The organism is Algibacter pacificus, from assembly GCF_008033385.1.
GTDB classification, from domain to species: Bacteria; Bacteroidota; Bacteroidia; order Flavobacteriales; family Flavobacteriaceae; genus Algibacter; species Algibacter pacificus.
The window spans coordinates 1-57671 of sequence record NZ_VOGY01000004.1 but is presented as its reverse complement, the minus strand read 5'-3'; the positions used below and the strand labels follow the sequence as shown (position 1 = coordinate 57671).

The window sequence follows — 57671 nt, the reverse complement described above, 5'->3', positions numbered from 1 at the left end:
TAGATAAAATTCGTGATACAGCAAGTTCTCATAACCGCTTATTTTTTATTGAAGTTATGGGGCGAGATGTTGGGCATATTGCTTTAAATACGGGTATTGCAGGGGGAGCTGAAGAGATTTTAATACCAGAAGAAGATTTAGGATTAGATCGTTTAGTTGATTCGCTAAATAAAAGTAGAAAATCAGGAAAATCATCCAGTATTGTTATAGTTGCTGAAGGTGATAAAATAGGTAAAAATATTTTCGAACTCAAGGACTATGTGGATGAAAACATGGAAGGTTATGATGTTAGAGTATCGGTATTAGGCCACATGCAACGTGGGGGATCTCCATCTTGCTTCGACCGTGTTCTTGCAAGTAGAATGGGGGTAAAAGCTGTCGATTCATTATTAGAAGGTAAATCTGGATATATGGTCGGTCTAATTAATAATGCTATGGAACTTACACCTTTGGATAATGCCATAAAAGGAAAAACTAAAATAAATTTAGAATTATTGCGTGTCTCAGATATCATGAGCACTTAACATTTATATTATTAAGAATATGTCAAAATTAAAAATTGGAATTAACGGATTTGGTAGAATAGGTAGAATTGCTTTTAGAGTAGCAGCCTCTAGACCAGATATTCAAGTTGTTGGAATTAACGATTTGTTAGATGTAGATCATTTAGCGTATTTATTAAAATACGATTCAGTTCACGGAAAATTCGATGGAACTATCGAGACTAAAGATGGAAATTTAATAGTAAACGGTAACGAAATAAGAGTATCTGCAGAACGTAACCCAGAAGATTTAAAATGGGATGCTGTTGGAGCAGAAGTTGTATTAGATTGTACAGGTATCTTCACAAATTTAGAAGGTGCTCAAAAACACATTACTGCAGGAGCTAAAAAGGTTGCAATTTCTGCACCATCTGCCGATGCGCCAATGTTTGTTATGGGAGTAAACCATAAAGAAATTAATGCAGAACATACGATTGTATCTAACGCATCTTGTACTACTAACTGTTTAGCGCCATTAGCTAAAGTAATTAACGATAAATTCGGAATTGCTGAAGGTTTAATGACTACAGTTCATGCGGCAACTGCAACACAATCTACTGTTGATGGTGTGTCTAGAAAAGATTACCGTTTAGGTCGTGCTTCTTTAAACAATATCGTACCTGCTTCAACTGGAGCTGCTAAGGCTGTTGGAAAAGTAATTCCTGAATTAAACGGAAAATTAACTGGTATGGCTTTTAGAATCCCTACGGTTGATGTATCTGTAGTAGATTTAACTTGTCGTTTAGAAAAACCAGCGCCTTGGGCTGAAGTTAAAGCGGCTTTAAAAGAAGCTTCTGAAGGAGAATTAGCTGGTGTTTTAGGATATACTGAAGAAGGTGTAGTATCTCAAGATTTCGTGTCAGAACCTAAAACTAGTACATTCGATGCTAACGCAAGTATGGCATTAAATGATGGTTTTGTAAAATTAGTTTCTTGGTATGATAATGAGTTTGGTTACTCAACTAAATTAGTTGATTTAGCACAACATATCGGATCACTATAATAAATAATTTATTTAGATCCACAGTATTATTTCATTCTGAATAATGCTGTGGATTTTTTTATTCTAAGAACTTATGATTTTAATTGTAGACAGCGGTTCTACTAAGTCCGATTGGCTTGCGGTAGATAAAGATGGAAATAGATTAATGGATAAAATCCGAACTAAAGGATTAAACCCAGCTATTTTAAATGAGAAAAAACTTAATAAATTAATTAAGAAAAGTAAAGCGTTAAAATCGAATGCCGAAAATGTAACTCACGTGTTTTTTTATGGCGCGGGTTGTGGTACCGACAATGCAAAGGATTTATTAAGCACTGTTTTAAAAGATATTTTTATTAATGCCCATGTTGAAGTTAATGAAGATACTTTAGCTGCCGTTTACGCTACTATTAACAATCCAAAAGAAGCTGCTGTAGTTTGTATTATGGGTACTGGTTCTAATTGTAGTTATTATGATGGAGAATCACTGCATCAACGTGTTATATCTCTAGGTTATACGTTAATGGACGATGCTTCGGGTAACTATTACGGAAAGCAATTAATTAGAGATTATTACTTCGGTCACATGCCAGAAAATGTTAGAATAGCCTTTGGAGCTAAGTTTAATATGGATGCCGATTATATTAAATACAACTTATACAAGCAGCCAAGTCCTAATGCTTATTTAGCAGGATTTGCAGAATTTATGTTTTTACACAAAGATTCGGAATACACTATAAATTTAATTAAAACAGGGATCCGTTTGTTTGCAAAAAATATGATTTTGCAGTTTAAAGAAGAGCTAAAAACAGCTCCTGTTCATTTTGCGGGATCTATAGCCTTTTTTGCACAAAAAGAAATTAGAGAAGTTGGTCTCGAAATGGGATTTAAAGTAGGTAATTTTGAACGTAGACCTATTGATGGTTTAGTGCCATTTCATACTAAAAACCTATAATTTAAATTAGAGCATAATTGCAACAACATTTAGCAATTTATATATCAAATAGTTTTGATAAGGAAGGCCTTATCAAAACTATTTTTTTAGGAAAACTTATCCCCAGTTTTTCCAGTTTAAAAGGTGCGCTTTTTTCTGAAATAATTTTAAATAAATTTATAGATGAAGAAATGCGTCACGGAAAAATGGATGTGGTAACCAAAACCAAAAATAGTTTGCTTCATTCTTCTGAAGGTGAACGAAAAAAAGCGCTGTTAGATCATATAATAGCTCAAGAACCAGATTATATAGTGATCGATAATGTGTTCGGTAATTTAGATATTGCTACACAAGCGCATATTGAAAAGCAGTTGGAAACTTTAAGTAAAACAACGTCGATTGTTCAAATAGCCAATAGAAAAGGAGATATTCTTCCTTTTATAAAAAACATATATCAGATAGAAGACGATAAACTAGTTGCTTTTTCAAATACGGAAAATAAAACGGAGGTTTTTCATTTTGAAGAAACTCTACCATCGGCAGCGTATCATAATTCCAAAAAGTTTTTAAACCCATTAATAAAGTTTAATAATGTTTCCATAAACTATGGTGAACGGCCAATTTTAAATGCCGTTTCTTGGGAAATAAAATCGGGTCAGTTTTGGCAGTTAATGGGGCCTAACGGATCGGGTAAAAGTACCATATTAAGTATGATATTTGGCGATAATCCAAAAGCGTACGGACAAGATATTATTTTGTTTGGCGTAAAAAAGGGAAGTGGGGAAAGTATTTGGGATATTAAACAAAAAATAGGTTATTTTTCTTCGGAAATGTTGCGTGGTTTTACACGTCATGAGACCATTGGAAACATGATTGCTTCTGGTTTCTTTGATACGGTTGGTTTATATAAAACTCCCACCAATGCGCAAATTAAAATAGCACAGCAATGGTTACGTGTGCTAAATATGTTCGATATTAAAAAGCAAAGTTTCTTGTCGCTTTCTCGTGGGCATCAGCGTTTGGTTTTAATAGCCAGAGCTATGGTTAAAAACCCACCATTACTTATTTTAGATGAACCTACCAATGGTTTGGACGATAATGATGCGGCTTTGTTTTGCGAATTAATAAATAAAATTGCAACAGAAACTAATACCGCTATAATATATGTTTCACATAGAAAAGAAGCCAATTTAAACCCTGATTTTATTTATCAATTGATACCAACAGAAAAGGGATCTAAAGGGCAGGTTGTAAATTAATCTACCGCAGGCCTAATATCTACGGCTACTTTCATTTTGTTTTCACCCGAACTATAAATTACGCCTTTAAGAGGTGGTACATCGTAATAATCGCGGCCATAGGCTACAATAATGTGTTGGTTTTTTGGGATTTGATCATTTGTGGGGTCAAAATCTACCCAGCCAAATTTAGGAATATATAATGAAAACCAGGCATGTGAAGCATCGGTTCCAATTAGTTTTTCTTTTCCTGGAGGCGGTAAGGTTTCAATATACCCGCTTACATAGCGTGCTGGTAAACCTATAGACCGAATACAAGCTATGGCTATTTGAGCAAAATCTTGACAAACCCCTTTTTTCTTTTCCATAACTTCGCAAATAGGTGTTGCTACGTTGGTGGCATTAGGATTGAATTCAAAATCGGTAAAAATGCGATGCATAAGTTCCGAAGCTGCTTCGAAAATAGAACGGTCTGGCTTAAATGAAACTAAGGCGTAGTCTCTGATGTTTTTAGAAATTTTAGCAATTAATATCGATTCTAAAACAAACTGTTTTACTTCTAATATTTCAGGGGTTATAGCTTTTAATTCCTTTTTGGCTTCCTCTAGCGTTATAGCCATTCCAATAGCGGATTTATGTATATCAGGAGCTAAAGTATAATCGCGAAGCACTTTGCTTTTAGCGATAACTTTTAATTCTTTATGGTATTGCTGAATGGAAAATCTTGTAATGGTATTTCCAAAAAAGTCTACACGTTCTGATATTTCAGTAGGTTTCGGACTTATTTCTAATTCGTAACTTAAAATGGTTTGCCCTAAAAAATCTCTAGGTTTTAGGGTTGCTATGTTATGGCAAAATGTTACGCCATTTCCATATTTGTAGCTCGTAGTATGTGATAATTGAAAAACCATTATTGTAGTGGGAAGTTTTGATTAACCAATTGACTTTGTTGATAAGAGTGATTAAAATACGTGTCGGAAATGGATAGAGATATTTTATGTAATAGGTCGCTTAGCTCTTCAAGCATAGCGTCTAAATGAATTCTAATAGCTTCACTTTCATCCAATTCTAATAAATCTTCTATTTTAGCATTTGAAATAAGCTCTGTGGCTTTATTAATTAAATTGAAACATTCAGAATTGTTTTCAGCACCTTTTGGAATAGGTAGTTTACCTATATCTTTTAAAATACGGTTAAGCTGATAGGTTAGCGAACGGCTGTATTTATCGTTGAGTAAAACAAGTTTTATAACATTTTCAACACTTAAATACGAACGGTAGCTATAGCGGTAAATATTTAAACTTTCATGACTAGAGAGCAAGGCTTCTAACATTTCATATTCTAAATCGTCATCATAATTTGCTACAATTAAGGCTCTAGATTTAGCTATGGTTAAGCTAGCTTGTTCCGTTTGCATACCAATAAAGTACAGTAGTAAACCTTGATCTACAAGAATACTTTCCTCTATTAGCCCCATAAAAGCAATGAGTCGTGTTACGGTGCTATCGAGTAATTTAAGTAAGGATGACACCGAATATTCTTTGGTTTTATCATGTTTGTCCCATAATTTTTTTATACCGTCAAAAACGCGCCACATATCTTTAGACCATAAGTTTCTTAGGGTATAGTATGAATTGGTAAAACTACCTAAGGTTTGTGCTAAGGACCCCATTTTCGTATCATCTAAAATAATGGAGTTTAGTTCTTTTAAAGCGTTTTCAAAGATTTTTTCTTTTCCTTCACCAACAAAACCAGGGAATGTATGGGTAATACTTGTGATGGCTTCGAAAATGATATGTAAACTCTCTGAAGGGGCTTTGCTTTTATGGTATTGTGAACTTTGCATTCTATTTAAACACATACGCAATAAACGTGAGATGATTAATGCTCGTCCTAAATAGCGACCAGACCAGAATAAATTTTCTGCCGTATGGCTGGGTAAATCGTTAATGTCTGAAACCGGATTTCTAAAAGTGCTATCCCAAGAGTAGTTGTTGAAATGATTTTGAGGTTCATCACTAATAATCCAAAAATCTTTACTTACACCACCTCTTTGGTTTGAGACTCTTAAATTTTCACGTTCTGCGGCTACACGAACTAATCCACCTGGCATAATGCTATAACTGTCTTTTTTAGCAACAGCAAAGGTTCTGCACATAATTTTTCTAGGCTCTAATTTTCCATTAATAAAATCTGGAGCTGTAGAGAATTTTATTTTTTCTTGAGCTACAAATCGATAAGGATTTGCTAATATTTCATCTTTTAATTTATTTATTTCATCTTCATTTAAAAATTCGCAGAAATAGATACTTTCTCTATTCGAACGATCAATACGTTTTACAACATATTTTTGAATATTTTTTAAAACGTGGTTACGTTCTTTTTCTTGTCCGCACCACCAAGATCCAATTTGAGGCAGTATTAATTCTTCATTTAAAAAATACTTAGAAATTGCATTCATAAAAGGAATAAGTCCAGAGTTTTCTAAAACACCGCTACCTATTGGGTTTACAATAGTTACGTTTTGTTGTCTAATAACATCTAAAATCCCAGCTACGCCTAAATAAGAATCTTCACGAAGTTCTAAAGGATCCATATAGATATCGTCTACACGTCTTAAAATAACATGAATAGGTTTTAATTCTTTTAACGATTTCATCCAAACTCTTCCGTTTCTAACCACTAAATCATTTCCTTTAACTAATGGATAGCCAAGAAAGGAGGACATGTAAGCATGTTCGAAATAGGTTTCGTTATGCGGACCAGGTGTGATGATAACAATATTTGGATTATCAATACCTTTTGGTGCAGCATCAATGAGCATTTGGTTATAATCTTGAAAAAAATCGCTCGATTGTTTTACGTGAATGCCGTTAAACAAACCTGGTGCCGCTTTGGTGATGGCAAATCTATTTTCTAAAGCATAACCAAGGCCAGAAGGGGCTTGCGTTCTATCGTTAACCACCCACATACGGCCGTCTGGGCCACGAGCTAAATCTGTAGCGTGGACTAATAGGTTTTTAGTGGTGTTGTAGTTTATTTGATCGCATTGACGTAAAAAACCACGGTGTGCAAATAAAACTTCGTGAGGAACAATACCATTTTTAATAAGTTCCCGTTTGCCATAGATGTCTTTTAAAATTAAATTGAGCAATTCGGCACGTTGTTTTAACCCTTTTTCAATGGTTTGCTGCCATTCTTTCTCGTGAATTAAAAAAGGAACAATGCTTAAATCCCAAGCGCGATGTAAGCCCTTGGGATCGTTATAAACATTGTAAGTTACGCCGTTTTCATCCATTAGCCAATCAATTTCTGTTTGTCTAGAAACTAATTCTTTTGGACCTATTTCTATTAAATTGGATAGTAAATTAGCCCATTCTGGGTTAATATCCATATTAGATTTTAATACTTCATCATAATTTTTATGATTGGTAAAATAATTTTGAAATAACGTATTTAAATCTATAGTCATTTAATGTTTTAATTACTTTTTTCTTAAATCTGTGGTGTTCGGAAATTCGTTGTTAACGGGTAATTCCTTGTAATTAAACTTTTTAGAGCTGCCTTTCTTTTGTACAGTTATATTAGAATTAGCATCGTCGATTATCGTTTCTTGCGTAGGATTAATGTCTCCTTGTGTATGTCCCGATTCCCAAAAACGACTAATGCGTCTAGATTCAGCCTCGTAACTATTTACAGGATAGGTTTCATAAGAACGCCCTCCTGGGTGCGATACAAAATACGTACAGCCACCAATAGAACGTTTGTTCCACGTATCAACAATATCGAAAACTAACGGTGTATCTACTCCAATTGTTGGGTGTAGTGCAGAATAAGGATCCCATGCTTTATAACGTATACCGGCAACAAACTCACCTTTTACAGCAGTAGCTTTTAAGTTTACTTTAACACCGTTGCAAGTTACAACATATCTTTCTTCTGTAAAATTGGTTACTTTAATTTGGATTCGTTCCAAAGAAGAATCGACGTATCGGGCTGTTCCTCCTCCGGTCATTTCTTCACCTAAAACATTCCAAGGTTCGATAGCCGCACGAAGTTCAATATGAATATTGTTTATTGTAACCATACCATGCAGTGGAAATCTAAATTCGAAAAATGGATTAAACCATTCTTCTTTAAAACGGTATCCAGCTTTATTTAATGATGTTACAATATCTTTAATATCTTCTCTAACAAAATGTTCTATTAAAAATTTATCATGTAATTCGGTTCCCCAACGGACTAAATCGTGCTCGTATGGTTTTTTCCAAAACCAAGCCACTAAAGTACGTACTAATAGGTTTTGCATTAAACTCATTTGTGGATGTGGTGGCATATCGAAAGCCCGAAGCTCTAAAATTCCTAAACGCCCCGAAGATGAATCTGGGGAATATAGTTTATCGATACAAAACTCGGCACGGTGTGTATTTCCTGTTAAATCGGTTAATAAATGTCTGAACAATCTATCGGTTAACCAGAAAGGAACATCGCCGTCTTTTGGTATTTGGCTAAAGGCAATTTCAAGTTCGTATAGGTTTTCCATACGGGCTTCATCTATTCTTGGCGCCTGACTAGTGGCTCCAATAAAAGAGCCTGAGAATAAATAAGATAAACCTGGATGATGTTGCCAAAACGTCAATAAACTTCGTAATAAACTTGGTTTACGTAATAACGGACTATCAGCAGGTGTTAAACCTCCTAATGTTACGTGATTTCCACCACCGGTTCCTGTATGTTTTCCGTCGAGCATAAACTTTTCGGTACCAAGTCGGGATTGTTTGGCTTCTTCATAAAGGGTAAAGGTGTTTTTTGTAAGCTCGTCCCAGTTTTTTGCAGGATGTACGTTAATTTCAATAACACCTGGATCTGGTGTGATTTTTAGAGATTCTAAACGGTTGTCTTTTGGAGCCGCGTAACCCTCTAAAATTACCGGAATATTTAAGGCTTTTGCGGTAGCTTCAATAGATGCGAGTAGATCTAAATAAAATTCGGCACAGTCTAAAGGTGGTAAAAATAAGTATAGTTTTTGATCTCTAACTTCGGCACAAAGTGCGGTTCTAATAAAATAATTGGTTTTCGGACTTTCAAGTTCTCCATTAGTAAAAGCCGTGTATCTATTGGTTGCAATTTTTTTATAACTTGGAAACCTACCTCGTTTGGTAAATTGATCGGGTTCGAATTTTGGAAATTCTTCATATTCCGATTTATGAACTAATGATGACAAAGGCAAACGTAAACCAACTGGCGAATTTCCAGGGGTTAAAAACAAATGGTTACGTCTAAATTGCCATTGACAAGTATGCCATTGCCCAAAACTATTGTTTAAAGGCATTAAATACCCAACGACTTTAGAGGTGCCTTGTTCTAAAATTTCGCCTAATTTTTTCTGAATTAACGAGCCGTCTTTATCGGTTTTAGGGTCTATATCTGTTGGTAAATTACCTTCTTCCCAAAGGAAATAAAAGGCATCTTCAAAAGCAGGCGTTATGGTTTTATTGGTAACACCTAAATACTGAGTTAGGGTTTCTAAAAATAATTTATCGGCGTTTTCAGGTACAATTTTATTATCAGCAAAGGTTGATAATAATTTTTCATTATGCCAAATTACGCGACCATCTTTACGCCAGCAAAGCTCCGTTCCCCAACGTGGTAAAGGTTCGCCGGGATACCATTTTCCTTGTGCACGGTGTAAAAAACCGCCTTTTGCAAACTTATAAAACAAGCGTTTAGTAAGGTCGTCTGCTAGTTGTCTTTTATGTGGCCCATCGGCATCGGTATTCCATTCTGGAGCTTCCATATCATCTATAGAAACAAAGGTAGGTTCGCCTCCCATAGTTAATCGAACATCTCCTTTTTGAAGTTCTTTTTCAACTTTAAAACCAAGTTTGTATATGTCGTTCCATTGCTTTTCGGTGTATGGTTTTGTAACACGAGGCGATTCGAAAATTCGGGTTACCGAGTTTTCAAATTCAAATTCGGTTTCACAAACATCAGACATTCCTGTTACTGGTGCCGCACTTTCAAATGAAGGCGTACAAGCTAATGGAATATGACCTTCTCCGGCTAATAATCCAGAGGTTGCATCGAAACCAATCCATCCAGCTCCAGGTAAATAGACTTCTGCCCAAGCGTGTAAATCTGTAAAATCTTCTTCGGGACCAGAAGGGCCATCCAATGATTTTTCGTCAGATTTTAATTGAACTAAATATCCCGAAACAAATCGTGCTCCAAAACCTAAATGTCTTAAAACTTGAACAAACAACCATGCATAATCACGGCATGATCCATTTCTTTGAGAAAGAGATTCTTCGCAAGTTTGCACACCAGGATCGAGACGGATGTTATAGCTTAAGTATTCGTATATTTTTTTATTAATATCAATTAAAAAGTATATAGATTTTCTAGGCGTATAATCTATAGTTTTAATAAACTCTTTTATTAGTGGGCCATCATCTGTGATTTCCAAATAAGTTAATAGCTCTTTTTTTATGGTATCACTATATTCAAAAGGAAATTCCTCGGCAGATTCTTCAACAAAAAAATCGAATGGATTTATGGTTTTTAAATCGGCTATAATTTCAACTTCAACAGATAGTTCGGTTGTTTTTTCAGGAAAAATTAATCGGGCTAAATAATTTCCAAAGGCATCTTGTTGCCAGTTAAAAAAGTTGTTTTCCGGTTTAATTTTTATTGAATAAGCTTCAATTGGCGTTCTGCTGTGAGGAGCAGGGCGTAATCTGAAAATATGTGGCGATAGATTAATAGGTCTATCATATTTGTATTTTGTTTTGTGTGAGATTACAATTTTTAACGCCATAAATTTTGTTGTTTAATTTTTTAATGAATTTGAAAGAAAAAAGATGCTTATAAAAATACACTAATTTTCCACGTAAAATAGTGGTTTTGAATAAAACTGAGGGAATTAGTTAAACTATTAAAACATTAAAACATAATATTGATTAAAAATGATAATTTGATGAATTTAGTGATTGTTTATTTTTTTTTTGATAACCACTAAAATTTGTGATTAATGAGGTTATGGCCGTTTTTACTGGTTATAAAACCTATTTTCTTGCTCATTAACTCGAATAAAAGTAGTGCGTTTAGTGAGTTCTTTTAATCGGGATGCTCCAACATAAGTACAAGTACTTCGTAAACCGCCTAGAATATCTTGCAGCGTGTTTTCTACGGGGCCTCTATATGGTACTTCTACAGTTTTGCCTTCGCTAGCTCTATATTCTGCCACGCCTCCCACATGTTTTTCCATGGCTGTAGAGGAGCTCATGCCATAAAATTTACGGTATGGTTTACCATGTTTTTCTATGAGTTCGCCACCACTCTCGTTGTGGCCAGCTAGCATACCACCAAGCATAACAAAATCGGCACCAGCTCCAAAAGCTTTAGCGATATCGCCAGGTGTTGTGCAACCACCATCACTAATAATATGCCCGCCTAAACCATGAGCCGCATCGGCACATTCTATAATGGCTGAAAGTTGTGGGTAACCAACACCTGTTTTTACTCGGGTTGTGCATACAGAGCCTGGGCCTATTCCTACTTTAATAATGTCGGCTCCAGAGAGCAATAGTTCTTCAACCATTTCTCCGGTAACTACATTTCCAGCAATAATTACTTTATCGGGATATTGTTGTCTTGTGCTTTTTACAAATTCAGCAAAATATTCCGAATATCCATTGGCAACATCAATACAAATAAAATTTAGGTTTGGATTTAGTTTGAGAATTTGAGCTAATTTCTCCGAATCTTGCTCGCCAATACCCGTGCTAACAGCTATATGATTTAAGTCGTTTTTTGAAATTGAAGCTAAAAAATCTTCCCATTCGGTTAAAGTATAATGTTTATGAATTGCCGAAAAAAGACCTTTGTTAGCTAGGGCTTTCGCCATTTCGAACGTGCCAACGGTATCCATATTAGCAGCCATTATGGGAACGCCTTGCCAGATTTTTGTACTGTGTAAAAATTTGAATTCACGGTTTAAGCTAACTTCTGATCGGCTTCTTAAAGTGGATCGTTTTGGACGAAACATAACATCTTTAAACCCTAATTTTATTTCGTTTTCTATGCGCATGTGTAGAGGTTCTAATTTTGAAGAATTAAGTTTTATTAAAATTAAAAAAAAGAATAGAAACTAAGGCAGGTATAGGTGTTATTATTTTCTCCACAGGTGTCCATTTTAAATGAATGTCTATTGGTTTTTTTACATGTTTTTGGGCCCATTCATATTTTTAACTAAATGTAATCTTATAAATTTTTGGGGCTTTATTCTATTTAGATGACGGGAATCTTTTCTTTTTCTTTCCAAATTTGAGCATCGTAAAAAGTAATCGCCCAAATGCAGGCTGTTATATTTTTAATAAGTAATTTAAAGGGGCTGTTTTTATGAATTTCAGAACTATTTAGTGCTTTAGAAAATATAGGCAATGGTTGTTTAAGAATTTTAATTTTCTAAACTTAATAGTTAATTTATAGAGTTTAAAGATGTTTGGTATATCACTTAGCGTATTATGTTATTGAAATTTTAGTATATGTTTTTATAATTAGAAAAAGCTAAACACCAATAAACTTAGCGCTTTTAAGGTCTAAGTTATTTCACAGCAATAACACTAATTTCAACATTTACATTTTTTGGTAATTTGGCAACTTGCACGGTTTCGCGGGCTGGGGCAGTGGCATCGTTAAAAAAGCTTCCGTAAACTTCATTAATAGTACCAAAATCATCCATGTTACTAATAAAAATAGTGGATTTAATTACATTTTCAAAAGTCATATCTGCGGCTTTTAAAACGGCTTTTATGTTGTGCATAACCTGTGTGGTTTCAGTTTTAATATTATCTAAAATTAAATCGCCTGTTTTAGGGTTTATAGCGATTTGTCCAGAGGTATATAATGTGTTTCCTGTTAAAACAGCTTGGTTGTAAGGCCCAATTGGAGCAGGAGCATCGGTTGTTGTTATTATTTTTTTCATTTAAAATTTATTTTTTGTAGGTCATAGGGTTACTTAATATTTCAATAAAAATAATTAATTTAAAGGAGAGCAAAAAAATAAATACTGAATCTTAAAGTTGTACATCGGCAGATTTACGTTTTTCGTATTTAAGATCTTGCAATAAGCTCGATTTTATTCCGATAAAGAAATTCCAAGAGGTATACGTTCCAAAAGGCACCCAACTAAAATTCATACGCCAGCTTTCTAAATCACGTTCAAAACGTAGTTGTGTAGAAGTAAAGGCATTGTTTTTAACATCGTAACCCGATGAGGCTCCAATAGACCATTTTTCAGATAAATTGATGTCTCCAGAAAACATTAAGGAATGCGATGATATTTCATTCTGTCTTGCGGAATTGGAATAATTTACCGCATAGGCTAAACGTAAACTCCAGGGGATTTTATAATTATAGAATGCAGTTTTAGTTTCTTCATCCTTTTTATCTTCTTTATTTTGATTTTTTGAAAAATCTTGAGATACTCCAAACATATCGTCATCTCGACCACCGCCACGTAAGTTTTCTTCTCGGTTTCGGTCATCATCTTTCGAGTCTTTTTTACCTTTTTTATCACTGGATAAAGACCAACTTGCCGTCATGTTTGCACTAGTTAGTCTAAATAAACTCCCATTATTATCAATATTAAATGTATTAATTCTCTTATTGTTATTATCTAAAGCATATGGATCTAACGTTGCTCCAAAATTCAGGCTTAATTTATTATCGAATAACTGTGTTCCACCGCTCACTCTTACTGGACTCCATTGCAAAGAGTCGCCAGCAAAATTATACGAGGTAGAAAAGTTTAAATTATTTAATAGCACCACTTTTTTAGGTTCGGTGGCCGTACTGTCTTTATCACGTACTTTAGCTTCTAGGTTGTTGGATAATGAAATTCCCATAGAACTTGAAAAGGTTTGTCCTGGTGTACCAAAAATACTTTCTTCAAATCGGGTAAAGGATACATCTTCTTTGGTTTCTCCATCGGCACTTACTACTTCGAAGGTGTCGTAATATTTATCAAAAGCGGGATTAATATTATAACTAATAGACGGACGCATCACGTGTCTAATTTTTTGGAATTTAGGGTCTTTGCCTTCTTTTTCAAAGTTAAACATTCCGTAAATAGTAGTTCCAATACTGGTGCTAAAATTATAGGTTCTAAAGGCATCAAAACCATTTACGGTTTCCGTTACGGTTTCTCTTGTAGCGGTGTCAAAATACTTGTTTATGGTTTTAAAAGTCCAAACTTCATTAAAATTAGTACTCGCACTCACGCTAAGGTATTTAAATAACTTAAAGTTTGTGGTTAACGGAATAGTATGTTGGAGTCCAGTTTTAGCGTCATCAAACATTTCCTTTTTAAAGAATAAAGAATCGGTCGTGGTAATTCTATTTTCTCCACGTAAATTATACTGTAAATTTATATTTTGAATAATCCCTTTTTTAGAACCTGTTTTTGGAGCAAACGGATACATTCTACCAATGCTACCGGTTAAAGTAGGTAGTGTCATGCTTATTGTTTGTGTTTGTGTGTTTTGCGAATGCGTGGCTGTTAAACTCATGTTAACTTGCGGTTCACCTTGAAAGGTTTTTGAGTAGGATACAGACGACGATAAGGTATTGTTAAATCTATTCGCAATATTAACTTGATTTAACGATCCACTGTAATAATTACTACTACCAAGGTTTACAGATGCCGAAAATCTAGAATTCGGGTTCGCTTTAGCATCTTGGCTATGAGACCATCGTAAATTGTATAAGGTATTTTTTGCGTAATCGGAAAATCCAAGTTCGCTAGTAATCAAACTTTCGTATCTAAAACTTAAATTCCCTCTAAATTTATAACGTTTAGCATAGGTGTTTTCTAGTCTTAAACCATAACTCCCGTTGGTATAATAATCGCCTAAAACTGTTAAATCTACATTATTATTAATAGCAAAATAGTAACCACCATTTTGCAAAAAGAAACCTCGGTCGCCCTGTTCACCAAAACTCGGTAAAATTATACCTGAAGTTTGTGTTTCTGTTTGCGGAAAAAAAGCAAAAGGTAAGCCTACAGGCGTAGGCACATCATAGATAAATAAGTTCGCTAAGCCTGTTACAATTTTTTTACCAGGTACAATTTTAGCTTTCCTAAGTTTTATATAATAATCAGGATCTTCAAGATTTGTTGCTGTGGTGTATTTTGCATTTTTTAAAAAGTAGACCGAATCGTTTTCTTTTTTTGTGATACTAGCAATTACCGTACCTTCACCTTGCTCGGTTTTGGAATTGTAAATAAGGGCTTTTTTCGACTTGGTATTAAAAACAATAGAGTCTGGCTCTACCACACTACTCCCTTGGGTAAATACAGGTTTTTGTGTGTAAACGCCTGTAGAGTCAAGAATACCTTGGGCATAAACCGTGTTGGTAGTATAATCTACTGTAATCTTTCCGGCCGTAATATTCATATCACCGTAATCAATTTTCGCTTCATTATACAAGTATAGCTTATGGAGTATTTGATTGAATTTAGTATAATCGGTAGCACTATAAACTACCTTATGTTCTAAAAATCCTTTTTTAGGTTTTATAGAATCTGTAAGTGTCGAGTCTGTAACTTTTTCGTCAATTAATGGTGCTACCAAACTGTCGGTTTGTTTTAAAACCCGATTTTCAACAACAGGCTTAATGGAATCCTGTTTTTTTTTGATGTCTTGCCCAAAGCTTACCATGTTAATAAACATGAAAAAACTTAGAGTAAAAAGTATATTAAAGTTGTTTGTCTGCAACGCTTTTAAATGTATTTTTGTAAAAGTATGGCTCGGTTTTTGAAATGCCAAAATTACATATATTTTTCTGTGAATTTTTTATATTCTGTAAAAAATTTAAAATTAAACGAAACCGAGTATTTTACTCGTTACAATATTAAAAATAGCTATATATTTCTGATATATCGGTTTAAAAGACAATCTTATTTTATCTCATGAAAACGAACTCATTATTACTTTTCGTATCTTTTATATTAGTATTAACATTTTCTTCATTTACAAATCCAGATAATAATGATGCGGATCAATTTGTAGTGGTACTAGATGCAGGCCACGGCGGAAAAGACCCAGGTAATTTAGGTAATGGCTACAAAGAAAAAGATATTGCCTTAAAAGTGGTTTTAGAAATAGGTAAAGCTTTGGCGAAAAACCCTAATATAAAAGTAATTTACACGCGTAAAACTGATAAGTTTGTCGATTTATTTGTGAGAGGGAAAATTGCAAACAAAGCTAAAGCCGATTTATTTGTGTCTGTACATTGCGATTCGCATACTTCTCAAGCTTATGGTGCTGGTACTTTTGTTTTAGGTTTACACCGAAATAAAACCAACTTTGAAGTGGCTAAAAAGGAAAACTCCGTAATTCTTATGGAAGATAATTACCATCAAAACTACGCCGGATACGATCCTAATTCACCAGAATCGGCCATTAGTATTATGATGGGGATGGAAGATTATTTAGACCAAAGTATTGAATTGGCTAGTTTAATTCAGAAAAATTTTGTTGGAAAATTAAAACGAAAAGACCGCAGTGTTAAACAAGCCGGTTTTATTGTATTGCACCAAACTGTTATGCCTAGTGTTTTGGTAGAACTTGGTTTTTTAACTAATAATAAGGAAGGGGCTTATTTAAACTCTAAAAAGGGGCAACAAGATATGGGGAAAGCCATAACCGATGCTATTTTACAGTATAAAGCATCTTTAGATAAAAGTGTAGTGCACGGTGTTTTTGCAGAGGAAGTAACCGAAACAACAACGGCTAGCGCCTCTAATTATGAAAATATAACATTTAAAGTTCAAATTGCGGCAAGCTCAAAATCCTTGGCTACTAAAGCTTATAATTTTAAAGGCTTAAGCCCAGTATCAAAAGAGAAAGTAGGGAACCTCTATAAATACTATTACGGTGCCACATCAAATTATAATGAAACAACACAACTTGTTAGCGAGGCTAAACGTAAGGGATATAAGTCTTGTTTTATTGTAGCTTTTAAAAACGGAAAACAAGTTAATTTAACAGAAGCTTTAAAAAGGTAATTAAAGAATTAGTTCTATTCTTTTTAAAATTATCTTAAATTTGTCTTTGTTATCTAAAGCATAAATAATTTGAAAATATCTAGAGAAGTAAAAACAGGCATATTAGTTATATTAGGAATTATCCTTTTCATTTTTGGTTTTAATTATTTGAAAGGCCAAAATTTGTTAGATAGCTCTAAAACCTATTACGCAGTTTACGATAATGTTGAGGGTTTAGTACCATCAACCCCGGTAACCATTAACGGATTAACCGTTGGAAAAGTTATTAGCATCAGTTTTAAGGATGATGCTTCTGGGCAATTATTAGTAGAATTATTAGTCGATAACGATTTTGAATTTTCTAAAAACAGTACAGCCCAAGTTTATGATACTGGTTTAATAGGAGGCAAAGCAGTTGCTATTGTTCCTGCTTTTGATAACGCAGGTCCTGCAGAAGATAAATCAACATTAAAGGGCGCAGTAAAAGAAGGCATGGTAGGAGCGCTATCCAATCAATTATCACCACTACAAAGTAAAATTGAAAAAATGCTGACTAGTGCCGATGCCTTAATTTCGAACCTAAACGATGTTTTAGACGAAAAAGGAAAAGCCAACTTAAAATCGAGTTTAGCCAGTTTAAGCGTAACACTGAAATCTTTCGAAGGCACATCAAAATCGTTAAATCAAATCATGCAAACTAACCAGTCTAAAATCAATACGGTTTTAAGCAATGCGGAAACGGCGAGTAACGATTTAGCAAAAATGACGAGAGAACTTTCTAAAGCAGATTTAGCAGCCACCATGAAAAACCTTGAAACTACCTTAGCGAGTTTCGATAATATTATGGCAAACCTAGAAAAAGGCGAAGGCTCTATGGGAAAACTCTTAAAAGACGATGCTTTATACAATAATTTAGAGGGGGCAACGGCAGAGTTAGAATCCTTATTATTAGATTTTAAATTACATCCAAATCGATATACTCGAATTTTATCTAAAAAAGAAATTCCGTACGAAGAACCGGAAACTAACTAAATTTAAATGAGCTATTTACCAAACATACTATTCGCCATTATTTTAATTGGTGGCATTGGCTATTTTGTAAAAAATGTAAAAAAATTATTCCGAAACATTAACCTCGGTCAAGATGTTGATGTTAGCGATAATAAACCCGAGCGTTGGAAAAACATGGCGCGCATTGCCCTTGGGCAAAGTAAAATGGTACGCCGTCCCGTTTCTGGATTTCTACACGTGGTAGTTTATGTTGGTTTTGTTATCATAAATATAGAAGTGCTTGAGATTATAATCGACGGCCTTTTCGGTACACACCGTATCGGTTTAAGTATCCTGCCAACATCGGTTTATGGCTTTTTAATTGGTACTTTCGAGCTTTTGGCTATTCTAGTTTTAATAGCCGTAACCGTCTTTTGGATTCGTAGAAACGTAATAAAATTGCAACGTTTTTGGAAAAGCGAAATGACGGGCTGGCCAAAAAAAGACGGGAATTTCATCCTATATTTCGAAATGGTTTTAATGACTCTGTTTTTAGTTATGAATGCTACAGATCTGCATTTTCAATCTTTAAATTCAGGAAATATTATCAGTCAATTTATAGCACCAATCTTTTCTAAATTACCAGAAACAACCTTGCATGTTATCGAGCGTAGCGCATGGTGGATTCATATTATCGGTATTTTAATATTCCTAAATTACCTCTATTTTTCAAAACATTTACACATATTATTAGCGTTCCCAAATACATATTATGGCAAATTAACACCAAAAGGGCAATTCAATAATTTAGAATCCGTAACCAACGAGGTAAAACTCATGATGGATCCCAATGCCGATCCATTTGCTGCACCTGCAGAAGGCGAAGCCGACGAAGTGCCTGCAAAATTTGGCGCCAGCGATGTGCAAGATTTAAGTTGGGTAAGTTTACTAAACGCCTATACTTGTACCGAGTGCGGACGCTGTACAAGCGAGTGCCCAGCCAATTTAACCGGTAAAAAATTATCGCCACGAAAAATCATGATGGACACCCGTGACCGTCTCGAAGAAGTGGGGAAAAATATCGATGCCAATAATGGCGAATTTAAAGACGACGGTAAACAACTCCTTGGCGATTACATTACAAACGAAGAAATTTGGGCCTGCACCAGTTGCAACGCCTGTGTAGAAGCCTGCCCGGTAAGCATCGATCCATTGTCAATCATCATCGAAATGCGTCGCTACCTCGTTATGGAGCAAAGCGCCGCACCAAGCGAACTTAACAACATGATGACCAACATCGAGAACAACGGCGCACCATGGCCATACAACCAAATGGACCGTTTAAACTGGAAAAACGAATAAATAAATATATTTTGGGCGTTACCCGAAAAGGGTCGGGCTTTCGGCAGTCGCTCTCTTCGAGGAGCTCCAACAAAGCCTCAATCCCTAACGCAAAACCCCATTAGGTTAAGTTCATTTAAGTTTTTGGAATTCGTTTAAAGTGTAAAGCTTTTAAACCAAACAAAAAACAGAACAACCTCATAAAATTAAAAGAAATGAGCGAACAACTAAACGTACCCACCATGGAAGAACTCATGGCTCAAGGCAAACAACCCGATATTTTATTTTGGGTAGGTTCTGCTGGAAGTTATGATGATAGAGCCAAAAAAATTACACGTGCTTTTGTTAAAATATTAAACAAAGCCAACGTGAATTTTGCTGTTTTAGGAACCGAAGAAACCTGTACTGGCGATGTGGCAAAACGCGCCGGAAACGAATTCTTGTTTCAAATGCAAGCCATGATGAATATTGAGGTGCTAAACGCTTACGAGGTAAAACGTATTGTAACCTGCGATCCGCATTCTTTCAACTGCCTAAAAAACGAATACCCAGGTTTAGGCGGAAATTACGAGGTTTTGCACCACACGCAATTTATAAAAGAATTAATTGAAACTAAAAAACTCGACATAAAAGACGGTGTGTTTAACGGCAAACGCATCACCTTTCACGATCCGTGTTATTTAGGACGCGCCAATTCAGAATACAATGCACCGCGTGATGTTTTAGCGACATTAAACGCGAATCTTCTTGAAATGAAACGCAGCAAAGCCACCGCATTATGCTGTGGAGCAGGAGGGGCACAAATGTTTAAAGACGCCGAAAAAGGGGATAAGGAAATTAATGAACTTCGTACCGAAGATGCTCTAAAAACCAACCCAGAAATTATAGCAACCGCTTGCCCGTATTGTATGACCATGATGAGCGATGGCGTAAAAGTGAAAGAAAAAGAAAGTGATATAACTGTTTTGGATATTGCTGAATTAATTGCGCAATCTCAAAATTTGTAATCATAATTATACAATATATTAGGGCTTTGGGCAAAATTAAAACTGAACATTAATAACAAATGGAATTACCGAAATATCACGAAACTTTTATGCCAATTTTGGAAATGCTGAATACGGTTGAAGTTATAAGCAGTAGAGAATTAGCTAGAAAAGTTAGAGATAATTATTATTCCGAACTTCCTAAAGAACTTTTAGATAAAAAGACAAGTTCAGGTGCGAATGTGTTAATAGACAGAATACTTTGGGGGAAATCCTATCTGAAAATGGGGAAATTTGTTTTTTATCCTAAGAGAGGTTTAGTTCAATTAGCAGACAAAGGGAAAGAAACTCTAATGAGCGGAAAACTTTTGTTATCCGACCTAAAGAATGACCCTGATTTTATAAACCATCGTTCTTCGGTACAAAATAAAAAGGAAAATCACTTAGAAATAGAAACAATCGATGTAGACAATGCATCTCCACAAGACTTAATTGACAATGGATTTTCTACTATAGAAACTGAAGTAAAAACAGAATTACTAGATAAACTAAAAGAAATTGATCCATACTTTTTCGAAAAGGTAATTTTAATATTACTAAAAAAAATGGGCTATGGAGATTTTATTGAGACTTCAAAATCAGGAGATGGAGGAATTGATGGTATTATAAATGAAGACAAACTCGGTCTTGAAAAAATATATACTCAAGCGAAAAGATATACAGAGAACAAAGTTAGAGAAAAAGATATTAGAAATTTCATTGGAGCAATGAGTGGAGATACTACTAAAGGAGTATTTATTACAACTTCGACTTTTGATGATGCAGCAATAAAGAAGGCCAGAGAAGCTCATCATTCGATAATTTTGATAGATGGTTCAAAACTAGTTGACTTAATGCATCAATATAATGTTGGAGTTCAAGTAAAAATAACTTACGAGGTTAAGGAGCTTGATAATGACTTTTTCGAAGGAGAATAATTAAGCTCACTACCATATATATGATTTGGTTTGCCTATTTATTTGATTTCTATTTGCTAAATTAGGTACTTAAAACACATATTAAACCATATACAAACTTATTATAAATAATTAATCCCAGTTTAAAAAAAAATAAACATGCTAGTAGATTTCAATACATTACCCGAAGAATCACGCGTTTGGATATACCAAGCCAACCGTTCATTTAATGAAGCAGAGCTTGAAGATATTCAAAACAAACTAAATGTATTTTTAGAAAACTGGACGGCTCACGGAAGCGATTTACAAGCCGGTTTTACCATTAAATATAAACGCTTTATTGTAATAGGTGTAAATGAAACTATGGCACATGCCTCAGGATGTTCTATAGATGCTTCGGTGAAATTTATTCAGCAATTAGAACAAGATTATAATGTCGATTTAATGGATAAAATGAACGTATCCTACAAACAAGGCGAATACGTCGCTTATAAATCTTTAACCGATTTTCGTAAAATGGCAAAGGATAAAGCCGTTTCTAAAAATACCATTGTTTTTAATAACCTAGTCGCCAATGTGGGCGAATTTAAAGAAAATTGGGAAGTGCCTGCAAGCGAAAGCTGGCATGGCCGATTTGTGAAGTAGGGATGGGTTTTAGTTGAGTATAATTAAATAAATAACCCGAAAATTGGCTGAATTACATTATAAAGAAAAATTCCTAATTGAAAAATTATTCGAAATGCCTTCAGGTTATGTAATGGATTTTTCTAATAGAACCTTTGAGGAATTCATCTACGAAAGCATCCGAATCAATATTTATGATGACAAATACTTTTATGAGAGTGGTTCTAAAGCAAATAGACTTAGAGGTTTTTTTAGTGAAGAGCCGAGCTATAAAGTGGGAGAACTATTGACTGCACTTTTAGATTATTGGCATACTAAGGCAATAGCGAAAGAATATGGATTCGATTTTGAGAAAGATGAAAACATTTATAGAGAATGTTTAAAAATAGCAAGTAGATTAAAAGAAGAAACAATAGTAGAAGAAATTGATGTAATAAAGGATATTGAAGATGATAGAGATTTCAGTTTACTAGCGAAGTCTATCCGTGAAAGCATTAATAAAAATGAGCCTGAAGTTGCTTTAGATAGATTGCATACGTACTTTATGAAATTCATTAGGCAATTATGTGTAAATCACAAAATTGAAATTAAAAAAGAGGAATCTCTTAATGCTGTATTTGGCAAGTACGTTAAGTTCATTGTAGTAAATGAAAAAATTGAATCTGAAATGACTGAAAGAATTTTAAAATATTCTATCCACGTCATAGAAGCTTTTAATGATATTAGAAACAACAGAAGTTTTGCTCACGATAATCAAATTTTGAATTATTCCGAGAGTATTCTTATTTTCAATAATATCACAAACTCGATAAAATTTATTGAGACTATTGAAAAAACAATAGAACAGGAAAACAAAAAAAGCGTGGAAGATAGTGCTGATTGGGAAGATTTACCGTTTTAAAAACATCTAAGCTTTCTTGCTAACGCGAGCGTCCCGCTCGCGCCGACAAGAGTAAGAAAATCATAAATTTTAAGATTAAACCGTTAAATAAATGTAGTTTGTTTAACGTCACAAGCAAGATGCCTGCGCTAGCAGGCGATTTTTGTTAAAATAATTTAGACTTAATCTATAAAATCAAACAATAGATTTGGGTAATGTTGAGATACAAAACCAGCAACAAACAGTAAACTTGTAATAAGTAATGCTGTAAGGACTCCATCCTTTCTGCCAGGTTCTAAAGTTGATATTTTGGGGTTAGAAGGATTATAAAAAACCTTCATCTGTTTTCCTTCGGGATATTTTTCGATTAAATCATGCATTCTTTTTCCTTTTAAATTCTTGAACGAATTCGCGAAAAATGGTTTTTTACCTTCATAAACCGTTCCTTTAATGTCATAAGAATATAAAAATTCTAAAGTCTTAGAAATGGAATTATTTAAAGCTTTAACTACAACGCCATTTGTGTTTGGCCATTGCAAGGATTGATTTGCTAACCACCATTTTCGAGCGGACATTATAATAAATGGCAGTGCTATAATTTGAGCAATTACTCCGGCTATTTCGTGTTGCTGTAAATTAAACATCAGTTCTTTTCCTTTGGCTTATATATCACAATAATTTGAATGAGAATAGCAAGAAATACTAAAATATAGATTTCCATTTGGGTAAATAATTCAACCGAATCTATGGCTTTTTTACTCATTAAAGTTTGACGTTCGCCTTCGCTTAATTGAATTTTAGACAACTTAGAAAGGTTGTCTTTTACATTTTTAATAGGGTTTGTAAATGCTGTGTTTTTAGTGAATTTAGACTGAACAAAAGCAGTTTCAGAAAGCTGTAATGTTTTTAAATTGTCTTTTAAATCATTAAATATATTACCTTCTTCCGTAGTAAGTTTGGTTTTTTCAAACCTTGAAATTAAACCTTCAATATCATGATTCACCTGCTTATTTCGTTCTAAAAAGAAAATAGAATCTAGCTTAGCAATGGCAATTTCTTTTTCTTGAATGGCTATAGACATTTCAAAAATTAAATCGTTCGCAACTAGTCGGTCTTCATAAATGGTTATTACCGCATCTTTAACGCGCAAAAAATTGTTTCTATCTATTAGGTTTGTGGCAAGAATTAAAACAAAAACCATTAAAATACCAAGAACCCATTTAATTTTATTGTAGAATGCCATAATTATTGTGTTTGCGTAAAAACAACAAATATACATAAAACCAAATGTGATACCATATCTAAAATGTGTGACATTAGGGTTTTAATAAAGTTTTAAGAGTATTATAAAAATAAAACGGATATTGTTTTTACGCTTAGTTTTTATTAATTATTGCTATGGTGGTTTTCTAATATTTTTTAATAATAAATAGTAAAGCTTTATGATGCAAAGGACGCACTACTTCTAAGAATTATTGTATTTTTATAGCGTAATCAAAAAAAGATAAATAGCATATTAATGATTTTAAAATTACTGCCCTCTAAAGTTAAATTAAAAAAAAAGTATATATATAAAACTTCATTATTATTTCTCTTTTTATTCGTCTTATTTTTAGGATGCAAACCAGAAACATTTAATGAGCGTCCCATCGATCTTAGTTCATATCAAATAGAAGATGGATTCGAATTACAAGCTGTAGTTTCCGAACCATTAATAGAAGCGCCTGTAGCAATTGATTTTGACAATCAAGGACGAATGTGGGTTGTAGAAATGAAAGGATATATGCGCAACTTACAAGGGACAGGAGAAGAGATGCCAAACGGGGTAATTTCCATTATAGAAGATCACGATAAGGATGGTGTAGCCGACCATTCTAAAATATTTTTAGACAGTTTGGTGTTGCCTCGTGCTATTGCGCACGTTTATGGTGGATTGTTGTATGCCGAGCCACCAAATTTATGGTTTGTAACTATAGAAAATGATAAGCCTGGCGCTAGAGTTTTGGTCGATTCTATGTATACTGATGGTGGTAATGTAGAGCATCAACCCAATGGTTTAATGATGCATTTGGATAATTGGATTTACAATGCAAAATCTAGTAGTAGGTATCAAAGAAAAGGAGGGAAATGGATTAAGGAGCATACAACTTTTAGAGGGCAGTGGGGGATTACCAAAGATAACTTTGGACGCCTGTATTACAATACCAATTCGGTACAGTTGATAGGAGATTATGTATTGCCCAATGCCACAAATAAAAACCCGTATTTTAAAGGGGGGGGCGCAGAGAATATAAAAATGACACCTAATCAGCGTGTGTTTCCTTTGCATCCTACCTCGGTGAATCGGGGCTATGTTCCGGGAGTGCTAGATAAGGATAGTTTATTGTTAAAAGTAACTTCGGCTTGTGGGCCATTAATTTATACGGGTGAAAATTTTGGAGCAGCATATTTAGAAAATGCCTTTGTATGTGCACCAGAAGCCAACGTGGTTAAACGTAATATATTAATTTTTGAACCGAACAAGGTTTCAGCTAAACAAGCCATTCCTGCCCATGAGTTTATAGCGTCTACCGATGAGGGTTTTAGACCTGTAAACTTGAATAATGGTCCCGATGGTACAATGTATGTAGTTGATATGCACCGTGGTATTTTGCAAGATAAAGTGTATTTAACCAATTATTTAAAAAATCACTACGCTGAAAAAAAATTGGATACTATTGTTGGTATGGGACGCGTATTGCGGGTGGTAAATAAAAATCAAAAGCCGAATGCTATTATAGATATTGAAAAATTACCTATTTCAGAATTGGTAGCTTTGTTGAGTCACAAAAATGGCTGGTTGCGAGATAGAGCACAGCAGCTACTTATATTTAAAAAGAACAAGGAGGCTATTCCGCTTTTAGAACATTTGGTTTTGGAAACTTCTAATGCGATTGCAAAAATACATGCATTGCATGCGTTAGATGGTATGCAAGCATTACGTTTTAATACTTTAGAAAAGGTGTTGAAATTAGAGCAGGATTCACGCGTTATTAATCATGCGTTGGTATTGGTGGAAGGACACGCTACTAAAAGTCGTTTACCAATCATGTTGGAAATTATAAACGCTTTAATGCAAATAAACAACCCGGAAATAGATTTGTATTTAGCAAATACTTTAAACGGTTGGGCTCAAATTTCAAATAAAGATGTGTTTCCTATATTCTCAAAACTTTCAAATAAATATGTTAACGAAACACTTTTTCAGGAGGCTATAATTAGTAGTTTACGAGGAATAGAGGAAGCTTATAAGGTGTATTTGAAGCAGCATAAACTTGATAGTTCAGAAAATAAATTAAATACTATTTTAGAGCAAACTTTGCAAAACAAGCATATTGAAATCGAGAAAGCTAAATTGGCTACTAAAAAGAAAACAGCCAATATTTTAGGACATAAAATATTTAAAAACATCTGTGCTGCTTGCCATGGTATGAATGGTGAAGGGGTTGAAGCGCTTGCGCCTCCATTAAAAAATTCAGAATACATAAGTGGTAATCCTAAACGCTTAGCATTAGTGTTATTGCATGGTTTAGCCGGTCCTATTTATGTAAATGGAAAATTGTATGAGTTAAATGGAACCATGCCCGGTTTAGTAAATAACCCCGATTTTACCGATGCAGATATTCAACATATTATTGAATATTTACAAAGTACTTTTTCTAAATCCTCAGAAGGGTTAACCTTAGAAGAAATAAAAGCTTTACGAGACATAACGCCTAATGAAGGTGGTGTTTATAGCGAAAAAGAACTGAATGGTTTAGGATACAAATAGCTTGAAATACTAATTTAGTTATAGCGTGTTTTTCTAGATTTTAACAAAAAAAACAGTTTGTAGTCCATTATGGATTAATACAGCTTTGCACACTTCTATTTAACGCAAATTAAACATTAATTATTCAGACTTGGTTTTTCAGGCTTAGAGAAATTTATTACGCTTTATTACGTGTTTGGTTTTCTTTTTATCACGATTTTAAATGTGGTTTTTTAGAAGAAGAAATAACTTCAGAAGTCACAAGGCTTGCTGTTGTTGTCCTTAAATTAAAAGGCGTGTTTTTACCTTTTAATGATTACAATTTAAAAGTAAAATAATAAATATGATGTGGTAACATATATTTTCGTTGTTATTTTTAAACCAATTAAAAGCTTAAAAAACATGTTGTTTTGGGTATTTATTGGTTTGTAATTTATTGTAATATAACTTCATATTCAAAATAATTTATCAAAATGAGAGTTCTGTTTTAAAAGGAAACTTACATTTACTTAATAATTTATATGTTATGAATAATAGGTTTAAACTGGTTTATATGATACTTGTTTTATTTTCAAATACCTTTTTGCAAGCCCAACAAAAGAATCTAGGGGTTGGTATAAACTTAACTGGTTATGAAAGGTTTTGGGACGAAAAAACTATAGATTATAAAAGTGTTATTACCGATATTGATATGCTATACCGTGAAGGTATTCGGGATATTAGATTGCCAATTGCTTTCGAATATCAATTTAAAAGCAACTCTAAAAAACGTTTTCTAAAAGATTTAAAAAAAATAGTAAAGCATATTAAGAAAAAAAATATGAACCTTATTATTTGTTATTTCGATTCTAGTTTGGATAAAGATTCTAATTATACTAATGTGGATATCATAAAAAGTAACTGGAAATCGATAAGTAAGAAATTAAAAAAATATTCTAAATATATTTATTATGAATTGGTAAATGAACCGAATTTATATCCGGTTCAATGGGATGCTATGGTTCATGAAGTGGTTTCAGAAATAAGAAAAGAAGATCAAGACACTAAAATACTTATTGGGGCTACCAATTATAATAGTATTTACGAATTGTCTAGAAAAACACCTTTTCTGTATAAAAATATAGTTTATATATTTCATTTTTATGAGCCTTTTATTTTTACACATCAAGGCGCCGATTGGGTAGGAAATCAAACAAAAACGGTAAATATTCCTTATCCTTACAATGCAGCTAAAATGCCTAGTATGGATTTAAAAACATCGGGAACGCCAGGAGAAATTAATTATAAAGATTATAAGGATATGGCTAATAAAACAGCCTTAGGCCACAAAATAGATATTGTTGCGAATTGGGCTAAACAGCATCAAGTAGAATTATGGTGTACAGAATTTGGATGTATTAATTCTATTGATCCAGAATACAGACGTCAATATTTTAAAGATGTAATAGGGGTTTTTAAAGACCGTAATATAAAATGTTATTTATGGGAATACAAAGGTAATTTTGGGGTGTATAAAAGCGATGTTTTTTTTAATTAAACCAACAGATATCAAACCTTTTTTATAGCCGCAGGCTTTTTTTGCGCTTATATTATTTTATAATTTTAATAATTCTAAAAGCATCACAATAATAGATGGTGTTATTTGTAAAACGGTTCGTGTTAAGGTCTTTATTTTCTATATTTTTAAAATTAGTTTCTACCTTATCTAAAAAATAAAAAGGTGATTTTTTGTTTGAAATTATAAGATAATCGCAATATTTTTTAGGGTTGTAAAGTGCTTGTTTAAATTCAGCGGAAGCATTAGATATAAAAAAATTATTCTTTTTATTGTACGCAACTAGGGGATACATGATAGATCTATCGCATAAAACTACAGAATTTTTAGGCGTGTTAAAAGCCAAGAACCGTCCGCCATTTTTATATTGGTTTAAAGCATTGTTTTGTTCATTTTCCATCACACTTTTATAAAAAACTTGTTCGGATGTAAAAGTGGAGTTTTTTAAATATAAATATTCACCATAAATGCATACTATAAATAAACAGGCATAACTTATATAGCTTATTTTATTAGATGTAAAATACTTACCTGGTTTTGCAGCAATAGATGCTATACCGGCTGCTATAAAAATTATGTAATATTGCAAGCTCATATAGTCAATGTGGCTATCTCTAACCAAAATGCCCAATAGTATAGGAACCAGTAATAATATAAAAAGTTTTAGAGCTCTGTTATAATATGAAATTAATTCAAAAACATAAATGGGTATTATAAACAAAACAATATTAAGGAAAGAAAAATCGTTTACAGCTTTATTCTTTAAGCCTGTAATGGTATCATAATCTAATAAACTAAAAAAACTATTACCATTCCATTTTGTGTCTAAGGCGTTATTAAAATAAAAAGAATCGTTCCCCATTAAATAATTTATAAATAAAAATAAGAGTAAGCTGGCTACGGGAAAAAAACCAATAATAAATATCATAGAACTTAAATGGCCTCTAAACTTTCGTCTTAAAGCATGGTGTTGGGTAATTTTTATATACTTAACAATAAAATTTTTTGAAGACAAACCTTTTACACCATATACACTAAATACAAAGAGGTAAAAAATTAAAGGTAGAAGCCCCCATAAAACCCTATAATCTAAAAAAATAGCTAAACTTAATACAATACTTAGTATGGTAATATGGTAAGTAGTAAACTTTTTGATATAATGAAATAAGTAATAGAAAATTGAAAAATAAAGGACATAAAAAGCATATAACGATGTTCCTGAAGTTGCGGCATAAAATGTAATTGGGCTAAACAAGAAATACAAAAACACTAAAGCTTTAATTATATGGTTTTTTCCTTGGCCTATAATGGTAACTACCTTAGTTAAAAATAGCGAGGTGTAAAATATAGAAGCAAAAAAAGGCGCATCCTCTGCGCCAAATATAGAGAACGGGTAGGTTAGTAAATTAGTTAATAGTGGGTAGGATAAAAAAAAGTTTTTAACCAGTTCTCCGCTATCAAATAACGTATTTATATGGCTTGTAATAAATAAAGGCTCAAAGTTTAAATAACCATCTTCACGTATTACTATAGTTATAAAACTATAGCTAGCCATGTAAACAAACCATATTATAAAAAATGTTAATGTAGAACTTTTAGGTTTAATTGTATCCATACCTTTTTGTTAGTTCTTTTTTTTGGTTAAACCATGATTGGTTTTTTCCCAATAAAAAGGTTTGGTTATTAATTGATGTAATCCTTTATATGCCGAAATAGAGTGCATTAACCAATACACAGGGTTGGCTAAAGCGTATATTATTAAGGCGTATGAGCTTCTTTTAAAAATAGCAATCATGTTGGTGTAAATCATAATTAAATTGCCTATCGTGAAGTTAACTATGGAAATAATAATTAACCAATCTGGAAATAGTAGTTCAATCCATCGGCTTTTAAAACACATATAAATAATTAAAAAGAGCAGAAGAATAGGGTAGCTTAAAAATGTAAATACCGTTCCTCCAATAAAAAATTGAAAACCAAAAAAGCCTCGTGCACCAATAGATTTGTATAATTTGAACGGGTGTCTCATGTGCACCAAATAGGTTTGCATGTAGCCTTTAATCCATCGAGAACGCTGTCTAATCCAATTAAAAAAATCGTTATTTGCTTCTTCGTAAGTAGTGGAATCTAATACTGTAATTTTATAGTCTTTTGCATAACAACGCAATCCTAAATCGGCATCTTCGGTTACATTAAAGCCGTCCCAACCTCCAAGTTCCATTAGTTTATCAAATTTAAAATGATTACTTGTGCCTCCCAATGGGATAGGGATTCTTAGGCTATCGAGTCCAGGTAACATATAATCAAACCAATAAGAATACTCTAGGGTAAACATTTTAGTTAAAAAGTTTTCACTTTTATTAAAATAATTTAAGGCACATTGTATTGCAATATAATCGTCTGGAAGTTTTTGAAATAGTTTGTATGTTTGTTTTAATTGATCGCTATCTGGGATGTCTTCAGCATCATAAATGGTTAGGTATTTTCCTCTAGAAAAGTATAAACCGTAGTTACAAGCTTTTGGTTTTGTTTTAGGTTGTGCATATGGAATTATTATGGGTTCGAAGTTTGTTGGAAACTTCATGTTTTTAATTGCATTGTAGGTCATCTCGTCATCCGACTCAATTAATAATTTGGCATCTAGTTTTTCAATGGGGTAATCTAGATTGTTTAAATTCCAAACTAATTTCTGAATCACTTCAGATTCCTTAAATACAGGTAAATGGATGGTATATATTGGTAGTTCTTCATCCTTAATTAAATCTATTTCTTCTTTACTTACTTTACTTTCTAATTCGGTTTTAGAGCCGTGAATAGTAAGCATGAATTTAAAGAGAATAGAGAATAATAAAAATAAATTTAATAAGAGATTCACACCAATTAAGGTGTTAAAAAAATTAAAGTATAAAAAGATTAAAAAGATTAAAAATAGAATACCTAATGAAACCACTTGTTTCATGGTAAAGGTTTCTATAGCACAACTATTAGGGTCTTTTTCAAATAAATTAAAAACAGATTTATGTAGTGTTTCTCCACCATATTTTAAATGTAGAGCTTTATTTAAGTCTAGCTCATTGGTGACAAAAATCTCGGAAACGGTAACTTGTAACTCATCTTCAACCAGTCTAATGTTATTAATATCAGACGGATCGGCCACAACAAAAGCGACTTTGTTGTTGTGTTCTATTGGGAAAATTAATGTGTTTAAAAATAGGTTAAATCGTTCGTGAGTAGTAGAGAACGATTTGTAGTTTTCTATATTATCAAAATCAATATTATAAGTAGGGAGTTTAAATGCTTCTAAAACTTTATTGAAATGAAAACGGGAAATAAACCCGTGATTAAGGGCTGTTTTAAGAAAGGATTTATTAAGAGGTATTTTTATTCGTTCAATTTCAGCAACCTGTCGGTTTGTAAGTAATTTGCTTTCTATAAATAGTTCTTTTCTATAAATGATAATATTAAGATTCGCCATAACATTTATAGTTTAATTACGCTAAAAATTTGCCATCCTTTACCAATAGAAACATTTCTATTCCATAAATCTTTAAATCCTCCAGCGTATAAAGCAAATTTTGGAGAAAACTCGTATCCTAAATTTAGAGTTGTTTTTAAGATATCAAAATCGGGAGTTATTTGAATGTTTTCTTGAGAAACCGAAAAATCGTCACCTCTAGAAAGAAGCACTTCCATATCGCCCATAACAAGAAACTTATGGGTAATTCTATAGGCTTGTGAGCCATAGAGTTTAAATTGATAAGGGCCTCCAGAAAAAAACTTTTTAACTCCAAGTTCTAACTGATGATAATTATCATTCACACCCATCCATTTAGAATTTCCAGAAAGGTTAATTTTTAATTCGGTTCCAAATTTATCAAAACCAACAAATGGCCCATTATCATTGTTATACATGGGGATTATGGTGTTTACTGTTCCCATTAAATAATGAAATTCACCTATTTTTTTTAAATGCATTTTTACGCCTAATTCTACATCGCCTAATTGATTGTTTTCATTAAGTGTATTGTCGGCGCCATAGGTGCTTTCTACGTATGGAATGTTTACTATTAAGCTGAGTTTGTTTCCTATTATAGCAGTTGCAAAATAGAGTTTGTAAACATTGTTTTTATAATAACCATTGTTGCTAAAATCTGATTTTTCTCCAGACTCATCTCGAGTAGTATCTGTATAATAATGTGTTATAGACGGCGATAGTAATACATCTCCTTGCCCTTGTAACCAAGGATTTTGAGCATAACATACGCATACATTAAGATATAAAAAAAGAAGAATAATCTTATTTTGCATTTTCAATTTTTTCTTTAGATTCTTTAGATTTTTGAAAAATAAACACCAATATTAGTATGCCTAATATTAACAATACGCATACAATAAATAATCTGTATTTTACCCAAAAATCATCGAGCAAATAGCTTAATTGGTTTTTATCATGGTCGTCATTTAATAATCTTAAATCAAAAAAGTTAGCATTGTCGTTGTTAGAAACAATTACGTTTCCTGTATCGGATATGGTTTGCTCTCTAATGTTTGAAATTAATGATAGCAAGGTGCTTTCATTATAATCTTTAGGAATGTTAACCAGCATAATTGGTGTATCCTTATGATAAAAAAGCTGGTTGAAGCCTAAGTTTTTTTCATATTCTACATTAAAGAACGGGTTAATTTCTTCAGATTTATATGCGACTTCATTGTTTTTAAATTTTATAAAAGGTGATTCACCAAAGAAATCTGAAAATTTGTCGCTATTGGTGCTAATAATAATTTTAGAGCTTACTAAATCGGTTTGAATATCTGTTAATTTCGCGTTTTTAATTGGTGGATATATAAACCCAGATAGTCCGGTTTCACCTGGGTTAATAATATCTATTAATTCAGAGATGCTGCTTATTAATTTATGCTCCGCTTCTAAATCTGTATAAATCGTTATAGGTTTAGATTGAAAGTTTTCTGGAAATCTAAAAAATGATAGGGAAGAAGACGTTTCATAGCCTACAGGTTTAAAATAGGAGTTTACAATATCTATTTGTCCATAAAAATTAGCAGCAGCAGTATTACATAAACCACCTTTAGGAACAAAATAGAACTCGTATTTAAAGTTGTTATCTTGTTGCATAACAATGTCATCAAAATCAAAATCAAAGTTTAATTCACCAGTAGTATTTAGTTTATAAGAACTTAAAAAATTATCATTAAAGTATAAGTTGAAATAGCCCTGCTCGCCTTCAGCTAAGGGTCTGTATTTACCATTTATTTTAACCTCTATTTTTTTTACGTTAGATCCAAAATTAGACCTTGGCATAGCAATATTGGACTGCAAATAGCCCACGCCTTGTAAAACGCGGTTTTGTGCTCCTAATTCTTTAAAATAAATGGGCTCGTAATCTTTTCTTTTAGGAATATCTAATAATTTAGATTGCTCGTTAACAAACACATAATCAACAAACGAAGAGTTAAGCAACTGTTTTTGTAATAAAAAATGCGCCGCTTTACTAAATCCTAATTTTGTTTTTCCTGTAACTACAATATTTTGTCCGGTTTGAATATCGACAAGGGTTGAGTCTTGATATTGATCGCGGTACACACTTACCAATCCGACATCTTTGTTTTTTATAGCCGGAAGTTTGTCGGTAATTTTTTTGCTTAATTTATCAAAAGGCATTAATATAATAGCTCGGTCTAAAACAGCATTATCAAAATCTGTAGTACTTTTAATTTTAGTGTCTAAACCGTAAACACGCTTTAAATAAAACTTAATGTATGACGCATATTCTATGTCTTCAAGATCATTCTTTTTAGATAGCACAATGTGTTTAATATCTGGAATTGTAAAACTAATGGTTTTTTTTATTAGCGTTTTCTTTGTGGGTAGAATGTTGTAAGAGAAAAAAGAGTTTTCGGTTAATTTTACCCAAAAGCCACCTTCAGAATATATTTCACAAATATCATTACCAATTCTTAAATTAGTTTTTACAGTAAGTTTTATAAAACCAGAAACAATATACTTTTCTTTTAAAGGAATTTTAAAGTTAATTAACTGGTTTTGGTTTTTAAGAAAGCGGGTTTCTATTGGAGTATCTGCCAATAATATAGAGAGGTGACTTTTGTTAAAATCGATAACACTAGAGCACATGACCTCTAAATTGATGAAGCTGTTTAAAATATCAATATCCTCGTCAACAGGAATGTAAATATCTTGCATGCCTTTAGCGCCGTTAATGGTAATTTCATCGCCGTAATCGTAGGTGCTAAAGGGGGCAATGATTTGGCTAAAACCCTTAGTTGGACATCCTAACAAAATGGTTAATACAATAAAATAAAATGTTTTCATCATTTCTTAGTTTTGTTTATATGTTTTGAACTCTATTTTTAGCTCGAATCCCATTTTTTCCGAGGATACATAACTAAAATAGCCATTCATTTTTTCTGTTAATTGTTTGGAAATTCTTAAGCCAATTTTTAAACTATCACTGTGTTTTTTATAATCGTAATTAACAAACTCAATATCTCGGAAATAAGATTCTATTTCTTCGGTTTTTATGCCTTGAGTTTTGTTGGCTACACTAAACACCACATCTTCTTTTATGTTATCTAAGGTCACTTCAATTTTTTCATCTTCATTAGAAAAAACAACCATAAAATTTAATATATTGTATATAATTGTTTTAAATATTCGTTCATTACCAGCAATTAAGGTGTTGGTAGCAATTAATCGATCTATGCCAGTGATGTTTTTCTCTTTAATTTTATTGGAGAAAGCACTAAAAACCTCCAAATACACTTGTTTAATATCTACATAATCTGATAAATAACTTGCGTTTTCGGTGTTTAGATTAGTTGGTTTAAAATAAATAGAACTTTGGTTTCTTAAATTTTGAATTAAAGCCACTAAATCTTTCTTTTTTTCTTCTGAACCTTGGGTATCAATATTGTTAATAGCGTTATTAAGGTTATTTAAATCATTGCTAAGTTGTTGAAAAAGAAATTTAGATTCATTTTCTTTTTTTTCAACTTTTTTTTGCAAACTATTGTATTGGTTTTGGGTTTTATAAAGTTTATCCTCTAGGTATTTAACCTTTGTATGAGTAGCCAGGTTGGATTCAATTTTTTCTATAAGTACTTTTTTTCGAATTTTAGGGAAAAATAAACTAATTAACCCTAATATTAAAAACAGGTAACCGCCTTCTTTTAAAATTAGAAAAGGATCGTTAATGATACCTATAAAAACCAAAGTCGTAAAGGTTAAAATAACTAATCCATATTGAATTACGCTATTTAAAATAGACCAAATAACCATAGTGTTGAACGCTACAAACAAAGCAATAAGTAGGGACGTATAGATAATCCGGTTGGTTATTCCAGAATGTGAAATAGAAATTAGGGCTAAAAAATTAAAACTAAATAGTATTAAGTGTATTAGAATATTAGGTGTTGCGTATTTTTTTTTAAAGACGTTGTAAGTTACATAAAAGAGCAGGAGTAAAACTAGTTTTAGTAGTACAAAATCTAACCAGTCCTTGCTTAGTAAAATAACATCTAAAATAACTGAGAACAAAATGACCACGTTTAAACTCCAAAATAGGGTGTTACCAACCTTCCAAAATTCTTTTTGTAACTCTTTTTTGTTTTGTAGCTTTTTTCTCAAAATTGGCAATATGTTAGTTATGGAGATGTCATAAAAAATATTTTAAGTTTAAAAGTATCGATTATTTGTATTATTTAATAGATTAAATGTGTTTTTTTGGATAAAATTGTTATTTTAATAATTTACAAGATGGTCTGTTGGGTAATCAATAAAAAAAAATAAGTTATTTGGTTGATTAGTAAATAATTGGGTTTTTCACTGGGTTGTATGGTTTTGTTATTTATTTTAGCTAATAAATGAATTGTATGTTATGAAAATATTAATTGTAGAGGATGATCTTGTACTAAGGCAGGTGCTTGAGTATAATTTGCAAAACGCCGATAATGTTATAACTCTAGCTACAGATGGAGGCGATGCTCTTGAAAAAATTAAGTTAGACACGCCAGATTTGGTGATAACCGATGTTATGATGCCTTTTGTAAGTGGTTTAGAATTGGTAACTTGGATAAAAGAAAACTATCAAGACCAGATAAAAATTATTGTATTAACTTCCTTAGGACAAGAAGATGTAGTGCTTGAGGCGTTTTCACTTGGAGTTGATGATTTTCTTACTAAACCATTTGATCCTAAAGAGTTAGCTTTAAGAATTAAAAGATTTAAATAATTTAGTACAGTAATTAATTACCTCCTCATAAAAGGTGTTGCGTTTTCAGAATTAACAATGTCTATAGGGAGTAGTAATTCTTTAGGTATTTCTTTTTCAAAAAGTAAATGTTCTGCTAAAAATTTTAGGCCTATATAGGTTTGTTCTTTTGGGTTTTGATGAATTAAAAAATCTATGGATCCGGTTTTTAAGTGTGTTACATTTTCATTTAATAAATCATACCCCACTAAACTGATGGTTTTATGGTTGTTTTTTTCAAGAAAATCTGCAACTAAGTACGTTTTGGAAGTGGTTACAAAAATACTGGTTAAATTAGGGTGATCTTTTAAAAAGGCAGTCAAAACCAATTCAAAATCTTCTTGGTTTAATTTGCATTGCAGCACGCTATAATTAAAAGAAACTAACTCATTAAAAAAGCTTTTAAAGCCCCTTTCTTTTTCTTGCATAAATACGGCATTTTCATACTGTTCATTAATATGTACAATAGCAAGATCTCCTGTTTTGCTAACACTATGTAATAATTTTGCAGCAACACGACCACTTTGAAATAAATCTTGCCCGATAAAACTTTTTACAGCTTTAGACTCTATATCGTTATTAAAAGTTGAAACAATGATGCCTAAATTCTCGTAATCCTGCATAACAATTCGTGCCTCTTTAAAAAATAAAGGAGCTAGTAATACCGCGTCTGGTGCATTGTTTTGAATAACTAAATTGGCAGCTGTAAAAGATTTCGACTTTGTAGGATCAAAAAACGAGGTTTCAATTTTAATTCCAAAGTGCGATAATTCCAAAACAACCTCATTAACACCCTTTACACAAGGAATCCAATACGGGTCTTTAATAGGATCTGGTAATAAAACACAAATATGATAGGTTTTATTTGTCTTTAAATTTCTAGCAATAAGGTTGGGCTTAAAGTCAATTTCCTTAAGAATGGTTGTTACTTTCTTTGCAGCTGTTTCAGAAACTTTCCCTCTTTTATGGATAACTCGGTCAACAGTTCCTTTAGAAACACCGGCCATTTCTGCAATATCTCGAATGGTATATTTTTTAATCATTACAGCAAATATATTAAAAGATTTTAATTGAAGTTTTGTGCTCGAACACAAAACATTTTTGTGTTCGAGCACAAATTGTTTAAAAAATACATATATTTGAAAAAAATATGCCAGTTTTATAATGAATTGTATTTGCTAACAGTATGTTATGAGTTACTTAAAGTATAGAATTATTAAATAAAATAATAGTTAAGTATGGGTAAACCTGCACTTGAGAATGTTGGTAGTCCGAAAGGGAAGTTGTTATGGCAGATTAAACCAATTATCTTGTGTATAATTTAGATCGAGCAAAAAATCAATTCAAATTAATAGAGAGTTTAACTAAACAATACGATAAAATTCAGCAACTATAATCCTAACCAATAATACTATGACAAAAACACAAAACACAACAGGTAAAAACAGTACGTTAGTACCTATAATTATTATTGCAGGACTCTTCTTTATTTTCGGATTTGTTACCTGGATAAATGGGGCCTTAATTCCGTTTATGAAAACCATAAACGAACTTACCGATGCACAATCTTATTTAGTAGCGTCGGCCTCTTATATTTCATTTGTTGTTATGGCGCTTCCGGCCTCTTATATTCTAAATAAAATAGGATATAGAAAAGGGATGTCTTTAGGTTTAATCATTATGGGGGGTGGAGCCTTAGTTTTTATTCCTGCTGCCGAAGCAAGAACCTATTGGGTGTTTTTATCCGGGATATTTATTCAAGGTGTTGGTATGACGTTGTTACAAACGGCATCCAATCCATATATTACCATTTTAGGTCCTATAGAAAGTGGTGCCAAACGTATCGCTATTATGGGGATTGCCAATAAAACAGCCGGAGCATTAGGGGCGTTAATTTTTGGAGCACTTTTGTTATCGGGTATAGATGAGGTTAAAGAACAATTAGGAACAGCATCTGTTGAAGAAAAAGGACAGCTTTTAGATACCATGGCCGATAGTGTTTTTATGCCTTATTTAGTCATGGCTATTGTGCTTTTTGTACTAGGAGTTTTAATAAGAAAAGCACCATTACCACATGTTGAGCCAGTAGAGTCTGTAGAAGAAACTTCAGGTAAAAGCACAAAAACAAGCATCTTTCAATTTCCACATTTATGGTTGGGAGTAATAGCTTTATTTGTTTACGTAGGTGCCGAGGTTATTGCTGGAGATACTATTATTTCTTACGGTATTTCTCTTGGTTTTACAGGTGAAGAAGCTAAATATTTTACAACTTATACGCTAATGGCTATGGTTGCTACATACGCTTTAGGTGTTATTTTAATTCCAAAATATGTAAGCCAAACAAAAGCTTTAATAACAAGTGCTATTTTAGGTATCATCTTTAGTTTTTGCATATTAAATACCACCGGTTTTACATCTGTTTTATTTGTAGCAGCTCTAGGTATTTCAAACGCATTAGTTTGGCCTGCAATATGGCCGTTAACCTTAGATGGTTTAGGGAAGTTTACCAAAACAGCATCGGCATTATTAATTATGGCCATTTCAGGGGGAGCTATTATTCCACCTTTATATGGTAGGATGGTAGATGCTAATAAATTACAATTAATAGCTGATGGTTTATCAAAAGCCGATGCGACAGCTTCTGCCGCAACAAGTAGCTACTGGATTTTAATTCCTTGTTATGCTTTTATTCTTTTTTATGCGGTTCGGGGACATAAAATAAAAAGTTGGACCAAAAAATAATTGTACGTAAAAAACATAGTTAAAAAAACATTATAATAATTAAACGTTATGTTAAAAAGTAGTATTGATAAAGCCACTGGATTCGAAAAGCGATTTGAGAATATTGGCACCGTAGTTTTTGAAAATTCAACAGAGGCTTCTAAAGCTGTGGCTAAAGAAATTGCAGCGCTTATTAGAGTTAAACAATCCCAAAAACAACCTTGTATTTTAGGGTTAGCAACAGGCTCTTCTCCAAAAGGTTTATATGCGGAATTGGTACGTTTACATAAAGAAGAAGATTTAAGCTTTAAAAACGTGATTTCTTTTAATTTAGATGAATATTATCCTATGGAGCCAGACTCTGTAAATAGTTATGTTCGTTTTATGAAAGAGCAATTATTTAATCATGTTGATATTTTACCTGAAAATTATCATGTGCCAGATGGTTTGCTATCCAAAGAAGCTATTGCCGATTATTGTAATGCTTACGAAGCAAAAATTGAAGCTTTAGGAGGTATCGATTTACAAATTTTAGGTATTGGAGGTAACGGTCATATTGGTTTTAACGAGTCTGGGTCGCTTCAAAATTCAAAAACGCGTTTAGTGGCTTTAGATCATATCACGAGATTAGCGGCTAGTGGTGATTTTTCTGGTTTAGGAAATACGCCAAGAACGGCTATTACTTTAGGTGTGAAAAAAATTATGGAAGCTAAAAGAGTTATTTTGTTAGCTTGGGGAGAGGGTAAATCAAATGTTATAAAGGCTTCAGCTGAAGGAGAAGTAACGAGTCGTGTGCCTGCTTCATATTTGCAAGAGCATAATAATGCAACATTTATTTTAGATCAAGCGGCAGCTTCTAAGTTAACGAGAATTAACTCGCCTTGGTTGGTAGAAAAAATTGAATGGACCGATAAACTTATTAGAAAAGCAGTTTTAAATTTAGCGCTAGATTTAAAGAAACCTATTTTAATGCTTACCGATGACGATTATATTGAAAACGGTATGAGTGATTTATTGGCCGATTCGGGACCAGCTTACGATATTAATATAAAAATATTCAACAAGCTACAAAACACCATTACCGGTTGGCCAGGTGGAAAACCAAATGCCGATGATAGTAAACGTCCAGAACGTGCTAAGCCAGCAAAAAAACGTGTCCTACTTTTTAGTCCGCATCCTGATGATGACGTTATTAGTATGGGAGGAACGTTTAAAAGATTGCATGAGCAAGGTCACGAAGTACATTTGGGGTATCAAACTTCAGGAAATATTGCCGTAGCTGATGATGAAGCGCTTCGATTTGCACGTTTTGTTTGCGATTATAATGAGAAGTTTGGAATTTCAAGTGATGAAGCCGACGCTATTTACAAAAAAGCAGTGGCATTTCTTGTAAACAAAAAATCTAGTGAAATAGATATTCCAGAAGTACGCTATATAAAAGGGGTGATTAGAAAAGGAGAAGCACGTGCGGCTTGTCATTTTATAGGTATTCCAGATGAGCAAATTCACTTTATGGAATTACCGTTTTATGAAACAGGCGCCGTAAAGAAAAATCCTATTGGTGTTGCTGATGTTCAAATTACTAAGGATTTAATAGAGAAAATTAAGCCACATCAAATTTATGCAGCTGGAGATTTAGCCGATCCGCACGGAACCCATAAGGTGTGTTTAGATGCTGTTTTTCAGGCTGTAAAAGAGTTGAAGCCTAAGGCGTTTATGAAAGATTGCTGGGTTTGGTTATATCGTGGTGCATGGCAAGAATGGGGTGTCGATGAAATAGAAATGGCTGTGCCAATGGGGCCAGATCAAGTTTTAGAAAAGCGTAAAAGTATTTTTAAACATCAGTCGCAAAAAGATGGTGTTGTTTTTCAAGGTACAGATAGTAGAGAGTTTTGGCAACGAGCCGAAGATAGAAATAAAGAAACCGCAGACTTATACGATCGGTTAGGTATGGCGCAATATGCGGCTATGGAAGCTTTTGTAAGATGGCATTATTAAGTTGTTTAGGTGTATTTAATAAGGAGTTAAAAAAACTGAAAGTTTACTTCCAAACTGATGGTTATTTGGTGCTTTAAAATGAAAATGAGTAGAATGAGGTTGTGGTAATTGTAAATGGAAAATCTGAAACAACTTGTTTAAAGATTAAGGGGTGTTTAAGTGTGATTTTTAGTCATGCTGTTTGGTTTGTCTATTTTATTCGAAAAATAAGCATTTAAACGTTTTTGTGTTGTAAGTATTGGTTTATAAAATGATGTTTTAAAACTCAGGATTGCATTCAATTCTGAGTTTTTTTTTAACTGTAAAATATCTAAAAGATTTAAAGTAGCGTGTTTAGTATATAAAATTTAACTTCATAAAACATGATATTATTTAGGTTTTGGGTTCATAAAATTAGTTATTTTTAAAGCTTAAAACTCGATAATTTTGAAATCTACATATACAACCGTTCTCATTTTATTAGTGCTATTTGGTCTTTTTTCTTGTAAAGAAAAGGAGTCTAAGTATGTGGAAGCATCTAGTGAAACTAAAAATGTTTTTGCATCTACAGCACAGATTCCCGACGATCATTTTTTAGGGGATCAAACTTGTAAAGAATGTCATGCCGATCAATTTAAGGACTGGCAAGGGTCAGATCATGACAAGGCCATGCAAGAGGTCTCGGATTCTACTATTTTAGCCGATTTTAATAATGTGAAATTTACAAGTCAAGGGGTAACGTCTCACTTTTATAAAAAAGGAGGCGATTTTTATGTGAATACCGAAGGCCCAGAAGGCACTTACCAAGATTATAAAATTGTGTATACCTTCGGGATAAAACCATTACAGCAATATATTGTGCAATTTCCAAATGGGCATTATCAATGTTTAAGAACGGCTTGGGATACGGTAAAAGGCAAATGGTTCGACTTGTATCCCGATTTTAAAGTCGTGCATTCCGAATGGTTGCATTGGTCTAGAGGTGGGTTAAATTGGAATACCATGTGTTCGGACTGCCATTCGACCAATGTTAGAAAAAATTATGACTATAAAACGGATAGTTATGATACCAAATATGCCATTATTAATGTGAATTGTGAAGCGTGCCATGGGCCAGGAAAAACACATGTAGAGCAAGCTAAGTTAGAAGGGGAAGACTATACGTTTTCGGGAGATTTAAAAATGACGGTTGGTACAGATTCTCAAGATTTGGTCGATCAATGTGCCAGATGTCACATGCGGCGAGAACAAGTTTCGGAATATTTTAATTTTGAAGGGACTATGTTGGATCATTATTTTCCTGAGTTAATTAATTTAAATACTTATCATCCCGACGGACAAATTTTAGATGAGGATTATGTGTATGGCTCTTTTGTGCAAAGTAAAATGTATCACAATGGCGTGACTTGTATTAATTGTCACGATTCACATTCATACAAACTTAAATTTGAAGGGAATTTATTATGTGCACAATGCCATGTTCCTGATACATACGATACGCCTGCGCATCATTTTCATGAGAAAGATACCGAGGGTGCTCAATGTATTAATTGCCACATGACGGGTAAATATTATATGGGGAATGATTTTAGAAGAGATCATAGTTTTAGAATTCCAAGACCAGATTTAAGTATAAAATACGCTACGCCAAATGCGTGTATTCAATGTCACAAGGATAAAGATAATGAGTGGGCTTGGGAAAATTTTAAAAAACAATATGGTAAGCCAGATTATAAACATTTTTCCGATCTGCTAGCGCCTGGATTGTTGGGGCATGCAAATGGGGTAAACGATTTGATGGAGTTAGCTAAAGATTCTGTGTATCCAGATATTGCAAGAGCATCCGCGGTTAGTGGGCTTAGAAATTATTTCGATGCCGATGCGGTTGATAATCTTATTCGTTTTTTAGATGATGATTCACCATTAGTTAGAGCAGCTACTTTAGATGTTGTTAGTAGTATGAACTCGAGTGATTATGTAAACGACTTACTGCCGTTATTAAATGATGAAAAACGAGCTGTAAGGGTTAGAGCTTATTTTGCTTTGGGGTATTTAGATGAAATCCAAATACCTAAACATTATAAAGTAGTCTATGAGAAGGTGAAAAAAGAATTTGAAACACAGTTGGAAGTAACATCAGATTTTGTAGGCGGACGAGTGAAAAAAGGTGATTATTATCTTAATAAAGGGAATTTAAAAGCTGCAATTAAATGTTATGAAAGTGCTTTAGAGATTGATAATATCAATAATATGGTAAGAACAAATTTAGCTAATTTGTACTATAGAGATGGTGATTTTGAAAAATCAGAAATAGCCTATAAAAAAATTATAGCATTAGAGCCTGATTATGCTCCAACTTATTATTCTTATGGGCTTTTGTTGGCTGAGTTAAACCGGATAAATGAAGCGATAGAACAGCTGAATCTTGCTATTAAAAAAGGACCAGAGCATATAAGGTTTTATTATAATTTAAGTTTACTTTATGATAAAGTGGACAACGCAAAGCAAGCCGAAACTATAGCGGTAAAAGGTTTAAAATTGGATCCTAATAATGAGAGTTTGTTGTATGTATTAGCTTATATTTATAATAAAGGGAGTCAAATAAATAAAGCCAGAAATATTGTGGCTAGGTTAGTGCAATTGTTTCCTAATAATGTGGAGTATGCTAATTTTTATAAACAGCTTAATCTTAGTAATTAAAAAGAATACGTTGTAAATTATGGTAATTTATTAGTTTTAAATATATAATTTTATGTAAAATAAATATTAAATTTTTTTGTTAACTTTTTTATGTTAGTAAGTTTTTAAATAGTTCTTTTTTAGTGTTTTATATTTTATTTGTGATAACTTTATTTTATTTTGTATTATTTAATTGTTTATTTTTGAGTATAAATTACACTTCAAAACAAATTAAAACCTTATTTAGTAATGAAATCCAAAACAATACGTCCTCCACAAAAAACTTATTCCAGAGATGAAGCTTTAAAAGCGGCTCTTAACTATTTTAAAGGCGATGAATTAGCGGCATCTGTGTGGTTAAATAAATACGCTTTAAAAGATTCTGCTGATAATATTTATGAAAGCACTCCTGATGAGATGCATCAAAGAATAGCTTCCGAAATAGCTAGAGTAGAGCAGAAGTATGTAAATCCGTTAACGACATCTGAAATATTTGAAGTGATTAAAAATTTTAAATATGTTGTGCCTCAAGGTAGTCCAATGGCAGGAATTGGAAATCCTTTTCAAATTGCTTCTTTATCCAATTGTTTTGTGATTGGTAATAACGGTGAGTCAGATTCTTATGGGGGTATCATGAAAATAGATCAAGAACAAGTCCAGTTAATGAAGCGAAGAGGAGGTGTTGGTCACGATTTATCTCACATTCGTCCCAAGGGGTCTCCTGTAAAAAATTCAGCATTAACTTCTACGGGGATTGTGCCGTTTATGGAGCGTTATTCAAACTCAACTCGGGAAGTTGCGCAAGATGGAAGACGAGGCGCACTCATGCTGTCGGTATCTATTAATCATCCCGATGCGGAAGATTTCATCGATGCTAAATTAGCTCAAGGAAAAGTTACTGGCGCCAATGTTTCTGTGCGAATAGATAATAGGTTTATGGAAGCTGTAAAAAGGGGAGAAAATTATACGCAAAAATATCCAACATTTAGTGAAAATCCTGTTTATAGCAAAACTATAGATGCTACTAAAATTTGGAAGAAAATTGTGCATAATGCTTGGAAATCGGCGGAACCTGGGATTTTATTTTGGGATACTATCATTAATGAATCTGTGCCAGATTGTTATGCCGATTTAGGGTATAAAACAGTGTCTACAAACCCATGTGGAGAAATCCCTTTATGTCCGTATGATTCTTGTAGATTGTTGGCTATTAACTTGTATTCTTATGTAGAAAATCCGTTTACAAAACAAGCTAAATTCAATTTTGAATTATTCAAAAAACATATAATTATCGCTCAAAGAATGATGGATGACATTATTGATTTGGAGTTGGAAAAAATAGATGGAATTTTAGCAAAAATTGATGCCGATCCGGAAGAGGATGTTGTAAAAGCAACAGAAAGAAACCTGTGGTTAAATATTAAACAAAAAGCTTTTGAAGGTAGAAGAACGGGTATTGGTATTACAGCAGAAGGCGATATGTTAGCCGCTTTAGGTATTCGTTACGGAAGTGAAGAAGGGAATGCTTTTTCTACGGAAGTGCATAAAGTTTTAGGGATTGAAACCTATAGAGCTTCTGTAAATTTGGCTAAAGAAAGAGGGGCTTTTGCTATTTTTGACGCCGATCGCGAAAAGGAAAATCCGTTTATTTTGCGCTTAAAAGAAGCGGATAGTAAGTTGTATTACGAAATGTTAGAGCATGGGCGTAGAAATATTGCTTTATTAACTATTGCTCCAACGGGAACTACGAGTTTAATGACGCAAACATCTTCTGGAATTGAGCCTGTGTTTATGCCTGTTTATAAACGAAGAAAAAAGGTGAATCCAAGTGATAAGGATGCGCGTGTTGATTTTGTAGATGAAGTAGGAGATTCTTGGGAAGAGTATATTGTTTTTCATCATCGATTTAAAGAGTGGATGGAAGTTAATAATATCGATTCTTCAAAGAATTTTTCGGAAGATGAGTTAAGTGATTTAGTAAAACAATCGCCATATTATAAAGCAACATCTAATGATATTGATTGGAATAGTAAAGTAGAAATGCAAGGCGCTATTCAAAAATGGGTAGATCATTCTATTAGTGTTACGGTTAATTTGCCGCAGGATGTTACAGAAGAATTGGTAGGTGAATTGTATTTAAAAGCCTGGGAAGTGGGCTGTAAAGGTGTAACGGTTTATAGAGATGGTTCGCGTTCTGGAGTTTTAATTTCTGCGGAAGAAAAGAAAGACGATAAAATCACCTCTAGTTTTCCTAAGAAACGCCCTCAGGTTTTAGAGGCGGATGTGGTGCGTTTTCAAAATCAAAAAGAAAAATGGATTGCTTTTGTTGGTTTAGTAGATAATAGGCCTTATGAGATTTTTACAGGATTAGCAGATGATGAAGATGGTATTTTAATTCCGCGTTGGGTTGATAAAGGACTTATTATTAAAAGCAGAAATGAAGATGGGTCGTCGCGTTACGATTTTCAATATCAAAATAAACGAGGGTATAAAACTACTATTGAAGGCTTATCTCATAAATTTAATCCGGAATTTTGGAATTATGCTAAGTTAATTTCCGGAACCTTACGTCACGGTATGCCGATTGATAAAATTGTAGATCTAATTCAGAGTTTACAGTTAGATTCAGAATCTATTAATACTTGGAAAAATGGCGTACAAAGGGCTTTAAAACGTTATGTTGAAGATGGTACCAAAGTAAAAGGTCAAACTTGTGAAAACTGTAATTCTACAGATTTAATTTACCAAGAAGGCTGTTTAACCTGTCAGGAATGTGGTTCTTCTAAGTGTGGATAGAATCAAAAAAATAAGCCATATTTCATTAATGAAATATGGCTTATTTTTTTTAGTATAATATTATGATTAAATATTTTTGTAATGAACGTACGTTCATTATCTTTATTTAAAATTAATACCATGCCGCGTCCTAAAAAAAAGAGAAAAATTAATGGCCCGCCTAAAATGCTTGGGTTTAAGCCATTCGGAATTCGATGTTGTGAAACCGATCATGTGGTTATGCAATATGAAGAATATGAAGCGCTCAAATTAGTGGTGTATGATGATCTTTCTCAAGATGACGCCGCTGAAAAGATTGAAGTTTCCAGACCAACACTTACCCGTATTTATAATAGTGCTTTAAAAAAAATAGGACAAGCCTTCGTAGAAGGAAAAGCTATAATAATTAAAGGAGGAGATTTCGAGTTTGAAAAAGATTGGTACAAATGCAAAAGGTGTTTCAAACTTATTGATAATGTTGAAAACTCCAAAACTTGTGGTGATTGTGCTACCAATGATGAAGAGGAACTCGTGAAATTAAACGAATAAATTATGCCAAATTTTAATCATAAAGGTCCAGAGAATTTAGGGCCACGAACAGGAATGAGGTTAGGTAAATGCAAAAAGTCAAAATTTGAAGATTTTGAATATCTAGACAATCGCCCTTTTAGGAAAGGGAGACGGAAAAAAATTACTAGTAATAAATTGAAACTGCTAGATTACAGAAAAATGAAAAGGATAGCCATACCAATAACAAAAAATAATACTGTTGAAAATCATTTTGGACAAAGTGAATTTTATGAAATTTACACCTTTTCTAGTGAAAATGATATTATAGATTTACAATTATTAGAACCACAAACTGGTAGCGGATGTAAATCGAATATAATAGATGTTTTTGTTGAAGAAGGTGTTGGGGCTATCATATCAGATTGTATAGGCGATAAGTTTTTAATTAAATTAAAAGAAGCGGGAATTAACGTTATACGCGGGTATTCTGGAAATTCTGCCGATATCATTTTAGAGTTTATTGAAAATAAACTTTCAGATAAAGAAGGACATGGTTTTAGTTGTAATCAAAAAAATAACAAAAAACATTCATGTCAACACAGGTAAAAAAAGTAGTTAGCTAACAGTTGGTTATACTGTTTAAAATTATAACGCAAAATTAAATTAATCAAGAAACATGACATCGTGATTACGGATATATTTAAATTAAGACCACGTTATGGTGAGGTGGACAAAATGGGCTATGTGTATCATGCTAATTATGTAACGTACTGCCATCAAGCACGTAACGAACTTTTACGAAAATTAGGTTTAGATGAGGTTAAGCTTGAAAAGAATAACATTATACTTCCCGTGATTTCTTTTGATATTCAATATAAAAAACCAGCGCATTATGATGAGCTTTTAACTATTAAAACCTTAATTAAAAGTATGCCAAAGGTGCGATTTAGTTTAGAATTTGAAATAAAAAATGAGCAACATGAACTTTTAAGTAAAGCTGAATCAACTGTTGTTTTTGTGGATGATAAATCGCGTTTACCAAAGCAGATTCCAAATTTTATTAAAGAAATACTTGAAAATGAGTTTAAACTGCCCGCTAAGTAAAAAACAACAGAATTAACTAAAATTTTATTAAATAATAACGGTTAACCTACTCAGATTTTAAATTTTAATTAAAAATTAGGTGTGTTGTGGTGTTATAGAATTTTTATTGTGCAATTTTATAATATAAACACGTTATTTGCACTGTTTAAAAAATAATTGATACTAATCTTTACAGGTTAGATTGTTAGTAAAATAGGTTCTTGATAGAACATTAAATTAAAGTACATATGACAAATAATATACTTATAGAGGATCAATATAAAAGAACAAGTTTATTTGAAAAGGAAAATGTAAATTATCTAGTTCATGTTCTAAAACGATTTAATACTGTACCCAAGATAAATAATATAAATATAATTACCTCTACTAGTGTACCTAACGTTTTTAAAATTGTACCAAATGAATCTATTATAATAGGGGCATTGTATTTAAAAAACCCTGTTTTAGCACTAGTTTATTTAAGGTATGGTATAGAATGGCAACTTTGGTATAAAGCTTTAGAGCGTAAAAATGAGGATATCGCTCTTTGTGATGTTGCTGCTTTTGAAGTTACCCGGATATTCTATAAATTATTACGAAAAGAGGATAAAGAAAAGTTGGAAGGGGTGAATTACGTTTTAATTAATTTAATTAAAGATAGCGAAGATTTAAGTGTAAAATCACTATTAAATCAAAAAGAATTACAGGCCTTTCATGGTATAAATAATGTTAATAAAGTATTTAAAGATACATGGAAACCAATTATTGAAAATTTAGCAAAACCAACGGAATATTTATTAATGGCCGGAGGCGATCTTAGATTGAATATTGATGAGGTTGAGTTGTTAAATAAATATGGTTGCAGACCATTTCCAAGACCAGATGCCTTTACTTTTGCTTCTTCTACAGCAACTAGCGTCTCTAATTTTGCTTTTGATAAAACAGATAAGGCAAGAAGTATATTAATTAAAAATAGTTTAAAACATGGCTTTAAGCAGAGTACCATTGAGTTTTCGGAATTATTAAAGCAGAATTTAAGAAAAATATTTGGAATAAATGAGGCTTGTGAAATCATTTTCTCCCCATCAGGAACCGATTCTTCACTTCAAGTAGCGGCTATTACTCAAATTATTACAAATAAAGAAATCACACATGTGTTAGTCGCGTCAGACGAAACAGGAAGTGGGGTACCCGCCGCATTAAAAGGTTGTCATTTTGAAAATAATACGGCATTAAATTATCCCATTACAAAAGGAGATAAACTGGAGGGTTTTAGAGATGTCGATTTAATTAAAGTTCCGTTTAGAGACGAAAATGGGCAATTAAAAACCACAGATCAATTGGATGATGAGGTGTTTAAAGCTATTTCTGAAACTAATAAATTAGGAAAGCATATCGTCTTGCATGTTATGGATCATTCAAAATTAGGCTATCAATCGCCTAGTGAGAAAATGATGAAGAATTTAGATACGCTCAAAGATTTATCTATACAAGTTATTATAGACGCCGCCCAATTAAGGTTAGATCCAACCGATGTGCAGTGTTATCTAGATAACGGGTATATTGTAAGTATAACAGGAAGTAAATATTTTACAGGACCTCCATATTCGGGAGCATTAATTTTTCCAAAAAATGTAACTAAAACCATAGTTTCTACTAAAAAAATGTTGCCAGAGGGCTTAACGAAATATTACAATTATTCTGATTGGCCAACATCCTGGGTTTGTTCAACAGGTTTGTCTGATGGATTTAATTACGGGTCTTATATGCGTTGGAATGCGGCCATAGTTGAAATGGATCGCTATTTTAAAACACCAATTTTATATAGAAATATGGGAATTGAAATGTTCTGTAATTTTGTTGAAGACTCTATAAAAGAAGCTGTTTTTTTAGAACCTGTTTATGCTAATGAAATCCGTACCAATACTTATAATGATAAAGAATTTGGAATAAGAAATATTCGTACTATTTTTCCTTTTTTCATTCTTAAAGATAATGAAGCATTACCTATAAATCAAGTTAAAAAACTTTATACGTTATTAAACTCAGATTTGTCTGCTAAGTTTGAAGGTGCTCCATTAGAAATTATTAGACTTGCTGGTCAAAAATGTCATATTGGCCAAGCCGTTAGTGTAAAATATGGTAATAATTTACAAAGTGCTGTTTTAAGAATTAGTTTAGGGGCACGTGTTATTTCAGAAAGTTGGGTAAATAGAGATATTAGTTTGTTTTTTAGAAATATAGAAACACAAATGGATCAAATTACCGTTATTATTAAAAAAATAGAGTTGATTCTCGCGCATTCAGAATTAATGAATTAAAATAAGATCGATTGAGGTTATTTAAAAAATAATTATGTCTTTTATTTTTTATGAAATAATGAGAACAAATTTCTGTAGCTATACCTGTTAAAAGCTATTGGTCTAGAAAAGCGATTTCTTTTGGAAAACTTAGTTTAAATGTTGTTCCAATATTTAATGCGCTATCAATGGTAATTTGTCCTCCTAAATCTTCCATTTGAACTTTTGTTAAGTAAAGCCCAATGCCTTCAGAGTCTTTTCTGTCACTTTCATGAAAGGTATTGTACATACCAAATATTTGCGATTTGTATTTCTTTAAATCAATGCCAATCCCATTATCTGCAACCAAAATTTCGAAGCTGTCTTTAGTTTGAATACTTTTTATATCAATTACCGGAGTTTTACTTGGGTGCACGTACTTTAGGGCGTTAGATATTAAATTATGAAAAATACTTTCTATATATGCCGAATTTCCGGTAACAAATAAATTGGAGTCTATATCTATATTTATGACGGCTTTTTTTGTGGTAATATCCATGTCAAGGTTTTGTAGTATAGTTGAAATGGAACGATTTATGTTGATATTTCTATTGGTGTTATTGTATTCGGGGCTCACACTAATAACCTCGTTTAAATTGGTAATTGTAGTGGTTAAAGCAGATGAAATGGTTTTTAAATAATTAAACATTTCATCCTTTTCCTCTTCAGATGTTGAAGATTCATAAAACTCTAAAACGCTAGTTAAATTGCCAATATGTGTTCTTAAATTATGAGAAACAATGTGGGTAAAATTATAAAGTCTTTTGTTTTGATCTGTAATGATTTTAAAATTTTCATTTAAAAGCATTTCATTTTTTTTTCGCTGTGTAATGTCTACGTGGGTACCTATAATACGTAAGGGCTTACCAGTTTTATCTTTCCTTACAATTTTTCCGCGGTCTAAAACCCATTTGTAATTTCCATCTTTGCATAATACGCGATGTTCGTTTTTATAGGTATCTATGTTTCCTAATAAATGATTTTGTAAGTCTTTATGGTAGGTGTCTCGGTCTTCTGGGTGTACCCGTTTATGCCATTCTTCTGGAATGTTTTTTATTTCATTATTTTTATACCCTAAAATATTTTTAGATTCTTTGCTATAGAAAATTTTATTTGTTTTAGCATTCCAGTCCCAAACCCCTATTTTGGAGTTTTCTACAGCAAATTTCCATTTCATTTTTTTGGGTTTAAAAAACTGACGTATAGTTGAAATTACATACATACTATTTTTAGGGATTTAATGCGGTTGGTTTATAATAAATAGATGTTGTAATTGAGACACAAGTATTTAAAGTAAGTCACTTTTAAAACCTGTTTTTTTAACTTATTTCTTACATGAATCTTTTTTCCTCGGATGAAATTGCTCTATTACCTTAGAAAGGTGTGTGTTATCCAAATGCACGTAAATTTCGGTAGTGGTAATACTTTCATGGCCTAACATAAGTTGTATGGAACGTAAATCGGCATTATTTTCCAACAGATGTGTTGCAAAAGAGTGTCTAAAAGTATGTGGAGAAATACGTTTTTTTAAATCAATTTTTACAGCTAATTGTTTAATTATAGTAAAAATCATGGCGCGCGTTAATTGTTTTCCTCGTCGGTTTAAAAATAAGGTGTCTTCAAAGCCAGCCTGAATATTCATGTGGTTTCTAATGTTTTTTCTATAGATGTTGATGTATTTTTTAGTAACATCCACAATAGGAACAAAGCGTTGTTTATCGCCTTTTCCGGTAACTTTTATAAAGCCTTCATCAAAAAATAAATCTGATAGTTTTAAATTTACCAATTCACTCACCCGTAAACCGCAACCGTATAAGGTTTCTAGCATGGCACGATTGCGTTCGCCTTCTGGTTTGCTTAAATCTATGGCTTTTATTAGGCGGTCAATTTCTTCTTCCGATAAGGTATCTGGAAGTTTACGCCCTATTTTAGGTGATTCTATAAGTTCTAAAGGATTATTTACACGGTAATCTTCAAAAACCAAGTAATTGAAAAAACTTCGTAATCCCGAAATTAAACGAGATTGCGAGCGTTCGTTAATTTTTTTAGACGCACTATATATAAATTCACGGATGGTAACTTCAGAAATAGAAATAGGAGTCTCGTTAATTTCTTTTTCTTCAAGGAAAGATATTAATTTCTCAACATCTAGCACATAACTATGTATTGAGTTTTCTGATAATCCACGCTCTATTTTTAGGTAGAAAACATAATCCTTTATAGCTTGATTCCATTTCATTAGGATAAAAGTAAAGAAAATATGTGGAGTTATTTCAATTAAAATAAAACTTAAAAATTAAAAGAAAGAACTAATTTTTATTTGGTTAAAAGTTGTTTGTTTTAAAAAGGGTGTGGATTTATTTTTATGTAAAAATTAAATATATTTACCGTATGAAAAAATTAATGATTATCAACGGGCCAAATTTAAATTTATTAGGAAAAAGAGAGCCTGAAATTTATGGAAGCCTAACTTTTGAAGACTTTTTTAGCCAATTAAAAGCACAATATCCAACGGTAAGTTTGGAGTATTTTCAATCTAATATAGAAGGCGAACTTATTGATAAGTTACACGAAGTAGGCTTTAGTTATGACGGTGTTATTTTAAATGCTGGTGCTTATACCCATACTTCTATTGGTATTGGCGATGCTATAAAAGGGATTACAACCCCGGTAGTAGAAGTGCATATTTCTAACACGTTTTCTCGCGAAGAATTTCGTCATCAATCATATATTTCGCCAAATGCTAAAGGCGTAATTTTAGGCTTTGGTATGGCAAGTTACGGATTAGCTATACAGAGTTTTTTGTAATTTAATTTAAGGAGAACACTTAGTTTCTTTTAAGTTTAAATTATAAAATTTTTATGAAAGATTAACAGCTATTAAAGTTAGCTTTGTGTAGTATTATTTACAAGCATTTAACTATGAAGGAAACTTTACTTATTCTATGTATAATTTATCCTGCTTATTTTGTGTTAAATGCACAAGACAAAACAAAAGAAAAAGAAGATTCGTTTGAGATAAGCGATCAAGTTAATATAAATAAAACGGTATTACCTTTCTCCAGTTACTTCTCGGAATATAGATTAAATGATAATTGGATTATTCGAGCCGAAAATATTGAAACTAACTTTGGAGGTTTTGGTGAGAGCTATGGGGTAAAAGAATTTCCATTATTAGCGAAATATAGTTTTGCTGAAAAGTTTAGTGTGCTCTTTGGAGCAACAACAAATTTGCTTTTTAAAAATGGAACTATAGAGGATGTATCAACTTCAGCAACTTTAGGCGTGCAATACGATGTTAACGAATCATTATTGATGGAAGCTCGGTTTAATTATAATTTAAGCAACGATAGTCCATTTAAACAAAGTTTACCAAGTACAAACTCGCTTTTTAAATTAGGAGCCAAATATAAGTTTTAAAAAAAAATGCGATTCAAAATTTTTTGAATCGCATTTTTTATATTTCTAACGTTTAAAAACGTTTTATATTAGATATGAATCACTTCATCATAAGCCGCTGCAACAGCTTCCATAACAGCCTCACTCATGGTTGGGTGTGGGTGAATGGTTTTTAATACTTCATGACCTGTAGTTTCTAGTTTTCTACCTAAAACAGCCTCAGCAATCATATCGGTAACACCAGCTCCAACCATGTGGCATCCTAACCATTCGCCATATTTAGCATCGAAAATTACTTTTACAAAACCTTCTTTATTTCCGCCAGCACTAGCTTTTCCAGACGCAGAGAATGGGAATTTACCAATCTTAACATCTAAACCTTTTTCCTTAGCTTGTTTTTCAGTAATACCAACAGAGGCAATCTCAGGTGTACAGTAAGTACAACCAGGAATGTTTCCGTAGTCTAAAGCTTGAACATGTTGTCCGGCTAATTTTTCAACACAAAGTATCCCTTCAGCAGAAGCAACGTGGGCTAAAGCTGGACCAGGAGTAATATCGCCAATTGCAAAATATCCAGGGATATTAGTTTGGTAAAAATCGTTAACTATAACTTTATCTCTATCTACAACAATTCCAACATCTTCTAATCCAATGTTTTCAATGTTTGTTTTAATTCCAACAGCACTTAAAATAATATCAGCTTCAAGAACTTCTTCACCTTTACTAGTTTTAACCGTTGCTTTTACACCCTTGCCAGAAGTATCAATAGAAGTTACTTCAGAAGAAGTCATCACTTTAATACCTCCTTTTTTGAAAGAGCGTTCTACTAATTTAGATACATCCTCGTCTTCAACAGGAACAATATTAGGTAAATATTCTACAATAGTAACATCGGTTCCCATAGAGTTGTAAAAGTATGCAAACTCAACACCAATAGCTCCAGAACCAACCACAATCATTTTTTTAGGTTGTTTCTTTAAAGTTAAGGCTTGTCTGTATCCAATTACTTTTTCACCATCCTGTGGTAAATTTGGTAACTCACGCGAGCGAGCTCCAGTAGCAATGATAATATTATCGGCACTATATTCAGTACCATCAACATCAATTTTTTTGCCAGGTTTAAGTTTTCCGTAACCGTTTATAACGTCTACTTTGTTTTTCTTTAATAAAAACTGTACACCTTTGCTCATACCATCAGCAACACTACGGCTACGTTTTACAACAGCATCAAAATCGTGCTCTGCATCTTTAACTTTTAAACCGTAATCTTCAGCATGTTTAAGATATTCAAAAACTTGAGCAGATTTTAATAAGGCTTTCGTAGGGATACATCCCCAGTTTAAGCAAACTCCACCAAGGTTTTCTTTTTCAACAATAGCAGTTTTAAAACCTAATTGTGACGCTCTAATAGCAGTTACATAACCACCAGGTCCACTTCCAAGAACAATAATATCGTATTTACTCATTTGTTAAATTTTAGGTTACGAATTTACAAAATCGAATTGTAATAATGAATTAACTTGGCCTTAAATCGAAAAAAAATAGCCAATAAATATTTATAAAGTTTCCATTGCTTTTTAGGAGATTTAGCTATAATATAATCTGTCATTTAATCTGTTATTGTTTTATTATCTTTGCATGGCAAGTTATTATTTATGAACATACCTAAAACAAGTTTCTCACGAATTGTAATTATTGGTGGTGGTTTTGCAGGAGTGGCATTAGCCAAAAAATTATCGAAACAAGAAGTCCAAGTGGTATTATTGGATAAGCATAATTACCACACATTTCAGCCTTTGTTATATCAAGTATCTACGGGTGGGTTAGAGCCAGACTCTATTGCCTATCCTATAAGAAAGATTTTAAAAGACTTTCCAAACTTTCATTTCAGACTTGCAGAAGTAAATGAAATTGATACCACTTGCAACACCATAAAAACGAATATAGGCGATTTAAAATTCGATTATTTAGTTGTAGCATCGGGTTCTAAAACCAACTATTTTGGAAATTCCGAAATAGAAAAGCACAGTATGGCCATGAAAACCATACCGCAATCCTTAAATTTAAGAAGTTTAATTCTAGAAAATTTTGAGGAGGCGCTATTAACGTCAGATTTAAACGAGCGTATCGCGCTTATGAGTTTTGTAATTGTAGGCGGAGGACCAACAGGCGTAGAGCTTGCCGGAGCATTGGCCGAAATAAAAAAAGGTATTCTACCTAAAGATTATCCCGATCTCGATACCCGTTTGGCGCAAATAAATATCATTCAATCCGGAGATGTTTTGTTAAAAAGGATGAGTGCCAATGCCTCAGCAAAAGCCGAAGATTTTCTCGAAAAACTAGGCGTACACGTTTGGAAAAATGTTCGTGTAACTAATTACGATGGCAAAACGGTTACAACTAATTCCGATTTAACCTTCGATACCGCCACCGTAGTTTGGGCTGCAGGTGTACAAGGCGCAACCATTAAAGGGTTGGATGCCAAAGATTTTGTAACTCGTGGAAATCGGTTGTTGGTAAACCAGTACAACCAAGTAAAAGGTTTCGAACATATTTTTGCCATCGGTGATATTGCCTGTATGGCCACCGAAGCATACCCGAATGGTTTACCTATGATGGCGCAACCAGCCATTCAACAAGGCCAGCAATTGGGCGAAAATCTTCTTAATCTTATTGAAGAAAAACCTCTAAAACCCTTTAGTTATAAAGATAAAGGAGCCATGGCAACCATAGGTAGAAACAAAGCAGTAGTCGATTTAAAAAACATTAGATTTCAAGGTGTTTTTGCTTGGTATGTTTGGATGTTTGTGCATTTATTCTTCCTAATTGGTTTCCGAAATCGTATGGTTGTTTTCGTAAATTGGGTCTATAATTATATCCGTTTCGACCGCGAAGCCCGCTTAATTATACGTCCGTTTAAAAAGAAATTTAAAGTATAACCATCTATTGTTTTTTAAGGGCGAGTTGCCATGAAAAATGGCAAACAGGCTTTCCGCTATATCTTTTTTTGCAGGTAGGTATTTTTGTATTTAGTAAAAATTTAGCTAAACTAAAGTTGGAGCTATTTAAAATAGAAAAGGTAGTACAAAAAAAGGATGCCGCATCAATCCTTCTCGCGGGGCGTATTTGTTAAGGTGTTTTTACTTGTTTCTTTTTGCTGTGTGTTTGCAAGTTTAGGTTTTTTTGTCATGTCGACCAAAGGTGGCATCACATACGTGTAAGTTATTTCATCCTATAAACCATGATGCGATTTCTCCTGCGTCGAAATGACAATCGTCGATTATTTATGAAAATCAATAAATTTGAAGGTGTTGGTTTTCAACCTAAATTCCAGTAAAAAATAAGTTCTTTTTTGTCATGTCGACCAAAGGAGACATCACATATGAGTAGTAAGTTATTAGACTCTAAAAATATGATGAGATTTCTCCTCACGTCGAAATAACAATTGCTGATTGTTTTTTATTATAAATCCATTTAAAGAAGTTGCTTTTCAACCTAAATTCCAGTTAAAAATAAGTTCTTTTTTGTCATGTCGACCAAAGGAGACATCACAAATGAGTAAGTTATTTCAACCTGTAAACCATGATGCGATTTCTCCTCACGTCGAAATGACAATTGCTGATTGTTTTTTATTATAAATCCATTTAAAGAAGTTGCTTTTCAATCTAAATTCCAGTAAAAAATAAGTTCTTTTTTGTCATGTCGACCGAAGGAGACATCACATACGCGTAAGTTATTTCATCCTATAAACCATGATGCGATTTCTCCTCACGTCGAAATGACAATCGTCGATTATTTATGAAAATCAATAAATTTGAAGGTGTTGGTTTTCAACCTAAATTCCAGTTAAAAATAAGTTCTTTTTTGTCATGTCGACCAAAGGAGACATCACATATGCGTAAGTTATTTCAACCTGTAAACCATGATGCGATTTCTCCTGCGTCGAAATAACAATTGCTGATTGTTTTTTATTATAAATCCATTTAAAGAAGTTGCTTTTCAACCTAAATTCCAGTTAAAAATAAGTTCTTTTTT

42 protein-coding genes (1 of these 42 running past the window's edge) are annotated in these 57671 nt (G+C 32.8%); 25 read left to right on the top strand and 17 right to left on the bottom strand.

Going from position 1 to position 57671, the window contains the following annotated elements; translation table 11 throughout:
• The 4 genes from pfkA to FQU21_RS07410 all read left to right on the top strand — a co-directional run.
• Positions 1-524 carry the 3' portion of a 6-phosphofructokinase gene (gene pfkA, locus FQU21_RS07425; protein WP_147677372.1) on the top strand. Its footprint begins 463 nt before the window's first position, so only the last 524 of its 987 coding nucleotides appear in the window; the start codon falls outside the window, past its left edge; its stop codon occupies positions 522-524.
• A gap of 19 nt (positions 525-543) precedes the next feature.
• Positions 544-1545, top strand: a complete 1002-nt coding sequence (gene gap, locus FQU21_RS07420; protein ID WP_147677371.1) for a type I glyceraldehyde-3-phosphate dehydrogenase — start codon at positions 544-546, stop codon at positions 1543-1545.
• A 73-nt stretch (positions 1546-1618) separates the two neighbouring features.
• Positions 1619-2479: an N-acetylglucosamine kinase gene (locus FQU21_RS07415; protein WP_147677370.1), complete on the top strand. Its 861-nt coding sequence runs from the start codon at positions 1619-1621 to the stop codon at positions 2477-2479.
• Positions 2480-2496: 17 nt separating this feature from the next.
• Complete coding sequence (locus FQU21_RS07410; RefSeq protein ID WP_147677369.1) at positions 2497-3717, top strand: ATP-binding cassette domain-containing protein; 1221 nt, start codon at positions 2497-2499, stop codon at positions 3715-3717.
• Here FQU21_RS07410 and FQU21_RS07405 read toward each other — a convergent pair.
• The 6 genes from FQU21_RS07405 to FQU21_RS07380 form a co-directional block, all read right to left on the bottom strand.
• The gene (locus FQU21_RS07405; protein ID WP_147677368.1) at positions 3714-4607 is read right to left on the bottom strand and encodes a transglutaminase family protein; all 894 of its coding nucleotides are present in this window, start codon (positions 4605-4607) and stop codon (positions 3714-3716) included. The genes FQU21_RS07410 and FQU21_RS07405 overlap by 4 nt on opposite strands.
• The gene (locus FQU21_RS07400) at positions 4607-7168 is read right to left on the bottom strand and encodes a circularly permuted type 2 ATP-grasp protein (protein WP_147677367.1); all 2562 of its coding nucleotides are present in this window, start codon (positions 7166-7168) and stop codon (positions 4607-4609) included. The genes FQU21_RS07405 and FQU21_RS07400 overlap by 1 nt, the downstream gene beginning before the upstream one ends.
• Before the next feature lie 12 nt (positions 7169-7180).
• Positions 7181-10513 (bottom strand): transglutaminase family protein, encoded by a 3333-nt coding sequence (locus FQU21_RS07395; RefSeq protein ID WP_147677366.1) that lies wholly within the window; start codon positions 10511-10513, stop codon positions 7181-7183.
• A 231-nt stretch (positions 10514-10744) separates the two neighbouring features.
• A complete protein-coding gene (locus FQU21_RS07390; RefSeq protein WP_147677365.1) occupies positions 10745-11785 on the bottom strand; it encodes a GMP reductase in 1041 nt (346 codons plus the stop codon).
• Positions 11786-12301: 516 nt separating this feature from the next.
• Positions 12302-12682: a RidA family protein gene (locus tag FQU21_RS07385; protein WP_147677364.1), complete on the bottom strand. Its 381-nt coding sequence runs from the start codon at positions 12680-12682 to the stop codon at positions 12302-12304.
• A 91-nt stretch (positions 12683-12773) separates the two neighbouring features.
• On the bottom strand, positions 12774-15527 hold the full coding sequence (locus FQU21_RS07380; RefSeq protein ID WP_147677363.1) for a putative LPS assembly protein LptD: 2754 nt from the start codon (positions 15525-15527) through the stop codon (positions 12774-12776).
• Between the two features lie 143 nt (positions 15528-15670).
• On the opposite strand from FQU21_RS07380, the gene FQU21_RS07375 reads away from it, so the two are divergent.
• From FQU21_RS07375 to FQU21_RS07345, 7 genes are all read left to right on the top strand, one after another.
• Positions 15671-16768, top strand: a complete 1098-nt coding sequence (locus FQU21_RS07375) for an N-acetylmuramoyl-L-alanine amidase family protein (RefSeq protein ID WP_147677362.1) — start codon at positions 15671-15673, stop codon at positions 16766-16768.
• Positions 16769-16837: 69 nt separating this feature from the next.
• The gene (locus tag FQU21_RS07370) at positions 16838-17779 is read left to right on the top strand and encodes an MlaD family protein (RefSeq protein WP_187269343.1); all 942 of its coding nucleotides are present in this window, start codon (positions 16838-16840) and stop codon (positions 17777-17779) included.
• Between the two features lie 6 nt (positions 17780-17785).
• Positions 17786-19099 carry a 4Fe-4S dicluster domain-containing protein gene (locus FQU21_RS07365; protein WP_147677360.1) on the top strand — a complete coding sequence of 438 codons (1314 nt, stop codon included), beginning with the start codon at positions 17786-17788 and terminating at the stop codon, positions 19097-19099.
• A gap of 194 nt (positions 19100-19293) precedes the next feature.
• A complete protein-coding gene (locus tag FQU21_RS07360; protein ID WP_147677359.1) occupies positions 19294-20085 on the top strand; it encodes a (Fe-S)-binding protein in 792 nt (263 codons plus the stop codon).
• A gap of 59 nt (positions 20086-20144) precedes the next feature.
• Positions 20145-21041: a restriction endonuclease gene (locus tag FQU21_RS07355; RefSeq protein WP_147677358.1), complete on the top strand. Its 897-nt coding sequence runs from the start codon at positions 20145-20147 to the stop codon at positions 21039-21041.
• 138 nt (positions 21042-21179) lie between these two features.
• Positions 21180-21665 carry an ABC transporter ATPase gene (locus tag FQU21_RS07350; RefSeq protein WP_147677357.1) on the top strand — a complete coding sequence of 162 codons (486 nt, stop codon included), beginning with the start codon at positions 21180-21182 and terminating at the stop codon, positions 21663-21665.
• A gap of 94 nt (positions 21666-21759) precedes the next feature.
• Entirely contained in the window at positions 21760-22545 is a 786-nt protein-coding gene (locus FQU21_RS07345; RefSeq protein WP_222707999.1) for an abortive infection family protein, read from the top strand.
• Between the two features lie 161 nt (positions 22546-22706).
• On the opposite strand, the gene FQU21_RS07340 is transcribed toward FQU21_RS07345, so the two are convergent.
• Positions 22707-23168 (bottom strand): DUF3592 domain-containing protein, encoded by a 462-nt coding sequence (locus tag FQU21_RS07340; protein ID WP_147677355.1) that lies wholly within the window; start codon positions 23166-23168, stop codon positions 22707-22709.
• Positions 23168-23767: an MCP four helix bundle domain-containing protein gene (locus FQU21_RS07335; protein ID WP_147677354.1), complete on the bottom strand. Its 600-nt coding sequence runs from the start codon at positions 23765-23767 to the stop codon at positions 23168-23170. The genes FQU21_RS07340 and FQU21_RS07335 overlap by 1 nt, the downstream gene beginning before the upstream one ends.
• 276 nt (positions 23768-24043) lie before the next feature.
• Here FQU21_RS07335 and FQU21_RS07330 point away from each other — a divergent pair, with 276 nt between their 5' ends.
• A complete protein-coding gene (locus FQU21_RS07330) occupies positions 24044-26335 on the top strand; it encodes a DUF7133 domain-containing protein (RefSeq protein WP_147677353.1) in 2292 nt (763 codons plus the stop codon).
• Positions 26336-26867: 532 nt separating this feature from the next.
• Positions 26868-27851, top strand: coding sequence for a glycoside hydrolase family 5 protein (locus tag FQU21_RS07325; protein WP_187269342.1), 984 nt, complete (start codon positions 26868-26870; stop codon positions 27849-27851).
• Between the two features lie 52 nt (positions 27852-27903).
• On the opposite strand, the gene FQU21_RS07320 is transcribed toward FQU21_RS07325, so the two are convergent.
• The 5 genes from FQU21_RS07320 to FQU21_RS07300 are packed head-to-tail and all read right to left on the bottom strand — an operon-like array spanning position 27904 to position 35532.
• Complete coding sequence (locus FQU21_RS07320) at positions 27904-29484, bottom strand: hypothetical protein (protein ID WP_147677351.1); 1581 nt, start codon at positions 29482-29484, stop codon at positions 27904-27906.
• A gap of 9 nt (positions 29485-29493) precedes the next feature.
• Positions 29494-31344, bottom strand: coding sequence for a glycosyltransferase family 2 protein (locus FQU21_RS07315; protein ID WP_147677350.1), 1851 nt, complete (start codon positions 31342-31344; stop codon positions 29494-29496).
• A 5-nt stretch (positions 31345-31349) separates the two neighbouring features.
• Complete coding sequence (locus FQU21_RS07310) at positions 31350-32177, bottom strand: hypothetical protein (protein ID WP_147677349.1); 828 nt, start codon at positions 32175-32177, stop codon at positions 31350-31352.
• Complete coding sequence (locus tag FQU21_RS07305) at positions 32167-34221, bottom strand: cellulose biosynthesis cyclic di-GMP-binding regulatory protein BcsB (protein ID WP_147677348.1); 2055 nt, start codon at positions 34219-34221, stop codon at positions 32167-32169. The genes FQU21_RS07310 and FQU21_RS07305 overlap by 11 nt, the downstream gene beginning before the upstream one ends.
• A 3-nt stretch (positions 34222-34224) precedes the next feature.
• Positions 34225-35532 (bottom strand): ATP-binding protein, encoded by a 1308-nt coding sequence (locus FQU21_RS07300; protein WP_147677347.1) that lies wholly within the window; start codon positions 35530-35532, stop codon positions 34225-34227.
• A gap of 250 nt (positions 35533-35782) precedes the next feature.
• On the opposite strand from FQU21_RS07300, the gene FQU21_RS07295 reads away from it, so the two are divergent.
• Positions 35783-36136, top strand: coding sequence for a response regulator transcription factor (locus tag FQU21_RS07295; RefSeq protein WP_147677346.1), 354 nt, complete (start codon positions 35783-35785; stop codon positions 36134-36136).
• Positions 36137-36153: 17 nt separating this feature from the next.
• Here FQU21_RS07295 and FQU21_RS07290 read toward each other — a convergent pair whose 3' ends face one another.
• Complete coding sequence (locus tag FQU21_RS07290) at positions 36154-37197, bottom strand: substrate-binding domain-containing protein (protein ID WP_147677345.1); 1044 nt, start codon at positions 37195-37197, stop codon at positions 36154-36156.
• Between the two features lie 370 nt (positions 37198-37567).
• Between FQU21_RS07290 and FQU21_RS07285 the strand changes: the two genes are divergently transcribed.
• The 8 genes from FQU21_RS07285 (at position 37568) to FQU21_RS07250 (ending at position 50220) form a co-directional block, all read left to right on the top strand.
• Positions 37568-38896 carry a sugar MFS transporter gene (locus FQU21_RS07285; protein ID WP_147677344.1) on the top strand — a complete coding sequence of 443 codons (1329 nt, stop codon included), beginning with the start codon at positions 37568-37570 and terminating at the stop codon, positions 38894-38896.
• Positions 38897-38944: 48 nt separating this feature from the next.
• On the top strand, positions 38945-40873 hold the full coding sequence (gene nagB, locus FQU21_RS07280; RefSeq protein WP_147677343.1) for a glucosamine-6-phosphate deaminase: 1929 nt from the start codon (positions 38945-38947) through the stop codon (positions 40871-40873).
• Positions 40874-41299: 426 nt separating this feature from the next.
• The gene (locus FQU21_RS07275; RefSeq protein ID WP_246124787.1) at positions 41300-43552 is read left to right on the top strand and encodes a multiheme c-type cytochrome; all 2253 of its coding nucleotides are present in this window, start codon (positions 41300-41302) and stop codon (positions 43550-43552) included.
• 228 nt (positions 43553-43780) lie between these two features.
• Positions 43781-46327 carry an adenosylcobalamin-dependent ribonucleoside-diphosphate reductase gene (locus FQU21_RS07270; protein ID WP_147677342.1) on the top strand — a complete coding sequence of 849 codons (2547 nt, stop codon included), beginning with the start codon at positions 43781-43783 and terminating at the stop codon, positions 46325-46327.
• Between the two features lie 81 nt (positions 46328-46408).
• Positions 46409-46855: a DUF134 domain-containing protein gene (locus tag FQU21_RS07265; RefSeq protein ID WP_147677341.1), complete on the top strand. Its 447-nt coding sequence runs from the start codon at positions 46409-46411 to the stop codon at positions 46853-46855.
• Positions 46856-46858: 3 nt separating this feature from the next.
• Complete coding sequence (locus FQU21_RS07260; protein ID WP_147677340.1) at positions 46859-47422, top strand: NifB/NifX family molybdenum-iron cluster-binding protein; 564 nt, start codon at positions 46859-46861, stop codon at positions 47420-47422.
• A gap of 78 nt (positions 47423-47500) precedes the next feature.
• On the top strand, positions 47501-47920 hold the full coding sequence (locus tag FQU21_RS07255; RefSeq protein ID WP_246124786.1) for an acyl-CoA thioesterase: 420 nt from the start codon (positions 47501-47503) through the stop codon (positions 47918-47920).
• Between the two features lie 227 nt (positions 47921-48147).
• Positions 48148-50220: a hypothetical protein gene (locus FQU21_RS07250; protein ID WP_147677339.1), complete on the top strand. Its 2073-nt coding sequence runs from the start codon at positions 48148-48150 to the stop codon at positions 50218-50220.
• Positions 50221-50314: 94 nt separating this feature from the next.
• Here FQU21_RS07250 and FQU21_RS07245 read toward each other — a convergent pair whose 3' ends face one another.
• Both FQU21_RS07245 and xerD read right to left on the bottom strand, forming a co-directional pair.
• Positions 50315-51415: a PAS domain-containing sensor histidine kinase gene (locus tag FQU21_RS07245; protein ID WP_187269341.1), complete on the bottom strand. Its 1101-nt coding sequence runs from the start codon at positions 51413-51415 to the stop codon at positions 50315-50317.
• Positions 51416-51562: 147 nt separating this feature from the next.
• Positions 51563-52477, bottom strand: a complete 915-nt coding sequence (gene xerD, locus FQU21_RS07240) for a site-specific tyrosine recombinase XerD (protein WP_147677337.1) — start codon at positions 52475-52477, stop codon at positions 51563-51565.
• A 152-nt stretch (positions 52478-52629) separates the two neighbouring features.
• Between xerD and aroQ the strand changes: the two genes are divergently transcribed.
• Entirely contained in the window at positions 52630-53046 is a 417-nt protein-coding gene (gene aroQ / locus FQU21_RS07235; protein ID WP_147677336.1) for a type II 3-dehydroquinate dehydratase, read from the top strand.
• A 113-nt stretch (positions 53047-53159) separates the two neighbouring features.
• Complete coding sequence (locus FQU21_RS07230; RefSeq protein WP_147677335.1) at positions 53160-53657, top strand: PorT family protein; 498 nt, start codon at positions 53160-53162, stop codon at positions 53655-53657.
• A 68-nt stretch (positions 53658-53725) separates the two neighbouring features.
• On the opposite strand, the gene lpdA is transcribed toward FQU21_RS07230, so the two are convergent.
• Positions 53726-55102, bottom strand: a complete 1377-nt coding sequence (gene lpdA / locus FQU21_RS07225) for a dihydrolipoyl dehydrogenase (protein WP_147677334.1) — start codon at positions 55100-55102, stop codon at positions 53726-53728.
• Positions 55103-55291: 189 nt separating this feature from the next.
• Here lpdA and FQU21_RS07220 point away from each other — a divergent pair, with 189 nt between their 5' ends.
• On the top strand, positions 55292-56575 hold the full coding sequence (locus FQU21_RS07220) for an NAD(P)/FAD-dependent oxidoreductase (protein ID WP_147677333.1): 1284 nt from the start codon (positions 55292-55294) through the stop codon (positions 56573-56575).
• The last annotated feature ends 1096 nt before the right edge of the window (positions 56576-57671 follow it).

Bases quoted from the DNA above. Each gene is read 5' to 3' on its own strand.
- gap (WP_147677371.1), top strand. From the start codon at position 544: ATGTCAAAATTAAAAATTGGAATTAACGGATTTGGTAGAATAGGTAGA.
- FQU21_RS07415 (WP_147677370.1), top strand. From the start codon at position 1,619: ATGATTTTAATTGTAGACAGCGGTTCTACTAAGTCCGATTGGCTTGCG.
- FQU21_RS07405 (WP_147677368.1), bottom strand. From the start codon at position 4,607: ATGGTTTTTCAATTATCACATACTACGAGCTACAAATATGGAAATGGC.
- FQU21_RS07400 (WP_147677367.1), bottom strand. From the start codon at position 7,168: ATGACTATAGATTTAAATACGTTATTTCAAAATTATTTTACCAATCAT.
- FQU21_RS07395 (WP_147677366.1), bottom strand. From the start codon at position 10,513: ATGGCGTTAAAAATTGTAATCTCACACAAAACAAAATACAAATATGAT.
- FQU21_RS07390 (WP_147677365.1), bottom strand. From the start codon at position 11,785: ATGCGCATAGAAAACGAAATAAAATTAGGGTTTAAAGATGTTATGTTT.
- FQU21_RS07385 (WP_147677364.1), bottom strand. From the start codon at position 12,682: ATGAAAAAAATAATAACAACAACCGATGCTCCTGCTCCAATTGGGCCT.
- FQU21_RS07375 (WP_147677362.1), top strand. From the start codon at position 15,671: ATGAAAACGAACTCATTATTACTTTTCGTATCTTTTATATTAGTATTA.
- FQU21_RS07365 (WP_147677360.1), top strand. From the start codon at position 17,786: ATGAGCTATTTACCAAACATACTATTCGCCATTATTTTAATTGGTGGC.
- FQU21_RS07360 (WP_147677359.1), top strand. From the start codon at position 19,294: ATGAGCGAACAACTAAACGTACCCACCATGGAAGAACTCATGGCTCAA.
- FQU21_RS07355 (WP_147677358.1), top strand. From the start codon at position 20,145: ATGGAATTACCGAAATATCACGAAACTTTTATGCCAATTTTGGAAATG.
- FQU21_RS07350 (WP_147677357.1), top strand. From the start codon at position 21,180: ATGCTAGTAGATTTCAATACATTACCCGAAGAATCACGCGTTTGGATA.
- FQU21_RS07345 (WP_222707999.1), top strand. From the start codon at position 21,760: ATGCCTTCAGGTTATGTAATGGATTTTTCTAATAGAACCTTTGAGGAA.
- FQU21_RS07340 (WP_147677355.1), bottom strand. From the start codon at position 23,168: ATGTTTAATTTACAGCAACACGAAATAGCCGGAGTAATTGCTCAAATT.
- FQU21_RS07335 (WP_147677354.1), bottom strand. From the start codon at position 23,767: ATGGCATTCTACAATAAAATTAAATGGGTTCTTGGTATTTTAATGGTT.
- FQU21_RS07330 (WP_147677353.1), top strand. From the start codon at position 24,044: ATGATTTTAAAATTACTGCCCTCTAAAGTTAAATTAAAAAAAAAGTAT.
- FQU21_RS07325 (WP_187269342.1), top strand. From the start codon at position 26,868: ATGATACTTGTTTTATTTTCAAATACCTTTTTGCAAGCCCAACAAAAG.
- FQU21_RS07320 (WP_147677351.1), bottom strand. From the start codon at position 29,484: ATGGATACAATTAAACCTAAAAGTTCTACATTAACATTTTTTATAATA.
- FQU21_RS07315 (WP_147677350.1), bottom strand. From the start codon at position 31,344: ATGGCGAATCTTAATATTATCATTTATAGAAAAGAACTATTTATAGAA.
- FQU21_RS07310 (WP_147677349.1), bottom strand. From the start codon at position 32,177: ATGCAAAATAAGATTATTCTTCTTTTTTTATATCTTAATGTATGCGTA.
- FQU21_RS07305 (WP_147677348.1), bottom strand. From the start codon at position 34,221: ATGATGAAAACATTTTATTTTATTGTATTAACCATTTTGTTAGGATGT.
- FQU21_RS07295 (WP_147677346.1), top strand. From the start codon at position 35,783: ATGAAAATATTAATTGTAGAGGATGATCTTGTACTAAGGCAGGTGCTT.
- FQU21_RS07290 (WP_147677345.1), bottom strand. From the start codon at position 37,197: ATGATTAAAAAATATACCATTCGAGATATTGCAGAAATGGCCGGTGTT.
- FQU21_RS07285 (WP_147677344.1), top strand. From the start codon at position 37,568: ATGACAAAAACACAAAACACAACAGGTAAAAACAGTACGTTAGTACCT.
- nagB (WP_147677343.1), top strand. From the start codon at position 38,945: ATGTTAAAAAGTAGTATTGATAAAGCCACTGGATTCGAAAAGCGATTT.
- FQU21_RS07270 (WP_147677342.1), top strand. From the start codon at position 43,781: ATGAAATCCAAAACAATACGTCCTCCACAAAAAACTTATTCCAGAGAT.
- FQU21_RS07265 (WP_147677341.1), top strand. From the start codon at position 46,409: ATGAACGTACGTTCATTATCTTTATTTAAAATTAATACCATGCCGCGT.
- FQU21_RS07260 (WP_147677340.1), top strand. From the start codon at position 46,859: ATGCCAAATTTTAATCATAAAGGTCCAGAGAATTTAGGGCCACGAACA.
- FQU21_RS07250 (WP_147677339.1), top strand. From the start codon at position 48,148: ATGACAAATAATATACTTATAGAGGATCAATATAAAAGAACAAGTTTA.
- FQU21_RS07245 (WP_187269341.1), bottom strand. From the start codon at position 51,415: ATGAAATGGAAATTTGCTGTAGAAAACTCCAAAATAGGGGTTTGGGAC.
- xerD (WP_147677337.1), bottom strand. From the start codon at position 52,477: ATGAAATGGAATCAAGCTATAAAGGATTATGTTTTCTACCTAAAAATA.
- aroQ (WP_147677336.1), top strand. From the start codon at position 52,630: ATGAAAAAATTAATGATTATCAACGGGCCAAATTTAAATTTATTAGGA.
- FQU21_RS07230 (WP_147677335.1), top strand. From the start codon at position 53,160: ATGAAGGAAACTTTACTTATTCTATGTATAATTTATCCTGCTTATTTT.
- lpdA (WP_147677334.1), bottom strand. From the start codon at position 55,102: ATGAGTAAATACGATATTATTGTTCTTGGAAGTGGACCTGGTGGTTAT.
- FQU21_RS07220 (WP_147677333.1), top strand. From the start codon at position 55,292: ATGAACATACCTAAAACAAGTTTCTCACGAATTGTAATTATTGGTGGT.